The sequence below is a fragment of the Acidipila rosea genome, assembly GCF_004339725.1.
GTDB lineage: Bacteria > Acidobacteriota > Terriglobia > Terriglobales > Acidobacteriaceae > Acidipila > Acidipila rosea.
The window spans coordinates 1-57,671 of the sequence record NZ_SMGK01000006.1 but is presented as its reverse complement, the minus strand read 5'-3'; the positions used below and the strand labels follow the sequence as shown (position 1 = coordinate 57,671).

General features: G+C 55.4%; 48 protein-coding genes, 1 tRNA gene and 1 other RNA gene (1 of these 50 running past the window's edge). 35 read left to right on the top strand and 15 right to left on the bottom strand.

The annotated features are described in order from the left end of the window. Positions 1–1,347: the 3' portion of a glycoside hydrolase family 2 protein gene (locus C7378_RS15385; protein ID WP_131998744.1), read on the top strand. 993 nt of this gene lie to the left of the window's left edge; the window shows 1,347 of its 2,340 coding nt (coding positions 994–2,340); its start codon lies beyond the left edge, outside the window; the stop codon is at positions 1,345–1,347. A 73-nt stretch (positions 1,348–1,420) separates the two neighbouring features. On the opposite strand, the gene aspS is transcribed toward C7378_RS15385, so the two are convergent. From aspS to ssrS, 6 genes are all read right to left on the bottom strand, one after another. After that, positions 1,421–3,292, bottom strand: a complete 1,872-nt coding sequence (gene aspS, locus C7378_RS15380) for an aspartate--tRNA ligase (RefSeq protein WP_131998742.1) — start codon at positions 3,290–3,292, stop codon at positions 1,421–1,423. Positions 3,293–3,302: 10 nt separating this feature from the next. Then, complete coding sequence (gene hisS / locus C7378_RS15375; RefSeq protein WP_131998740.1) at positions 3,303–4,583, bottom strand: histidine--tRNA ligase; 1,281 nt, start codon at positions 4,581–4,583, stop codon at positions 3,303–3,305. A gap of 138 nt (positions 4,584–4,721) precedes the next feature. Next, on the bottom strand, positions 4,722–8,462 hold the full coding sequence (locus C7378_RS15370) for a TonB-dependent receptor (protein WP_131998738.1): 3,741 nt from the start codon (positions 8,460–8,462) through the stop codon (positions 4,722–4,724). A 245-nt stretch (positions 8,463–8,707) separates the two neighbouring features. Next, positions 8,708–9,688: an alpha/beta hydrolase gene (locus C7378_RS15365; protein ID WP_131998736.1), complete on the bottom strand. Its 981-nt coding sequence runs from the start codon at positions 9,686–9,688 to the stop codon at positions 8,708–8,710. A gap of 113 nt (positions 9,689–9,801) precedes the next feature. Beyond that, complete coding sequence (locus tag C7378_RS15360; RefSeq protein WP_131998734.1) at positions 9,802–10,572, bottom strand: prolipoprotein diacylglyceryl transferase; 771 nt, start codon at positions 10,570–10,572, stop codon at positions 9,802–9,804. Between the two features lie 24 nt (positions 10,573–10,596). Next, positions 10,597–10,786: non-coding RNA, 6S RNA (gene ssrS / locus C7378_RS15355), on the bottom strand. Positions 10,787–11,085: 299 nt separating this feature from the next. Between ssrS and C7378_RS15350 the strand changes: the two genes are divergently transcribed. The 3 genes from C7378_RS15350 to C7378_RS15340 all read left to right on the top strand — a co-directional run bounded on the left by C7378_RS15350 (position 11,086) and on the right by C7378_RS15340 (position 15,895). After that, on the top strand, positions 11,086–13,308 hold the full coding sequence (locus tag C7378_RS15350; protein ID WP_131998732.1) for a beta-glucosidase family protein: 2,223 nt from the start codon (positions 11,086–11,088) through the stop codon (positions 13,306–13,308). A gap of 131 nt (positions 13,309–13,439) precedes the next feature. Continuing rightward, complete coding sequence (locus tag C7378_RS15345) at positions 13,440–14,879, top strand: arabinose isomerase (protein WP_131998730.1); 1,440 nt, start codon at positions 13,440–13,442, stop codon at positions 14,877–14,879. 260 nt (positions 14,880–15,139) lie between these two features. Then, positions 15,140–15,895, top strand: coding sequence for a hypothetical protein (locus C7378_RS15340; protein ID WP_131998728.1), 756 nt, complete (start codon positions 15,140–15,142; stop codon positions 15,893–15,895). A 2-nt stretch (positions 15,896–15,897) separates the two neighbouring features. Here the strand turns inward: C7378_RS15340 and C7378_RS15335 are convergent, their stop codons facing one another. Then, entirely contained in the window at positions 15,898–17,700 is a 1,803-nt protein-coding gene (locus C7378_RS15335) for an ABC-F family ATP-binding cassette domain-containing protein (protein ID WP_131998726.1), read from the bottom strand. 176 nt (positions 17,701–17,876) lie between these two features. Here C7378_RS15335 and lipA point away from each other — a divergent pair, with 176 nt between their 5' ends. From lipA to C7378_RS15310, 5 genes are read left to right on the top strand one after another with little or no spacing between them, the layout of a single operon-like run. After that, the gene (gene lipA / locus C7378_RS15330) at positions 17,877–18,794 is read left to right on the top strand and encodes a lipoyl synthase (protein ID WP_131998724.1); all 918 of its coding nucleotides are present in this window, start codon (positions 17,877–17,879) and stop codon (positions 18,792–18,794) included. Beyond that, a complete protein-coding gene (locus tag C7378_RS15325) occupies positions 18,787–19,161 on the top strand; it encodes a c-type cytochrome (protein ID WP_243648293.1) in 375 nt (124 codons plus the stop codon). The genes lipA and C7378_RS15325 overlap by 8 nt, the downstream gene beginning before the upstream one ends. Continuing rightward, positions 19,158–19,511, top strand: coding sequence for a hypothetical protein (locus C7378_RS15320; protein ID WP_131998722.1), 354 nt, complete (start codon positions 19,158–19,160; stop codon positions 19,509–19,511). Before C7378_RS15325 ends, C7378_RS15320 begins: the two co-directional genes overlap by 4 nt. 44 nt (positions 19,512–19,555) lie before the next feature. Continuing rightward, a complete protein-coding gene (locus C7378_RS15315) occupies positions 19,556–20,233 on the top strand; it encodes a response regulator transcription factor (protein ID WP_131998720.1) in 678 nt (225 codons plus the stop codon). Continuing rightward, complete coding sequence (locus C7378_RS15310) at positions 20,230–21,693, top strand: sensor histidine kinase (protein ID WP_131998718.1); 1,464 nt, start codon at positions 20,230–20,232, stop codon at positions 21,691–21,693. Before C7378_RS15315 ends, C7378_RS15310 begins: the two co-directional genes overlap by 4 nt. Here C7378_RS15310 and C7378_RS15305 read toward each other — a convergent pair. Beyond that, positions 21,677–24,862 carry a TonB-dependent receptor gene (locus C7378_RS15305; RefSeq protein WP_165876838.1) on the bottom strand — a complete coding sequence of 1,062 codons (3,186 nt, stop codon included), beginning with the start codon at positions 24,860–24,862 and terminating at the stop codon, positions 21,677–21,679. The genes C7378_RS15310 and C7378_RS15305 overlap by 17 nt on opposite strands. Positions 24,863–25,132: 270 nt before the next feature. Between C7378_RS15305 and obgE the strand changes: the two genes are divergently transcribed. After that, positions 25,133–26,179 carry a GTPase ObgE gene (obgE, locus tag C7378_RS15300; RefSeq protein ID WP_131998714.1) on the top strand — a complete coding sequence of 349 codons (1,047 nt, stop codon included), beginning with the start codon at positions 25,133–25,135 and terminating at the stop codon, positions 26,177–26,179. Between the two features lie 4 nt (positions 26,180–26,183). Beyond that, positions 26,184–27,347, top strand: a complete 1,164-nt coding sequence (locus tag C7378_RS15295) for a lactonase family protein (protein WP_243648292.1) — start codon at positions 26,184–26,186, stop codon at positions 27,345–27,347. A 466-nt stretch (positions 27,348–27,813) separates the two neighbouring features. Here C7378_RS15295 and C7378_RS15290 read toward each other — a convergent pair whose 3' ends face one another. The 3 genes from C7378_RS15290 to C7378_RS15280 all read right to left on the bottom strand — a co-directional run bounded on the left by C7378_RS15290 (position 27,814) and on the right by C7378_RS15280 (position 30,145). Beyond that, positions 27,814–28,497 carry a zf-HC2 domain-containing protein gene (locus C7378_RS15290; protein ID WP_165876837.1) on the bottom strand — a complete coding sequence of 228 codons (684 nt, stop codon included), beginning with the start codon at positions 28,495–28,497 and terminating at the stop codon, positions 27,814–27,816. Next, positions 28,494–29,201, bottom strand: a complete 708-nt coding sequence (locus C7378_RS15285) for an RNA polymerase sigma factor (protein WP_131998710.1) — start codon at positions 29,199–29,201, stop codon at positions 28,494–28,496. Before C7378_RS15285 ends, C7378_RS15290 begins: the two co-directional genes overlap by 4 nt. 107 nt (positions 29,202–29,308) lie before the next feature. Then, positions 29,309–30,145, bottom strand: a complete 837-nt coding sequence (locus C7378_RS15280) for a hypothetical protein (RefSeq protein WP_131998708.1) — start codon at positions 30,143–30,145, stop codon at positions 29,309–29,311. Here C7378_RS15280 and C7378_RS15275 point away from each other — a divergent pair. Next, positions 30,113–30,188, top strand: a tRNA-Ala gene (locus C7378_RS15275). The genes C7378_RS15280 and C7378_RS15275 overlap by 33 nt on opposite strands. A gap of 5 nt (positions 30,189–30,193) precedes the next feature. Here the strand turns inward: C7378_RS15275 and C7378_RS15270 are convergent. Next, on the bottom strand, positions 30,194–31,528 hold the full coding sequence (locus C7378_RS15270) for a site-specific integrase (protein ID WP_131998706.1): 1,335 nt from the start codon (positions 31,526–31,528) through the stop codon (positions 30,194–30,196). A 721-nt stretch (positions 31,529–32,249) separates the two neighbouring features. Here C7378_RS15270 and C7378_RS15260 point away from each other — a divergent pair. The 10 genes from C7378_RS15260 (at position 32,250) to C7378_RS15215 (ending at position 41,523) form a co-directional block, all read left to right on the top strand. After that, positions 32,250–33,203 (top strand): LysR family transcriptional regulator, encoded by a 954-nt coding sequence (locus tag C7378_RS15260; RefSeq protein ID WP_131998704.1) that lies wholly within the window; start codon positions 32,250–32,252, stop codon positions 33,201–33,203. A 252-nt stretch (positions 33,204–33,455) separates the two neighbouring features. Next, positions 33,456–33,785 (top strand): TrbC/VirB2 family protein, encoded by a 330-nt coding sequence (locus C7378_RS15255; protein WP_165876836.1) that lies wholly within the window; start codon positions 33,456–33,458, stop codon positions 33,783–33,785. Between the two features lie 57 nt (positions 33,786–33,842). Beyond that, complete coding sequence (locus tag C7378_RS15250) at positions 33,843–34,145, top strand: VirB3 family type IV secretion system protein (RefSeq protein WP_131998700.1); 303 nt, start codon at positions 33,843–33,845, stop codon at positions 34,143–34,145. Further along, positions 34,145–36,649, top strand: coding sequence for a VirB4 family type IV secretion system protein (locus C7378_RS15245; protein WP_131998698.1), 2,505 nt, complete (start codon positions 34,145–34,147; stop codon positions 36,647–36,649). The genes C7378_RS15250 and C7378_RS15245 overlap by 1 nt, the downstream gene beginning before the upstream one ends. Then, complete coding sequence (locus C7378_RS15240) at positions 36,646–37,410, top strand: TrbG/VirB9 family P-type conjugative transfer protein (RefSeq protein WP_131998696.1); 765 nt, start codon at positions 36,646–36,648, stop codon at positions 37,408–37,410. The genes C7378_RS15245 and C7378_RS15240 overlap by 4 nt, the downstream gene beginning before the upstream one ends. Positions 37,411–37,640: 230 nt before the next feature. Further along, positions 37,641–38,777 (top strand): TraB/TrbI/VirB10 family type IV secretion system protein, encoded by a 1,137-nt coding sequence (locus C7378_RS15235; RefSeq protein ID WP_165876835.1) that lies wholly within the window; start codon positions 37,641–37,643, stop codon positions 38,775–38,777. A 9-nt stretch (positions 38,778–38,786) separates the two neighbouring features. Continuing rightward, positions 38,787–39,113: a hypothetical protein gene (locus C7378_RS15230; RefSeq protein WP_131998692.1), complete on the top strand. Its 327-nt coding sequence runs from the start codon at positions 38,787–38,789 to the stop codon at positions 39,111–39,113. A 31-nt stretch (positions 39,114–39,144) separates the two neighbouring features. After that, positions 39,145–39,942 carry a hypothetical protein gene (locus tag C7378_RS15225; protein WP_131998690.1) on the top strand — a complete coding sequence of 266 codons (798 nt, stop codon included), beginning with the start codon at positions 39,145–39,147 and terminating at the stop codon, positions 39,940–39,942. 22 nt (positions 39,943–39,964) lie between these two features. Beyond that, positions 39,965–40,813, top strand: a complete 849-nt coding sequence (locus tag C7378_RS15220; RefSeq protein ID WP_131998688.1) for a type IV secretion system protein — start codon at positions 39,965–39,967, stop codon at positions 40,811–40,813. 26 nt (positions 40,814–40,839) lie between these two features. Then, positions 40,840–41,523 (top strand): VirB8/TrbF family protein, encoded by a 684-nt coding sequence (locus C7378_RS15215; RefSeq protein WP_131998686.1) that lies wholly within the window; start codon positions 40,840–40,842, stop codon positions 41,521–41,523. A 33-nt stretch (positions 41,524–41,556) separates the two neighbouring features. On the opposite strand, the gene C7378_RS15210 is transcribed toward C7378_RS15215, so the two are convergent. After that, the gene (locus C7378_RS15210) at positions 41,557–41,754 is read right to left on the bottom strand and encodes a hypothetical protein (protein ID WP_131998684.1); all 198 of its coding nucleotides are present in this window, start codon (positions 41,752–41,754) and stop codon (positions 41,557–41,559) included. Positions 41,755–41,985: 231 nt separating this feature from the next. On the opposite strand from C7378_RS15210, the gene C7378_RS15205 reads away from it, so the two are divergent. From C7378_RS15205 to mobF, 6 genes are all read left to right on the top strand, one after another. Next, positions 41,986–42,360, top strand: a complete 375-nt coding sequence (locus tag C7378_RS15205) for a single-stranded DNA-binding protein (RefSeq protein ID WP_131998681.1) — start codon at positions 41,986–41,988, stop codon at positions 42,358–42,360. A gap of 63 nt (positions 42,361–42,423) precedes the next feature. Then, positions 42,424–43,398: a TadA family conjugal transfer-associated ATPase gene (locus C7378_RS15200; protein ID WP_131998679.1), complete on the top strand. Its 975-nt coding sequence runs from the start codon at positions 42,424–42,426 to the stop codon at positions 43,396–43,398. A 32-nt stretch (positions 43,399–43,430) separates the two neighbouring features. Next, entirely contained in the window at positions 43,431–43,748 is a 318-nt protein-coding gene (locus tag C7378_RS15195; RefSeq protein WP_131998677.1) for a hypothetical protein, read from the top strand. Between the two features lie 195 nt (positions 43,749–43,943). After that, entirely contained in the window at positions 43,944–44,330 is a 387-nt protein-coding gene (locus C7378_RS15190) for a hypothetical protein (protein WP_131998675.1), read from the top strand. A 91-nt stretch (positions 44,331–44,421) separates the two neighbouring features. After that, positions 44,422–46,311 carry a type IV secretion system DNA-binding domain-containing protein gene (locus C7378_RS15185; protein ID WP_243648290.1) on the top strand — a complete coding sequence of 630 codons (1,890 nt, stop codon included), beginning with the start codon at positions 44,422–44,424 and terminating at the stop codon, positions 46,309–46,311. A gap of 8 nt (positions 46,312–46,319) precedes the next feature. Then, positions 46,320–49,079, top strand: coding sequence for a MobF family relaxase (gene mobF, locus C7378_RS15180; RefSeq protein ID WP_131998671.1), 2,760 nt, complete (start codon positions 46,320–46,322; stop codon positions 49,077–49,079). Between the two features lie 10 nt (positions 49,080–49,089). On the opposite strand, the gene arsB is transcribed toward mobF, so the two are convergent. Continuing rightward, on the bottom strand, positions 49,090–50,211 hold the full coding sequence (arsB, locus tag C7378_RS15175; RefSeq protein ID WP_131998669.1) for an ACR3 family arsenite efflux transporter: 1,122 nt from the start codon (positions 50,209–50,211) through the stop codon (positions 49,090–49,092). 2 nt (positions 50,212–50,213) lie between these two features. Then, positions 50,214–50,633 carry an ArsR/SmtB family transcription factor gene (locus tag C7378_RS15170; protein WP_131998667.1) on the bottom strand — a complete coding sequence of 140 codons (420 nt, stop codon included), beginning with the start codon at positions 50,631–50,633 and terminating at the stop codon, positions 50,214–50,216. A gap of 77 nt (positions 50,634–50,710) precedes the next feature. Between C7378_RS15170 and arsM the strand changes: the two genes are divergently transcribed. From arsM to C7378_RS15135, 7 genes are all read left to right on the top strand, one after another. Continuing rightward, positions 50,711–51,619 (top strand): arsenite methyltransferase, encoded by a 909-nt coding sequence (gene arsM / locus C7378_RS15165; RefSeq protein ID WP_131998665.1) that lies wholly within the window; start codon positions 50,711–50,713, stop codon positions 51,617–51,619. A gap of 67 nt (positions 51,620–51,686) precedes the next feature. Continuing rightward, the gene (locus C7378_RS15160) at positions 51,687–52,109 is read left to right on the top strand and encodes an arsenate reductase/protein-tyrosine-phosphatase family protein (RefSeq protein WP_131998663.1); all 423 of its coding nucleotides are present in this window, start codon (positions 51,687–51,689) and stop codon (positions 52,107–52,109) included. Between the two features lie 128 nt (positions 52,110–52,237). Further along, positions 52,238–53,869, top strand: coding sequence for a phospholipase C (locus tag C7378_RS15155; RefSeq protein ID WP_131998661.1), 1,632 nt, complete (start codon positions 52,238–52,240; stop codon positions 53,867–53,869). Positions 53,870–53,904: 35 nt separating this feature from the next. Continuing rightward, positions 53,905–55,503: a multicopper oxidase family protein gene (locus tag C7378_RS15150; protein WP_131998659.1), complete on the top strand. Its 1,599-nt coding sequence runs from the start codon at positions 53,905–53,907 to the stop codon at positions 55,501–55,503. A gap of 514 nt (positions 55,504–56,017) precedes the next feature. Beyond that, a complete protein-coding gene (locus tag C7378_RS15145) occupies positions 56,018–56,929 on the top strand; it encodes an ArdC family protein (RefSeq protein WP_131998657.1) in 912 nt (303 codons plus the stop codon). After that, positions 56,929–57,348 carry a DUF6908 domain-containing protein gene (locus C7378_RS15140; RefSeq protein WP_131998655.1) on the top strand — a complete coding sequence of 140 codons (420 nt, stop codon included), beginning with the start codon at positions 56,929–56,931 and terminating at the stop codon, positions 57,346–57,348. Before C7378_RS15145 ends, C7378_RS15140 begins: the two co-directional genes overlap by 1 nt. A gap of 83 nt (positions 57,349–57,431) precedes the next feature. Further along, positions 57,432–57,671: hypothetical protein (locus tag C7378_RS15135; protein ID WP_207901456.1), on the top strand; the 240-nt coding region annotated here is incomplete at its 3' end.

Sequence of the window (57,671 nt, the reverse complement as noted above, 5' to 3'; positions counted from 1 at the left end):
ACCTTTCCCTTTGTGGGGCAGGCAATGCCCGCTCGTGTGCAGCGGCGCGACGCCTACATCCTGCGCAAGGAGCTGCACTGCAACATCGTCCGCACCTCTCACTATCCTCAATCGCGCCACTTCCTGGACGCCTGCGACGAGTATGGCCTGCTAGTTCTGGAGGAGATTCCGGGTTGGCAACATATCGGCGACAAATCCTGGCAGGACGTCTCAGTGGATAACGTACACCGCATGATCACGCGCGACTGGAACCATCCTTCGATCATTCTTTGGGGAGTGCGCATCAACGAGTCTCGCGATGACCACGACTTCTATACGCGCACAAATGCGATGGCTCACTCGCTTGACACCACGCGACAGACGGGCGGCATTCGAAACTTCCAGGAGTCCGAATTCCTCGAAGACGTCTTCACAGTGAACGACTTTGGCTGGCCGTTGAAGGCTCCTAACCACTCCCGCTATCTAAACACGGAATTTGTCGGCCACACTTATCCGGTCAAGCAATTCGACGATGACGAGAGGCATCGCGAGCATACTCTCCGCCACGCGCGGATTCATGACCAGCTCGCCTCTAATCCGCAATACGCGGGTGGCATCGGCTGGTGCGCCTTCGACTACAACACACATGATGACTTCGGCGCGGGCGACCGTATCTGCTATCACGGAGTCGCGGACATTTTCCGCGAGCCAAAGCCTGCAGCCGGCTTCTACAAATCGCAGTGTGACCCTTCAGAAGAGATTGTGCTTGAACCGGCCTTTCACTGGGCCTCGAGCGATGAGGCAGTAGGATTTCACATTGCGATGGTCTGCTCTAACTGCGATCAGTTGAAACTCTATGTAAAGAACGATGGAGTTTGGCAGTACGTAATGGATGCAGAGCCTGACCGTAAGCAGTTTCCACACCTCAAGTACGCACCCTACACCATTGACATCAACACTAATCATCACGAGGCGAAATGGGGGGACTTGCGCATCGACGGATACATTGCCGGCAAGCAGGTGATCTCAAAGAGCTACTCCGGCCGGGGCGTTGACCAGAAGTTTGTGCTGCTCGCGGACGATACCGAACTTAACGCCGATGGCGCGGATACGACGCGCGTAGTCTTTCGCGTTACCGATGAGTACGGCGCGATCCGTCCCTATGCAAATGATCCGATTATTCTTACACTCGATGGGCCAGTCTCCATGATTGGAGATAACCCCTTTGCCCTGGTAGGCGGGCGGGGGGCCGTCTGGATACGAGCGAAGCAGCAGGCAGGCACCGTGACTTTGACAGCGAAGCATCCACGGCTCGGAACTCAAAAGGTAACGATAAAGGTAAACGAAGCACCCAGCGAAACAATTTGACCCCCTGGAAAACAAGGAGGAGACGTTGTAGCGCCTCCTCCCTGTTTTGTATCAACCAAAGCTCTGCGTTCGCTTAACTCTTCAAAGCTGTACGGATGTGCAGTTCGCGAAGTTGCATATCGCTGACTGGGGTAGGTGCATCCACCATCAGGTCAATAGCCTTGGCGGTCTTGGGGAAGGCAATCACCTCACGCAGGCTCGATGCCCCGGCGAGAATCATAACTAGCCTGTCTAGGCCAAGGGCGATTCCTCCATGAGGAGGCGTTCCATACTCCAATGCTTCCAGAAAGAAGCCAAATCGCGACTTTGCCTCTTCGTCAGACATTCCGAGAGCTCGGAAGATCTCCTGCTGCACAGCTTTTTGATGAATACGAATCGAGCCTGAACCTAGTTCCAGGCCGTTCATGGCAAGGTCATAGTAGCGGGCCCGCACACTGGCGGGGTCTGACACCAGACGATCCATATCTTCCTCGTGTGGAGAGGTGAATGGATGATGGGACGGCATCCAGCGGCCTGTCTCCTCGTCAAGTTCAAACATCGGAAAGTCTGTGACCCAGATGGGCCGGAAGGCTGCCGAGCCATCTACCTGCCCTGCGTCGCGTTCCGGTGAACCGACTACTTGCTCCGTCACCGCAAACGCTCCGTGCCGCACTGCATACTTTCTGGCCAGCTCCACGCGGAAGTTGCCAGCGGCAGAATAGACGGCGATCTCCCGTTCAGAGAGTCGCCCGGCGCTTTTCGTATCACTCATGCGCAACTGCGCGGTCGCATCCCCGGCTACCAGCACCACCAGATCATCTGACTGGGCGCCTGTTACCTCCCGGATCTTGTTAACAGCGTCGGGGAAGGACTTTTCAAGGCGCTTGAGGTCATCGATCAGCTTCGCGCCCTTACGAGAGTCGAAGAGCGGCCGATTGTCATCGCGTTCCTTGCGGGAGAGCTCGCCTACCTTCGGAATGCGCACAGCCACGATTGGCAATCCTGGCGAAATCGCCAGTGTTTCAAGGTCATTCGCGGCGAAGGCGAACTTCACGTCAGTCAGACCAGGAAGGCGAAGGTCCGGCTTGTCAATGCCGAACTGGCGCATAGCCTCGTCGTAGGTGATCTGCGGAAACGGCGTCGGCAACTTAATACCAACTGCCGCAAAAGCTGCCGCGAGAAATCCTTCAACCACTCGGAAAACCGTCTGCTGCTGCGGGAAGGTCATCTCCAGATCAATCTGGGTAAATTCAGGCTGACGATCGGCGCGGAGGTCCTCATCGCGGAAGCAGCGCGCGATCTGGAAGTAGCGATCAAAGCCGGAGATCATGAGTATCTGCTTGAAAAGCTGGGGCGACTGCGGTAACGCGTAGAACTCGCCTGCATGCACCCGGCTGGGCACGAGATAATCACGTGCACCCTCGGGCGTAGAGCGCGTCATAAAAGGCGTCTCTATCTCATAAAAGCCCTGGGATGACAGATACTGCCGCACAGCAAGCGCGACCTTGTGGCGGACGGCAAAGTTATGTTGCATCTCCGGACGGCGCAGGTCGAGGTACCGATACTTCAGGCGAACCTCTTCGTTCCCTATCGCATCTTCGGCTGGAGAAAACGGGGGAACCTTCGAGTCATTCAACAGCCGGATTTCACTCGCAACAATCTCGACTTCTCCCGTCGGCATCTTGGGGTTGATGACGTCCTTGCCACGCAGCCTGACCTTGCCAATGGCAGCGATAACATACTCCGGGCGTGCCTGCTCAGCCTTAAGGTGAGCCTCCGCTCCCAAGTCTTTATCGAGTACAACCTGGGCGATCCCCGTGCGATCCCGCAGATCCAGAAAAATGAGATTGCCATGGTCGCGGCGTCGGTTAACCCAGCCCAGCAGCACAACTTCTTTTCCTGCGTCTGCTGCGCGTAATTCGCCGCAGGTATGAGTGCGTTCCAGCGTTCCTAATAAGTCCAGCAATGTTTAATCCTTACTCTTTCGATGGCTTGACCAGCTCAGCGCGTGCGATCTTGGACTGCTCGCCCGAGGCGAAGTCCTTCACCGTCAGAATACCGGACTGCTGCTCGTCCTCGCCGAGAAGAATGATTTTCCGCGCAAGCTTGTTCCCGGTCTCGAACGACTTCTTCAACCGGAAGCTGCCGTCGCCTACTTCGATACGCAACCCGGCCTGGCGCAATGCGCGGGCCAGTTCAAGAGCCGGTGCATTCAGCGATTCGCCCAGAGGAGCAATGAAGTAGTCGGCGAGTTCAGCCTCGCGTGCAGATAGCGCCGCAAGAGTTAAAACCAGCCGGTCTTCTCCCATCGCGAAGCCAATTCCCGGAGCCTTCGGCCCTCCCAGCATCTCAGAGAGTCCGTCGTAACGCCCCCCCCCAAGCAGCGCATTCTGGGCGCCAAGCCCATCATGCGTAAACTCGAAGGTCGTCCGCGTGTAGTAGTCCAGACCTCGAACAAGCCGGGGGTTGATCTCATACTTGACCCCGCAGGCGGCGAGCGCCTCACAGACGGCGGTGAAGTGTGCGCGGGAAGCATCGTCGAGAAAATCGGCAATCTGTGGCAGCGTGTCGATAATCGGCTGGTCCTCGGGCACCTTACAGTCGAGCACGCGCAGAGGGTTCGTCTCCGCACGGCGCTGGCAATCGCCGCACATCTGCGCAACCTTGTCCTTGAGCGCCTCGCGCAGTGCAGCGATGTAACGCGGCCGGTCGCTGGCAGACCCTACGGAGTTGAGAGCGAGCGTCCAGCCGGTGATGCCAAGTTCATCCAGCAGTGTGGCCAACATCTCCAGCACCTCTGCATCCCGCAGCGGCGATTCTGATCCGGCGCTGTGCGGGCCGATCACTTCGGCCCCTATCTGATAGAACTGGCGATAGCGGCCCTTCTGCGGACGCTCGCGTCGGAATTGCGGCCCAATGTAGTAGAGCTTCTGCAGCATTCCCGTCTCACCTAGCTTGTGCTCAATGTAGGCGCGGACAACCCCCGCCGTATTTTCCGGCCGAAGCGTGAGGGATTGTGCTTTTTCAGACTGCGCTCGAGCGCGGTCCTCCCACGTGTACATTTCCTTTGAGACGATGTCGGTTTCCTCCCCGACTCCGCGCGCAAAGAGCTGAGTGTCTTCAAAAATGGGTGTGCGAATCTCTCCGAAGTTATAACGCGCAAAGACGCGGCGCGCTGTAGCTTCGATGTGATTCCAGAGTGCAGTTTCGGGCGGCAGCAGGTCGCGGGTGCCGCGCACCGCTTTCAGAGTGCTCATTGCTTTCAGTTAGCCTTGACTTCCAGAGTAACAAAGCCCGGCGCCAACCGAGCGATCTTGGCACAGTCGACGTAAAAAAGCCCCGTGCGGCGAACTAGCTGCGAACGCCGAACGGGGCCGATTCACTATCCTGCGCGATCAGAAGCTGTATCGCAGTGAAAACTGCATCTTCCTGGGCTGAGATAATGTTGCGCTATAAACGCCCAGCGTGCCACTTCCATACTGAGTATTCAGATAGCTTGGATTGGTATCGAATCGAACAGAGTTGGTCACGTTGAAAACTTCCCAATCGAAGCGGATGCTTTGGCTCTCTTTGATCGGCCAGGTCTTTGCGAGACCTGAATCTATAGAAAAATAGCCGTCGCCACGGAAGGGATTGCGCTGACCTGCTTCACCAGGATACGGCAGGCGCAGATTCAGCTGGCTCACCGATGGATCCTGCTGGAAGACCTGCGGGTTGCCATTCGCATCCCGATGCCGATGCGTCAGGACCGGGCCTGTTTCCACCATCGCACTTTCCTGCTGGTAGTTGGTAGCCCATCCTGGCGCGAAGACACTGAACGGCAGACCGCTTGTCCAGCGGTAAAGACCTGACCATTGCCAATTGCCGAGGATGCCATTTTCCAGCCGATCTAAGCCGCCCCCGTAGCGCATGCCCTTACCTACAGGAAGCAGGTAGACCCAGTTGGCAGTTACATTATTGGCAGTATCAAAGTCAGAAACTCCCTTGTTAAGCTTCGGCTGAAAACTGTTGATAATTTCGCTGAACCCTCCCATGCCGTTACCTGCGATTTCGCTCATACGCTCTGCATCCGACCCCAGATCGAGCGATTTCGAAAACGTGTAACTGAGGTTCAGTTCGAGGCCATGGGTACTCGGGTGATTCAGGATGAACTGTACAGCGTTGTAACTGCTTGTTCCTATGCTTGACCACGCATACAGCGATGAGAACTGCTGCTGGTAGTAGCGGAAGGACTGGGGTCCGCACCCTATGCCACCATTTGCAGGCAGGCAGTTGGGATACACGTCCAGAAGCTGTAGAGCTGTAGTTTCATTGCCGCGGTAATATTGCCAGATATTCGAATAGATATTCTGCGTTGCACTCTGGCCGCCCCCTGCCAGGTACGGGAACAAATGTTCGAAATAAGGAATTGTGGGCACATTTGTCAGACCCTGATCGACATCTTTGGAAAGCTGCGTGGCAGCCCTGAAATAGTCGACACCGCTGCCATCCGTCAGATCAACGGGCTCGGCAAGGTCAAGTTGCTGCAGAAGATGCTTGCCAAAACGACCCACATAAGCGGTCTCGAAAGTGAAACCGCCTCCTACTTCCTTTTGGATCGAGAAGTCGATCGCCTCTGAGTAGGGCGTCTTGATGTGGTCATCTATTCCCCACGTGATCGCAAATGCGGAAGTCGGCGGCATGTAGGGATATGCAATCGACGATGGCTGCGCGAGGCCAGGGGGCAGCGCGGGAATGTTGCTGTATCCGCTGTAGCGTGGCGAGTTGTCAATCGAATAGTAGCTTGCCGGGGTGCTCACGCTGGTCGTCAGACCAAACGATCCATACTGGTCAAATGAATCTACAATCCCCTGTCCGAAGTGGTCGTAGTAGATGCCAAATCCCCCTCGGATCGAAGTGGTCGCATTCGCAGCATAGGCAAATGCAACTCTAGGAGCTACATTGCCCCACTGCATCGGCCAGTAGGGCTTTCCTCCACGGGACTGCCCACCAGGTGCAAATACAAGATTTGGTTCATACGGCACACCGGCAACAGCATTCTCAGCGCGCTGCTTAAACCAGTTATGCACATCGATCGTTGGCGCCACCTGCTGGCCATTGACCTCATAAGGAGTCTGCAAGAAGCTGTGGCGAATGCCATAGGTCAATGTTAGTTTCGGGCTGACACGCCAGGAATCCTGAAGGTAGTACTCCATTTCATTCGCTTTGTAGTCGTGCTTAATAAAAGCGCCATCAGGATAAAGGGTTCCGTTTTGACCCGACCCGCTTACGTTGTAGTTGTACTGACCGTTGGTCTGCGGCACCAGTCCAACCATCATGGCAGCAGCTATGTTGTATGAATTACTGAAACCGCTGTATGGACCGCAACAAACAGCTGGATAGCCGAAGGCTGACGGGTCAAGGCTACCGCCTGTATTGGCAATCGCGCCACCCCCTTGAATCCAGTATTCGTTTGTAGTTGCACCGGAAAAAGAGTTCTGATTTGTATTGCGACTGTTATGAATAATTCGCCAGTTAGCGCCAAAGCCGAACGTATGTTTGTTCTTATTCCAGGAAAGATTGTCTACAAAATTATGAACGGGCACATGAACAATAAGACCGCGATTCTGGGCGACCGGCTGAGAAATAAACCGGAAATATACAACATCAGAGTTGAGCGTTCCGAGGTTGGAGTACCCCTGCCGAATATATCCGTAGCGAACATCGTTGACCATAGTTGGAGTGATAGTCCACGTGTCGCCCGCCGCAATACCCTTAGTGTTATCCACGAGGAAGTAGGATGGTGGCTGCCCAGGAAATTGAAGCGGTCCATCTGTCGTGTCCTTCTGCAGATTGCCGCGCACAAAAAGAAGATGTGCCTGAGTCGGCCGATAATCGAGTCGCACGATAGACGTATTCAAGCTAGCAGGACTTGGCGAGGAAAAGCTGTAGGAGCCGAAATTCAACCCATCGCCGAGTGCGGTGCCATTCGCGGTGGGATAATTTGCGAATTCCGAAAGAATATTAGGATTGTCACCACCGCCCCACGGGCAAGTTCCATTCCCCGCACAATTAGGATCCATAGTTGCAATCTGCGAGGGCGTTAACGTAACGTTGGGTCCTGCATTTACGCCATCAGGGCTCGATTGGTAAATAAGCTCGCCAGCCTTGAACGACGCGGTTGGGACCGTCTGCGTCTGTTGCACATTCTCTGCCGTGCGCTGTCCTTCATAGTTGCCAAAGAAGAAGAGTTTGTCCTTGATGATGTAGCCGCCAACATCCGCTCCAAAGGTGTTACGGATCAGCTTGCCAGGAATATTAGGCTGCCCACTGACGAACTGTGCCTGCTTATTGAACCAGTCATTCGCGACCGTAAAGGTAGGCCGGTGATATTCATAGAGCGTGCCGTGATAATTGTTTGTGCCGCTTTTAGTAACCAGGGTGACCTGCGCACCAGACGAGCGGCCTTCGGTAGCATTCGAGTTGCTCGTTGTTACACGGAATTCCTCGACTGAATCAAGCGTCTCACGAAGTACTCCTGTGAATGCATACCCCTGAGTCTGATCGTTGTCATCTAGACCATCCATGGTCACGTCGCCCTGATCCGAACGTCCTCCATTTACTGAGCCACTGCGACTATCAACGGCCTGATTGTTGTCATGACCTAGATAAACAACGCCGGGCTGGAGCGCGAGCAACTCAGGCACATTGCGACCTTCGCTTGGTAGCGCCTGAATCGTTACGTTATTGAAGGCATTTCCAAGGGTCGCATCAGTCGTATTCAGCGTTTCCGTCTCCGCGCTCACGTTTACCGTTTCCGAACTGGCATTCACCGAGAGCGTAAAGTTTACCGTTGCCGGCTGATTCACCAGCAGCTCAGCAATTTTCGACTGATCCGCAAAGCCGCTCGACGAGACGGTAATCGTAAACCGAGCCGGGTCGAGCTGTAAAAACTGATAGCCACCCTCGCCATCCGAGATAGTACTCTTCGTTAGACCTGTGCGCGCGCTGAGAATCGTCACCTTCGCGCCTGGTACAAGGGCTCCAGTAGAGTCTTTCACTGTACCGCGCAGAGATGTGGTAGCTGTTTGTGCATACAGCAGGCCCGGAACAGCCAGTAAAAACACGAATGCGAGTGCGAGAAACTTCTTCGTCACAATTCCCTCCGAAAAAAGTGCAAACAATGGACGACTGCTCCAGTGCGGTCGACCACTCCATCAATTGCGTTTCGTTTTAGGAGCCTAGTTCAGTGCGGGTGAGTGTTTATTGTGTAGCAGGACGTGAATTGTTACAAGAAGTTTTTGCAGGGGGGCTTGACAAAATGGTAATCGCAGCGGTCTGGCGGCTGCCACTCTACCCGTCGCGATGAGGCGGCCTATGGGCGGACTCAATCGTCCGCACCCTAGTGCGATTCGCCCGGCCCATGTATGCCCGGAGCCCAATCGGTCATGTTGGGCCCGGGAGCTGGCGCCCCGGGAGCATCTACGGGAAGCGCTCTAATATGGATAAGCCAGTTCCGTAACAACGTCGGCCAGGTGGCAAGTTCGGGAATCTCACCGCATAAGCCGCATCCGTGATTGGAGTAGTCAAAAAGGTGTAACTCTGCCGGAACATGTGCCCTCTCGAGGGCGCGGTAAAAGTCCAGGCTGTTTTCCACAGGAACAACAGGATCGTTGGTCGTAGCAAAAATAAATGTCGGCGGTGTCTTGGTATCGACATTCAATTCATTGGAATACTTGGTGACCAACTCCGTGGTCGGGTTTAAACCCAGCAGGTTGTCCCGCGAGCCTTTGTGAGTACCCGGCTCCTTCATCGTGACAACCGGATAAGCCAGCACCATGAAGTCTGGCCGGCAATCGAAATGGTTGATTGCATCGGGGCTCGCCGCATCTCCAGCAGTGCATTGCGTGCCCAGGGTGCTTGCCAGGTGTCCGCCAGCCGACGAACCCCAGACACCCAGCCGATCAGGGTCAATCTTATATTCGCTCGCATGTGCGCGAACATAACGCATGGCCCGCATGCCATCTTCAATCTCAACCGGGTTCTTGTAGGGCGCTACGCGATAGTCGAGCACGAAGGCAGCCATCCCCTGCGCATTCAACCACTGCGCCAACTGAAACCCCTCATGGCCCAGAGCGACATGCTGGTATCCTCCACCAGGAATGACCAGGACAGCGGCATTTGTCGAGCGATTTGCGGGAAGAAACGGGTAAAGCCTGGGGCGATCGGCCTCTGCATGCCCCTTGGCGCCAGGCGCACCGTCTGGCCACAGCATCACAGGCTGCGGGATCTGCGCAACAGGCGCGGCTGAGACGGTCTGAGCACTAACTGGGACGATCATGGCAAGGGCAAGGAGAGCTGTAGCGACGATCACACGCGGCATACACAGCAGTATATCCAGCGGCGACGCCGCTGTAATCTCAAGCCAGGGCTGAGCTACCCATCATGAAAACCTTGGAGGACAACCTCATGCGCTCTACCACTCAATGGATGGGGCTAAACAGAATCAGGGTTTCGTGCGGGATGCAGCCACAGCACTCCACCAGCCAGTACCGCTACCCCGGCGAAAGCCTGCATCATGGCGATCGCCTCTGCGCTCCCGGCGGTGAACATGTTTAGAAGAGCACTGCCCGACCCCACCAGAAACAGAGCAGCGCCTGCTGCTTCTCCCGCACGGAGCCTGCGCAACGGGGCAGACATCAGAAGTGCAAACACTATCAGGTAGAAGAACGAACGATAGAGTTGCACGGGATGCAGCGGAACATCCATGGGCGTTCGATACCACAACCCGGCAAGCCGGTCGCGGTAGACCACAGCCCATGGCTGGCGTGCCATCGTACCGTAATCGCAGCCCGCAATAAAACAGCCAAGAGACTGGATCGCCAACCCCAGCACAACTGCCGGAGCTACGCAGTCAAGCACGCGGCGCAACGGGAGCCGCGATGCCAGCACATAAGCAATAGCAGCACTGATGCCCAGCGCCATCCCTCCGAGCATAAAGCCCTCGCCACGGAGTGAGATCAGCCCGAGCATCCATAGTGGATAGGCCAGAAAATCGCGAAAATGGAAGGCGATGAGCAGCATTCTCGCCCCCACTAGAGACGTAAACACCGCAATCAGCCCGGCGCTCCAAATCCTTTCAGAATCAAGCGCTAGCCGGGGCGCGAGACGGGAGGCCAGCGCCAGCCCTACAACGAGCGCCAGAGCGACCGTCACACCGTAGGTAGGCAGAGCAATCGGTCCGAGCTGGAATAGGCGAGGGTACACGGGTGGCTAAAAAACAGAAAAGAAAACCGACCCACTGGGCCGTGCAGCAATGCGCCGGTGAACCCGTCCTAAGACGGTGGGAACTCTCCGCGGCCCTTTAGGCATTCCGAACTGGCGGACGCTGCACACCGGGCCGATTTATCGAGTCGAGCTCCCTGTTCAATGAATGTAGGTTCAACCAGCGTTAATCACCACACCTGCTTTGCAGGCCGGTCTCTGAATGGATGCTAGCGGGGAGCGGATGGGAATGCAAGCCTGTGGTTGAAGAGGATGATCCGTAATAGCGAATAGCAAGCTCCTCTTGGCGGGTCGGCTGCCTGGTCGATTCCCATTGGCGCCATTATTAAAGCGAATTGCCACGCCCGTTCCTGTCATTTACCGCTGGCGGAAGTCCCCTCAGGTAGCCCCCACCTGGTTCCTGGAAAATTTCATACCCGCCCTACTAAACGGTTTTGGTACTTCCCGTCTATGATGGTGCGTGAAGTTTTCACATGATCGGATGACCGGGACAAAATGAATCTAACTAACCACCCTTGCCGCTCTCTGGCAATCGCAACACTGGTTTTCAGCACACTCCTCCCAGCCTTCGCACAGCCCCGCCCTCACAAGCAGTCTGAGGACCAGACAAAGAACCTGCCGTGGATGAACAAGTCTCTCTCGCCTGACGAGCGAGCAGACATGGTTCTAAAGCAGATGACCCTCAATGAAAAGATCGGCCTTGTACATGGCGAAGGCATGCCCGGATGGGGACCACCGCGCCCTAATGCGTGGATGGGCAATGGTGGCGCCGGCTTCGTGCTCGGCGTACCGCGGCTCGGCATCCCCATTATCCAGATGAGCGACGCTGCTTACGGTGTGCGGGGAAGCGCAGAGAATGGCCGCTACTCCACCGCTCTTCCTGCCAATGTAGCCTCGGCTGCGAGCTGGGACCCGCAGGCCGCCTGCGAATACGGCGCGCTTATCGGGCGCGAGCTGCGTGCACAGGGCTATAACATGACCCTTGGCGGTGGCGTGAACCTGACCCGTGAGCCGCGCAATGGCCGTACCTTTGAATACCTTGGCGAAGATCCAATCCTGGCCGGCACCATGGTGGGCAACCGCATTAAGTGCGAACAGGCGCAGCACGTGATTGGCGACATCAAACATTACGCCATTAACGATCAGGAGAGCGGGCGCAATGAAGTCAACGCCATCATCGGCAAGCGCGCCATGCGCGAGAGCGATCTCTTCGCCTTTCAGATCGGAATAGAGATCGGCAATCCCGGCGCCGTCATGTGCTCCTACAACGCAGTGAATGGGGACTTCGCCTGTGAGAATAAGTATCTACTTACGGAAGTTCTGAAGACCGCCTGGAAATTTCCCGGCTTCGTGCTCTCCGACTGGGGGGGCACACACAGCACGGTTAAGGCATCGGCAGCAGGACTCGATAATGAAGAGCCTCTCGACGAGTTTTATGGTGACAAGTTGAAGCAGGCCGTTCAGGCGGGAACGGTGCCCATGTCCCAACTCGATGACCATGTCCGCCGCATCCTGCGGTCGGAGTTCCTTAGCGGCATTGTCGACTTTCCCACCCAGAAAAGCGTCGTCGATGTTGACGGTGGCTTCGCGATCTCACGCCACATTGCAGAGCAAAGCATAGTGCTTCTGAAGAACCAGGCTAATATTCTTCCGCTTGATCCTGCGAAGGTACACTCCATTGCTATCATCGGGCCGCACGCAGATATGGGAATGATCTCAGGCGGAGGATCGGCACAGGTAGCTCCCGAAGGCGGCGTTTCCCCCAAGTGGCAGGAGCATGTCTGGTTCCCGACATCGCCAATGAAAGCCATCCAGGCACTCGCCCCTGAAGCCACTGTCAAGTTCGACTCCGGCGCCGACCCGGCATCCGCAGCAGCGCTGGCTAAGCAGTCTGACATTGCCATTGTCTTTGCCTCTCAGTGGATGAGCGAAGGCATGGACCTGCCGAACCTCTCCTTGCCGGAGAATCAGGACGCCATGATCGAGCAGGTTTCAGCCGCAAACCCGCATACCATCGTCGTGCTTGAAACCGGCACTGCTGTTCTCATGCCGTGGCTCGATAAGGTCGATGGCGTGGTTGAAGCATGGTTTGCAGGCAGCAAAGGCGCAGATGCCGTCGCAAACATCCTCTTCGGTAAAGTCAACCCAAGCGCCAAGCTTCCGATGACCTTCCCGCTCCACATTGCGGACCTGCCCCATCCTGAACTAATACAGCCGCCTGCGCACTCCACGGGTTCCGCAGCAGTCCAGCATCGGGTTCTCACCCAGCCCACCTTCAACGTCAACTATGACGAGGGGCTGCTGGTCGGCTACAAGTGGTACGACGCCAAACATAAGCCAGTTCTGTTTCCGTTCGGCTATGGCCTCTCCTATACCACGTACAGCTATGCCGACATCAAGGTTGAGCCCGGCTCAGATACAACCACTGTCAGCTTCACCCTTAAGAACACAGGCAGCCGTGATGGCGAAGAGATCGCAGAGGTTTACGCCGCACTCCCCAGCAGCGCAAACGAGCCACCCAAGCGACTGGTAGGCTTCACAAAAGTGGCGCTTAAGGCGGGGGAAAGCAAGGACGTCACTGTAACGGTTCCACGCCAGTACCTGTCTATCTACGACGAGAAGTCTGACCAGTGGAAGCTTGTGCCCGGCAATTACACCTTCATGGCGGGCGGCTCCTCACAGGAGCTTCCGCTTACCTCAAAAGTAACCCTGCAGTAGTCAACCACCCTCGGGCCCGCAGCTCTTTTGCCAGAGTTGCGGGCCCGAATCTATTTCAATACCAGACTTCTTTCGATTTGATATCTTGAGACGGTCGAGTGTTCCCGCCACAAGCGAAGGACGTACTGCTCATGGAAAATTTCGAAGAACTCCGGATCGGCCTCTTCGGTATCGGACTTGAAGCGTACTGGAGTCAATTTCCTGGCCTCGAAGCCCGCCTCCGAGGTTATCTTGGGGTGGTAGCGCGACGACTGGCTGGACACGGCCAACGGCGGCGCGTGATCGATCTCGGGCTCGTAGATTCTCCTGCCAAGGCTCTCGCCACGGCTCATGCTGCGCGCCGCGAAGACCTCGACATCCTGGTCCTCCACGTCACTACCTACGCGCTCTCCTCGACCGTACTGCCTATTGTGCGCCGCGCGGGAATTCCGGTCCTTCTGCTCAATCTGCAGCCGGATTCAGCCCTTGATTACGGCAGCTTCAATGCCCTCAAGGACCGTACGGCCATGACCGGGGAATGGCTGGCCTATTGCTCCGCCTGTCCCGTTCCGGAAATTGCAAATGTCTTCGCCCGCGCCGGAATCCCCTTCCATCAGGTCACCGGCATGCTCGAAGGCGACCGGGAATGCTGGCTCGAAATTGAGGCATGGATTGCAGCCGCGCAGGTTCGCCACACTCTCGAACACTGCCGTCTCGGCCTCATGGGCCACTACTACAGCGGCATGCTCGACATCGCCACAGATCTCACCCGTTTCTGCGCCATCTTCGGCGTCCAGATCGAGATGCTGGAGGTGGATGAACTGAGCGCCATCCGCCTCGCTCTCGACGAGTTTTCCATTGCCCAAAAACGGGATCAGATACTGGCGGCCTTTGACGTGCAGCCGGATTGCACTACGGAAGAATTGTTGCGCGCCGCCAGAACCGCAGCAGCGCTCGACAGGTTTACAGCCATGCATCAACTCGGGGCAATGGCCTATTACTACAAAGGCTCCGGCATCGCTGCAAATGAAGACACCATGAGTTCCATCATCCTCGGAGCCTCCATCCTTACAGACCGCGGCATACCGGTAGCAGGGGAGTATGAGGTCAAGAATGCGCTTGCGATGAAGATAATGGATGCCTTCGGAGCCGGCGGGGCGTTTACCGAGTACTACGCGATCGACTTCACGGACGATGTAATTCTGATGGGCCACGACGGCCCCGGTCACTCCGCCATCGCCGAAGGCCGCACCAAAGTGCGGCCACTCGACGTCTACCATGGCAAGGTTGGCCAAGGTCTCTCTGTCGAAATGACAGTCAAGCATGGCCCGGTAACGCTGCTCTCTGTTGTCGAAGATCAGATCCACGGCTATAAATTTGTCTGCGCCCACGGCGAGAGCGTTCATGGCCCAATCCTCGAAATAGGCAACACCAACAGCCGATATAGCTTTGCGCCCGGGGCTCGCCGCTTCGTTGAAAGCTGGACAAGTCAAGGCCCGGCCCACCATTGTGCAATTGGACTCGGACACATCGGCAGCAAGATCGAGAAGCTGGCAAAACTTCTTGAGATCGGATTCGTACAGATCTGCTGAGCAGCGTTGGACTCTTCCTGCTCACCTGCTACGCGGCCAGCCGTCTGACACTGAGAGAGAATCGGGCGATTTCTGCGTCTAACCTCTGAACCACCCTCACGGCCTTCATATTTCTCCCGAAAGGGTTTTTTATTTTGCCAGTTATCCGTCTCTCTGCTGTGTGCTGCTTCTTCGTGTGCAGCGCTATCCTTCTTCAACCGTCGCGCGCCTTGTGTGCGCAACGGTCTGCCGATGCCGCCCCGCCCGCACCTGACGCCGCCGTGGCCCTTCCCTCCGCGCCCACGCCTTCGTCAGGCGTGCAGCAGCCACAACAGCAGCAGCCCGCGCCCTCCCCGGATGTCCCAGGAGACAAGGGCGACCGAGTACATTACGGAGATCGCCAGCAGCGTGCTGACCAGCCGCCCCCGCCGAGTTATGGTCAGCAGCCCAAACGAATCATGGGTTGGATTCCCAACTATCGCGCAGTAAGTGTCGGCGCTATCCCCCCTCCCCCGACACTTAAAGAAAAGTTCATCGTGGGGACAGAAAACACCTTCGACTACTCGGCCATCATCTTCAACGCGGTGGACGTTGAGATTCCGTACGTCTCGAAGAGCTATCCGGAGTTCGGCAACGGAATGTCGGGCTACTGGCAATACTTCTGGCACGGGTTTGCCGACAAGGGCATCGGCAATTACATGACGGATTTCGTCGTGCCCACGCTTACGCATCAGGACGCCCGCTACTACGCAATGGGTCGCGGTCATTGGTACGTCCGGGCGCTTTACTCCTACACGCGTGTGCTGATTACCCCCAATGACGCTGGGCGTAATACGTTCAACTACTCCGAGATCGTCGGCAAGGGCGCAGCTGCCGGCATCGGCAATCTCTACTACCCCTCTCGCTACACCAGCTGGACAAAAACAGGCCAGCGGTGGCTAGTGCAGGTCGCGATTCGGGATGGAGGTTTCAATGTGTTCCGCGAATTCTGGCCGGATATCGCTACCCATGTCCTGCATCAACATCCACAACAGTAACGCTATTTAAGTTTGGCTTCGAGCTCTGTCCAGCGCAGGTAGAGCGTATCCACCGTTGCCTCAGCCTCAGCGACGGCGGTGATAGCCGCCTGCAGCCGGGCGGAGTCAGTCGCGATCACCGGGTCCTCAAGAGCGTTGCGACGGAGCTGCAACTGCTCCTCTGCCGCCGCAATGTCCTCTTCAATGGTCGCGTATTCGCGGTTCTCAAGATAGGACAGCTTCTTCTTCGGAGCAGCCGGCACGTTTGCCCCGGCTGCAGAGCGCGGAGTAAGCTTTGCCTCCGTCCTGGCGCTTCGCTCGTTCTTCCACTCATTCCACTGGGAGTAGTCCGCGAAGCGCTCCACTCCGCCACGCCCATCGAGCCCCAGCACCAGGGTCGAGACCCGATCGAGCATGAAGCGGTCATGGGTCACAAGCACCAGCGCACCACGGAACTCAAGCAGGCTTTCTTCGAGAATTTCGAGCGTAGCGATATCAAGATCGTTGGTGGGTTCGTCCAGCAAAAGTACATCAGCCGGCTGCAGCATCAGCTTGGCAATCAGCACTCTTGCCCGCTCGCCTCCCGACAGCCGCTCCACTGGCTGGTTCAACTGTTCGCTGGTAAAGAGAAACCTCTCCGCCCACGAAGCGACATGCTGGACACGGTCCTGGTAGACAACCGAATCACTATCCGGAGCTAGAGCACGGCGCAGCGTCAAGTCTTTGTCGAGGGGCCGGTTCTGATCGAAATAAACAATGCGTAGCGCCGGGGCACGCCGAATCTGCCCGGCGTTAGGTTCCAGCTCTCCCCGCAATAACCGCAGCAGCGTCGTCTTGCCGCTGCCATTCGGACCGACCAGTCCCAACCGCATCCCCGCCGTCAGTACGAAGTCGAGCTTGTCCAGCAGCAACCGTCCACCGATCTCGCACGATACCCCTTCGAGTTCGATCAGCCGCTTGGTTTGCCGATCAGTTGCAGAGAAGTCGATAGCCGCAGTCGCCGTGCGTGTGCGCGATTTTACATCGGCAAGTTCCCCGATCATACTGTTCGCGTTGTCTATGCGCGCTTTGGACTTTCGCGTCCGCGCCTTTGCCCCGCGCCGCAGCCACTCGATCTCCGAGCGCACCCGGTTAGCCAGCGCGTCCTGACGCTTGGTTTGCGCCTCGAGATATTCATCCTTCTTTTCGAGAAACGCGCTGTAGTTGCCTTGAACGCGAAGCAGCCCGTCGGCATACATGCGATTCAGTTCGACCATTGTCTGAGCCACATTCTCGAGGAAATAACGGTCATGACTGATTACGACATATGCAAAGGGTGCGGAGGCGAGCAGCCGCTCAAGCCATTCAATCCCCGCCAGATCAAGGTGGTTTGTCGGCTCATCGAGCAGCATCACATCAGGCTGCTGGACAAGCGCCTCGGCAATCGCCAGACGCTTGCGCCATCCCCCGGAAAGGGTAGCCGCCGGCACATCGAAGTCGTCGAAGCCTGTGCGTCCCAGCGTCTCGGCAAGTCGCGCGTCGCGCTGCGCCTCGGGGATCCCAAACCGAACCATGGCGTTCTGGATGACGGACCGCACGGTGTCGTTCGCTCCGAACTCAGAGGTTTGCGCGATGTATCCGACCCTGCTCAGCTTCCGGCGCGAGACTTCACCACCGTCAGGCTCTATCTCTCCCGCGAGAATCCCCAGCAGAGTAGACTTTCCTGAGCCATTCGGCCCAACTACGCCGATTTTGTCTCCTTCAGAGATGGTGAACGAGATGCCGTCAAAGAGCGGTGTAGCTCCGAACTGCTTACGGAGTGATTGTGCATTAAGAATGGGAGGCAAAAGTCGGGTGGGTCCTTAATGGCGTAGATAGTTGGTGTCTTTTAAGAGGATAGCAGCGCGGCCGGACGGTAAAGAGGTAAACGTCGCAGGCTCCACAACTCCTTGCGTGCTTTGCTTCAGTTCCGTCTGGCTCTGAAGCAGGGCCTGGCGGCCCACGCTACAATAGAAGGTTCCCTATGGCCACCGCTGCAGAACTCATCCAGATCGACCTCGCTCCCCGGCAACCCAAGCCGAAGCCGGAATGGCTGAAGGCGCGCGCGCCTGTCGGCGACAACTACCACAACCTCAAGAAGCTGGCCCGAAGCCTCAACCTCCATACCGTCTGCGAATCCGCGCATTGCCCCAACATCGGCGAGTGCTGGAACCACAAGACAGCCACCTTCATGATGCTGGGCAATCTCTGTACCCGACGCTGCGGCTTCTGCGCTGTGCCGAAGGGCCGCCCTGAGTCTATTGACTTTGATGAGCCGCGCCGCGTCGCTGAGGCTGTCGCCCAGCTAGGCCTCAAGTTTGCCGTCATCACCAGCGTCAACCGCGATGATGATATTCAGGGCGGCGCTCGCGCCTTTGCCATGGTGATCGAGGAGATCCGCCGTCAGGCTCCCGGCTGCCAGGTCGAGGTGCTCATACCCGATTTTCAGGGCAACGAGGAGGCCATTCGGACTGTTGTTGATGCGAAGCCGGAGATCCTCAATCACAACACTGAATCTGTCCCTCGCCTCTATCGCGCGGTGCGTTCCGGCGCGCGTTATGAGCGGACCCTCCGGCTCCTTGAATTTTCGAAGCAGGTTAACCCCGCCGTCACCACAAAGACCGGCGTCATGGTCGGCCTGGGCGAGGAGATGCACGAATTGCTCAATGTCTTTCGCGATCTCGCAGCTGTAGGAACCGACGTGCTCACCATCGGCCAATATCTGCGCCCCTCAAAAGATCATCTTCCGATGACACGCTATTACACCCCCGAGGAGTTCGCTTTCATGAAGGAAGAGGCCTTGGCAATGGGCTTCCGGCACGTCGAATCGGGCCCCTTGGTGCGTTCTTCTTACCATGCTCACGAACAAGCCGATGCGGCCAGTGGCGTGCGGCTTGTCTGATTTGAATGTGCGGGGATCCAGTTCGAAAGCTGCCTGGCTGGGCGCCGCGCTTTTGCTCTTTACCGGATGCGGACCTTCGCTTCCTCCATCCAAGCCGCTCAGCCAGCTCACCCCTGCAGAGGCACAGGGACATCAGATTTTTGTCTCGAAGTGCGTTCGCTGCCACTCAGCAACCGGCGTGAATGGACTTCACGGACCTGGCCTCTTTGGTCTCTATCGGCAGAAATATTTGCCCAGCGGCGCACCGGCAAATGATGAGCGCGTCACTGCAACCATCCTGCATGGCCGCACCATGATGCCTGCATTTGGCAACGAACTCGACGAGCAGCAACTCCAGGACCTGCTCGCCTACCTGCACACACTATGAACAGCCAGCCCGCTCCCGCAGAAAACACCTCCGGCCCGCTACCCGGTATGGCGGTCATCGCCATCTGGATGGCCGCGCTCTGCTTTCTTGGACTTTATGGCGTGATTACCCATCACCTGCCAATGATTGCGACTATCGTTTGCGCGCTCTTCGCTGCTGCGGCTCATGGGTTGGTGCGGCAGATGCGCTGGGGATGGGCACTGACCCTTGCAGCCGCCTTTCTCTCCATGACCTATGCCGTCTGGCTCATGGTGCGCTGGCATCAGAGCCCAGCGATTGTGATGGCAGTCGTCAACCTCATCTTCTTTCTTTATCTCGTGCGTCCTGAAGTAATCGAGCGCCTGAAGTAGCTTACTTAAGCCAGGCTTAACTTCAGGGCGGTAGCATATTTCCTATGCGCGTTCTTATTGTCGAGGACGAAACGCGGTTAGCCCAGAATATTGCAGCCGCCATCCGCGAGGCTGCTGGCTATGCGGTTGATCTGGCTGCCGACGGGGAAACCGGGTTGGATCTCGCTTCCAATGGAGTCTACGACCTGATGGTGCTCGACCTGATGCTCCCGCGCATGAATGGCCTCGATGTGCTTCGGCGCCTTCGATCGTCCCGGAACATAACGCCTGTACTGATCCTTACAGCGCAGACCGGCAAAGAATCCGTAGTCGAGTTATTGAACGCAGGAGCGGACGACTATCTGGCCAAGCCATTCGATCTGGGAGAGTTGCTCGCCCGCGTCAAGGCGCTCATCCGTCGCGGTAAAGGCATGGCACACCCCGTCATCCGTTTTCGCGATCTGGAACTCGACACCCTCGCCCAGACTGTCCACCGGGCTGGCCGGGAAATCGAACTCTCGCCCTCGGAATATCGCATCCTCGAATATCTAATCCACCAGACACGCACCATCGTCTCTAAGGAGGCGCTCCTCGAACACCTCTACGACTACAACTGGCAGCGGCATTCAAATGTGATCGAAGCGCACATATCCAACCTCCGCCGCAAACTCGACAGCGGCTTCGATACCCCGATGATTGAGACGCTCCGTGGGCGCGGCTATCGCCTGGTACGCGAGCCATGAAGGTGCACTCCATAACGCGGCGGCTCTCAGCCTTTGTGCTCCTGGCGGAGCTTCTACTGGCTGGCTGCACGACGGGCGCAGACCTTCTCTATCAGCGGCGACAGGCGCTACGCAGCTTCGATGTGATGCTGCATGGACGCGCCGACTCCGTTTTCGGCGCGGTGCAGGACGCAGAGGACAATGCCGACGACATCAAGCTCGACGCCCTCGCTTTACACCTGCCAGCCTCCGACCTTTACGAAGTGCGGGAGGACACCGGCAAGCTGCTCGGTCGGTCGCCCGGCTGGCAAGGAGCTGCCACCTCTGGAATCGGACCCGGCTCCGCGACATGGAGTATCAAGCTTGACCATCATCGCTATCGCGGGATCACCCTCCATGGCATCCGAGGGATCGATCTCGACGAGCCGGGTGGAGGCTCGCACCATGGGGTGCAGGTTTACTACGCAGCTTCGACTCATCCCATCACCCACGCGTTGTGGGAGGCGGCCCGATTTCTGCTTCTGACCAACTCCATCCTCCTCCTGGGCACCGGACTTATTATCGTGCTCGTGCTTCGGCGCGGAATGGCCCCACTCAAGCTTCTGGCTGCTGAGGCGGCCCAGGTCTCAGCCTCATCCTGGGCCTTTCAGGCACCTGTCGACGCTTATGCTGTGGAAGAGCTGGCCCCTCTCGCGTCAGCGCTCGATGCCGCCCTCAAGCGGCTTGAGCTCTCCTTCCGCCAGCAGAAAGACTTCGTCAGCGATGCCGCACACGAGCTCAAGACCGCAGTGACAATTGTCAAATCCTCATTGCAACTTCTCTCCTACCGTCCACGCTCCCCCGAACACTATCAAGCGGGACTGGAGGGCTGCCTCGCCGACTGCGCCCGCATGGAAGAGCTGGTACAAAAGATGCTGGCCCTGGCGCGCGCCGAGCAGATTTCCTCGACGCTCTCGCTCCCAACAGCCAGAACTTCCACCGAGCTCGCCGGCTGCCTTGCAGACGCAGTCGCGCAGATGAATACACTTGCTGCCTTACGCCAGGTCAGGACAGAGCTGCACATCGAAGTGAGTGACGCCTCCCTGCATGTGGCGATGCCATCGGACGATTTAACAACGCTCTCGACAAATCTCGTCCTGAATGCGATCCAACACAGTCATCCAGGCGGACACGTAAAGATCCGAGTCCAGCAGAATGCCGACGGCTCGGCTTCTGTAGAGATCAGGGATCAGGGCGAGGGCATCCCTTCGGATGATCTGCCTTTCGTGTTTGATCGATTCCGGAGAGGTGACCCGTCACGCTCGCGCGAAACCGGCGGTACAGGTCTGGGCCTAGCAATATGCAAAGCTATCGTTGAGGCCTATCGGGGATACATTACGATTGAGAGCACTGTCGGCGCAGGAACAACCGTAATCTTCGGTGTTCCAACTATCCACTCTGCATCCAGCGACAGTCGAAAGATGATCAAAAGCTCAGCTTAAAGGCAATCTGAATCTGACGCTGACTATAAAGCGTGTTGCTGTTTGCATTCGTGATCGTATTGAATTCCGAAGTTCCGTGCGCGCCGCTCTCGTAAGTCATATGCGCGTTCCCGCCGGGAGTTGTGCCTCCATCGATGACATAGCCGATAGTGTCAATATGAGTCACATTGGGATGGTTGAGCACGTTGAAAACCTCCGCCAGCATCTGGAGCGTGACGCGCTCATTCAGCTTCGTATTCTTGGCAAAGCGCGCAGCCACGTTATAAACACGCGGATAGCGGAAGGTATTGCGGCCCACCTCTGCAATGCGATTGTCGCCCCCGGACCCGTTAATGCTCGGACCAAGGCCCTCCAGCTTTTGAATTCTGTTTACCGAGTCGACATATTCGAGAGAGGGAATGGAGCCAAGCGTACGCATGGAGAAAGGCAACCCTGTGCGCAGCTCAACGGTGGAGGAAAGCAGGTATCCATTCAGCGCCGCACCCCACGGCCCGTGCAGGTGCCAGGGGACTCGCGCCACTCCCCCTCCTGAGACTCGATGCCTGATATCAAAGTTCGAATTGCCGTATTCGAGACGAAAATTTGCAGGATCGAGGAGATCGTTGCGATCCGCGAAGGTACTCTCATTCTGGTTATAGTCGAGCGCTCGCGCAAAGGTATACGCGCCCTGTAGATCGAGAAAGCGAGCCATCCGGTGGCTTAGCTTCATTACTCCTGCGTGATAGACCGAATTAGTCTCGCTAAAAATATCCGTGACCTGCTGATAGTTGGGGTTAATGCGCGTCGTGTAGAACCTGGTCGTGTAGCTGTTGTGCAGCGGCCCTTTTCCTGTAGCGTCCGAGATGTTGTAGGTGATGGTGCCTACATTCGTCAGGGAAATATTAGTGTCCACAAAATTAGGCAGCTCATGGCCGAAGCTTCCCATATAGGTAAAGCTGAGTACTGTACCGCGTCCAAGCTCCTGTTCAAAGCTAAGCTCCGTCTGAGTTATTTGGGGGTTCTGAAAGTGGTTATCAAAGTAGACGGCATCCGGCTGAATACTCAACACCGGCGTCCCATTGAAAACGTAAGGAAACGGCGGGGCGCCAAGATCGGTTGGACGGTAAAAAAATAGGCGCTGCGAATTAGGCATTCCCGTCGAAGTAAGGGCAGTGAATGCAGTCGAGTTGACGATGCGTCCGTAATATATGCCTACGCCGGCTCGAAGCACCGACTGACCGCTGCCAAAGATGTCCCACGCGAGCCCGAGGCGTGGGCCGAAGTTATTCTTATCGTGCGGCAACTTAGCCGTCTGTGCGATGTCTGGATTGACAAGGTTCTTATTGGTATTTGGCAGCCGCTCGTACTCATAACGCACCCCATAGGAAAATGTCAGATTGGGGCGCAGCTTCCATTCATCCGCCAGGAAGGCTGCATAATCCGCACTTTGGAATTGAAAGATTGTCGGCCCGATACCCTGTTGAAAATAGGAATAGCAAGGGAGATTCCCTACCCCGCCCGTAGTCCCGTTGCAGTGATTTGGCGAGAGCAGATCCGCTACAAAGTTTTCGATATTGGCATAGTCATACGTTCCATTCTGGTCATAGATCGCATTGCTGTAGTCATTCACGTAGTCATAGTCATATCCGGCTTTGACAGTGTGAGCGCCGTGAATCCAGGTAAGCGTATCGATGAATTGGTTCCGTGTCTCGTTGGGATAGGCGATGCGATCCAGCAGCGCAGGCTTGCCAAAGCGAAATCCATAGCTTGAGGGCACCAGGGAAACCTGTGGCGGCTTACCATAGACATTGTTCGAAAAAGCCTGTTCAAAGGGAGCAGGCGGTCCACTCAATTCCGATTCGTCATCGCGGCCGTATTGATATCGCGCCTCATTGAGCAGGTTTTCTGAGAGGAAGTGCTCCCATCGCACGATCCCCCAATCTTCCTTCACGTAGTCATTGCCAAAGCTGGCTGCGCCATAATTCAGCGAGGTCTCCGTCTGCACTCCGTTCAGGGAGGTCCACCGCATACGGTTGTACTGGAAAGTGAAGTGGTCGCGCTCGCCAGCCTGCCAGTCGACCTTAGGGAAATAAATTGTCTGATCGCCGGTACGCGGCACAATACCCAGCAGGCTGTTCAACCCATGCAGCACCGCGTTGTAGTTGGCAAGCGCAACGGCTGGAGTTGTACTGGTGCGGGCTGCAAGCGTCTGGATCGTCTGCGCACTCGGTGCGCTATAGAGCTTGGCTGGCTGATAAGGCTGGGCAATGCCAGGGAAGTCACGCTTGAACTGATCATAGGTGAAGAACCAGAACAGTTTATCTTTGCGTATTGGACCACCCGCACCCAGGCCCCATTGCTGGCGGATATCTTTCGCCTGGTAGGGATTCGTAATGTAAATTCCCTGCGCATTTCGGGTTGTCAGCGTGGTGTAGGGGTTTGTCGCACCCCAGGCCGCATCGCGGTCGTAAAAAAAGAGCTGTCCATGCAGCTTATTGCCGCCGGATTTAGTCACCGTATTCACGACGCCGCCCGCCGCGCGGCCGTATTCTGACGAATAGTTGGAGGTGTTCACCTGGAATTCCTCAACCGATGCCTGGCTGGTCGAGTAGCCGATTCGCGTCCGCCCACGCTCCTCTGAAAAGAACGCCTGATTGTTGTCAGCGCCATCGATTGTGTTGTTGTTGAGCAACACGCTGATTCCCCTGAAGCTCAACAGGCCAAACCCATTCAAATCAGGAGTTACGCCCGGCGCAAGCAGCGCAAAATTAGACCACCTCCGGCCATTGCTCGGCAGATTCTCGATCGCAGTCTGATCCACGTTATTGGTGACGGCGGCCGTCGTTGTATCCAGATAAGGCGCTTCGCTACGGACGCTGACCGACTGCTGCGCGCTGCCTATAGCAAGCACCGCATTCAGCATCGTCAACCGCCCCACCTCGACCGTCACGCCCTCGGCACGCCACGGCGCGAAGCCTGCTGCGGATGCCTCAATCCAGTACCTGCCAGGAGGAACCTCGGCAAAGCGATAGCTGCCAGCAGCATCAGCGCTCGCCTCCCGTTCGAACGCGGTTGCCAAGCTGTGCAGCACAACGTGGGCGCCTGCAAGCCGCTTTCCCTGCTGATCGGATAGGCTGCCTGCGATTGCGCCAGCTGTGCTCGACTGGGCGTATATCGGGCGTTGCAGCACCAAAAGCCCCAGTAACCCTAAAACCAGACAGAAACTGCGCACGGGCAGAAATTGCGCTCTCAAACGCCAACTCCTCAGCAGAAGGCGACAACGCGCAAGCTACACCGTTCGGCCAAAATAACCGCTGCGGCAGATAGTCATGTCGATCGGGGGCGAAGGGCTATGGGCGTTAGTGCGAGTGCGCTCCATGGGCGCACACGCTTATCTTCGAGTTAGATAAATCCGGAAAGTGCTCAGAGAATAACCGATTCGCTACACTAGTTAAAAGAAATGTTTATTGACGAAGCAAAAATCAAGGTCAAAGCGGGAGACGGTGGTAACGGCTGTATGGCCTTCCGCCGCGAAAAATTCGTCCCCCGTGGCGGCCCTTCAGGCGGAGATGGGGGCCATGGCGGCGACGTCATCATGGAATCCAGCGAGCGGCACAACACCCTCGTCCATTTTCGCTTTAACCCCGAGCATAAATCCGGCCGTGGAGAACACGGCATGGGTTCAAACTGTACTGGTCAGGATGGCGACGATCTCATCCTGAAGGTTCCCGTGGGAACAGCTCTCTACGATCAGGAAACGGGCGAACTCGTCCACGACTTCCAGCATCCTGACGAGCGCATCGTTATCGCCAAAGGCGGGCGCGGCGGACGCGGTAATCAGCACTTTGCCACCTCCACCCACCAGGCTCCCCGGGAACACGAGATGGGCCGTCCCGGCGAAGAGCGGGTTTACCGCCTCGAGTTGAAGCTGCTGGCGGATGTAGGTCTTGTCGGCTATCCCAATGCCGGCAAATCCACCCTGATTTCGCGCATCTCCGCAGCCAAACCCAAGATCGCCGACTATCCGTTCACCACCCTGGAACCCAATCTTGGAGTCGTGACTATTGGCGAGGCACCCCATGAAGAGAGCTTTGTAGTCGCTGATATTCCGGGCCTCATCGAAGGCGCACATCTGGGAGCAGGACTTGGTGTGCAATTCCTGCGGCACATCGAGCGCACTCGAATCCTGGTCCACCTCGTGGATGTCTCGGATGGCAGCGGCAGACCGGACCCGGTTGAGGATTTCAAGGTCATCATGGGCGAACTGAAAAGCTTCGGCCACGGCCTGGCAGAGAAGGAAATGATCGTTGTCGCGTCGAAGTCCGACGTCGCCAATCCGGACAAACTCAAGAAGCTGCAATCCATGGCGAAACGACGCAAGCTGCCTTTCTATACCATCTCCGCGGTTACGGGCCAGGGCGTCGATGCTCTGCGCTACGCCATTGGCGAACGTGTCAGAACCTCGCGGCAGGCAGAGTCTGCTGCTGTAAGTCCTGTGAGACTATAGTCCTGTGAATGTTAAGCTCAACCGCCGCGGCTTCCTGAAGACCGCCGCTCTCGCATCGTTTGCCGCGCGCCCGTTGTGGGCTGACTATGTTGCCTCTGAGACGAGCACCCTGATGTTTGCCGGCACACAGACAGGGCCACAGAGCAAAGGCATCTATGCCTACCACTGGGACGCGGTAGAGGGCGACCTGAAGCTGATGGGTCTGGCCGTCGAGTCGGATAATCCGACGTTTCTGGCTGTAGCTCCGGACGCCAGTCACCTCTACGCGGCAAATGAGATCGAGCACTTCAGTGGCGCCGGCAGCGGTGCGGTCAGCGCATTCAGCATTGATCGCGCAAAGGGACGTCTTACCCTGATCAACGAAGTATCGGCCACGGGCTCCGGGACCTGCAACGTCGCCGTAGACCATACCGGCCATGCAGTGTTCTGTGCGAACTACACAGGCGGTAGCGCCGCTTCGTTTCATGCTGATGCTTCAGGGGCTCTCAGCCAGGCTGTCTCACACTTCCAATATCACGGTCATGGCCCTGACGCCGCCCGGCAGGAGGGTCCACACGCTCATCGCGTAACGGTGTCTCCAGATAATCGCTTTTTACTGGTCAACGACCTGGGGCTGGACTGTATCCACGTCTACCAGCTCAATGCAGCCACCGCCGCGCTGACTCCAAACAATCCCCCGCAGTGGAATGCTACCCCCGGGTCGGGCCCTCGCGCTCTGCGCTTTCACCCTAACGGCAAGTGGGCCTATTGCGTTCATGAGATGGGTTCGGCCGTGGAGGTGCTCCACTGGAACACTGAGAAGGGGGTCTTGACCTCTGTCCAGCGCCTGAGCCTCGTTCCAGTTGACTACACTGGCCAGAAAGCAGCATCTGAGGTTGTCCTTGATCGCAAGGGAACATTCGTCTATGTTGCGAATCGCTTTTACGATGGGATAACCAGCTTTCAGGTCAACCCTGAAGATGGAACGCTAACCAAGATAGCCCGCACAACCTGCGGCGGTAAAGTGCCGCGCCACATAGCTTTAGATCCCACGGAGCGTTGGCTGCTGGTTGCCAACCAGGAGTCTGACAACATTGCGGTCATCCGTCGCGATGTGCGGACAGGCCATCTGGCCGACACAGCCAGATCGTTCGCCCGTATCAAGCCTCAGTGTCTGGTCTTTGTTTAACCCGGCTTCGCCTAAAGATCACCAGGCAGGTTGCCGATAGAGTTCCCAACGGCGTTCCACGGATAACGAAGCGAATGAATGGCTAAATTTAACTTCTCAATCCGCCATTTTCATGCAAAGATGAAGACGTCTTCAGAATTCTTCTGCCTGCGCTAGAACAAAGAAAACCCGCGCGACAGATTTAGGCTCTATACAGAGAGATCGAGTGGCATTTTTATGTGGCTCACAAGGATTCATTCCCTTTTTACCCATCTCTCAAACTGGAGTGATTACGCTCCGGCTCTCATCATCACAGCGGGAATAGCCCTGTTGATCGGGTGCGCTGTTGGCTGCATCTGCTCTCCTTGCGAAGAGAAGGATGACATCTTCCATCGCGAACTACTTTAGGCTCGCTGTGGTTATGGAAAGCTGAGCTCCAGGTCGCGTCATTAATTTGTCACTGCTCCTTACCTTCTAGACCTACTGTTCAACCCTGAACAGCAACTCCCGAAAAGGAAAGAATCGCCTGACCGCGAACCGGCTCGCCAAAAATCCTGGCAGGTTCAAAGACACTGAAAACAAGCATGTTCTCGACCGCCTCCTTCGTCTTGGCATCAGTGGGCCCGGAAACGATACGGTAGTCATATACCTTGCCGTCTCCGTTCACATACGCCTTAACGACCACAGGATTGCTGGCTGCTGAAGAACTAATATCGTCAAAGGTGGAATAGAGAAAACGCGGGCTAGTTGCCATCCCTAAAGGCTCGTCCCGAGCCGAAAGTGGCTCTGGAGCCGCAAAGGTTCCGATCAGCAGCAGTAAGGTTCCAATCAGCAGAACTGTGCTCGCCAGTCCCGCAGAGGCCTGTAACATCAGTGGGCGTACGGTGTTTTCCCATCGAACCTGCCAGCGGGCGGCCCGCTGCCGGAACGTACTCGCCTGCTCCCGGGAGATGGCAATTCTCAGCCGCAGGGAGAGATCTGCCGGCGGCTTTGCCGGTCCCAGCTGACCTACAAAGTGCTGGATGCTCCGCCACCCCTCGAATTCTTCATTGCAGCCGGGGCAGCACGCTAAATGCGCTGCGAGCTCCTGCATGGCCTTTCCAGTCAGATCTCCGTCAAGATAACCGGAAAACTGCGCTCGGGCATGTTCACATTCGCTCCTAGGGTTCACTGTGCCTCCCGAACGCCGGAAGAGCCGATCATGGCCTCCCGCGAGGAACCAACTGGACGCTTCTGGGCAGCTTGCGCAAATGGGGCGAGCAGGGCTTTCAAGTGTGCGCGTCCGCGCATCAGCCGCGACTTCACCGTACCGAGATTTAGGTTGAGGATCTCGGCAATCTCCTCGTAGGCAAATCCTTCAATATCGCGAAGCACTATCACGGCTCGAAAAGGCTCCGGCACAAGCCGTATTGCCGATTCCACCCGCTCACGTACCTCTTGCTGAGCCGCAGCGTCAAAAGGAGACTCGTGAAGATCGACCAATGTGTCTTTCAGACAGGTGGAATATCCATCGATGGCATCCGCAGTCTCAGCCTCGATCGTCACTTCCTGCTTCCGGTGACGGGACCACCAGCGCCTTTGATTCGAGGCCTCGTGCAGGGCAATGCGATAGATCCAGGTTCGCAGGCTGGCATCACCATGGAAGCCGGAAATACCGCGATAGACCTTGACAAAGATTTCCTGGGTTAAGTCAGCAGCATCTGTAGGATTCTGGATGGTGCGTGCAACAAGGCTGTAAATCGGCTGATGATATTGTGCGATAAGCCACGAAAAGGCCTCTTCTGAACCAGCCTTGAGTTGCTCAATGATCGCAGCCTCTTCGGCCCGGATTCCCAGCGCGCTAACCAGATTTCCCAATGCACTTCCCGCTTGCATGTAGATTTTCCCTCCTACACTAACAGGAACACTAGCCTCTTTGCACGCGCGCGGAAAGCCTCACATCCTCTTAGACACCACTCGAACTGGGCTTGTTCCCGTGCAACTTACTGGGGCTGCTGAGGCTGCACAGTCGGGTGGACCACTTTTTTATGCTTTCGTTTTGCTTTCACAGCAGCAGGCGCAGGGCCGTCATTCACAACTGTAGTTACTGGCGGCTTCGCCGGCTGTGCCGCGGCCCTGAGGGCGGCCTGCAGTTTGACTAACTGAGCTTCATGCTCCTGCGAAGCATTCATGATCCCGTCGCCCAGCGTTTTCCGTGCTGCCTCGAGGCGGCTCAGTGCAAAGTCAAGCTCACCTGATTCAGCTCGGGGAGCGCCAACGTGTGCCGTCTCAGTCACCCGCAACAACACGTCGTAGAGGGCATCCACGTTACGATAGACGGCGAACGACCCTGCCACTGAACTAGGGGACGAGTCCGCCTGAGAAATCAGCCCGGGTAGCGTTCCATCAAGATCACGCTGGATCGAAGCCGCGTCCTGCCGGGCCGAGTTCCGCATCGAACCCGAAGTCTTCCACTTCTCAATATTGAGGGTAGAGAGTGCATGGGTCACGGTTGCGAGGGCCGGCCCAAGCAAATCACCTGTCTTGGGCAGTGACGCCTGCTGCCCTGCCGACTCATTTGGTTGTGCCTGCATGGATACTTGCCCATAGGACCTCCCTACTGAGGCAACTAACGGCATGATCAGGAAAAGAATAACCTTCGAGAAGCATTTAAAATCCTTGAAATTCTTCATAAACCTATCTTCCACGATGCTTCCGCGCATCGCCGGGTTGCGTTCAGCGGAGAACTGGTCTGAGTCGGTTTGACGAATCAGCCAGCGTGCACGACAATAAGGATACCCCTGAGTGGGCCTGTGGCGCAGCTGGGAGCGCGCTTCCATGGCATGGAAGAGGTCATCGGTTCGATCCCGATCAGGTCCACCAATAATTCAACAACTTGCAAGCTCCCTCCTTTCCCGCTTGGTGTCATTTGGTGTCAAATTTCCAAACACCTTCACAGACACAGCGCCGTGCTTGAGCACCTTCCCTCCCAAAGTCACCGCATCCGGCAATGGCTTCACCGTCTTTCGGTGATTCTTTTCCGACGATTTCCTCAGCTCCCGGTTAATGGAGTTGACCGTCGCCTGCACGCTCTCGGGAATCTCCTGCATGTAGACATCGGTTGTCGTCGCGGTCCGTGAGTGGCGCATCACGCCCTGCACGTCCTTGACTGTACCCTTCTTCTGAGCCAGAGTTGCAATCGTGCGCCGGATGACCTGAAACGTCAGCTTCGGCAGTCCCAGGTTGCGGGCCAGCTTGTGAAGCACTCGTTTCCGAAAGTTGTCGGTATCGAGGAACCCTCCAACTTCGTTGGCGAAGATGAAGTCGTCCGGCGACAGCTCCGGCGACTTCTTCTTATCTTTCGACGCCGCTTCCCGGGCTCGCTCCTCACACTCCACACGCCATGTCTCCAGATCGTCCGCGAGCTTCTGCGGAATATGGATGACCGTGAGACTCTTTTTTGTCTTTCCCCAGGGACGAATCTTGCCCTTGTAGACGGTCTCTATGATCTTCAACGTGCAGGCATCGTAGTCGAAGCACTTCCACCGGAAAGCCAGCAACTCGCTCGGACGGAGAGCATTCGTCATATCCAACTCAAGCAGGATGCGATCCCGCAGAGTCAGTTCTGCAAGAGCAAGGCCGAGCTGATCCCAGGTAAGCGTTGTTGTGTCAGTCTCACGCAGTTGCGTGGGCACCTTCACTTTGCGCGCAGGGTCTTTGGTAAGGAAGTCCTGATCGACCGCCTCAGCGAAGATGTCTCGAAGGTACGCGCGCATCTGCAACACTGTGTCCTTGGATCGGGTTATAGCCAGCTTGTTCAAATGAAGCTGCAAGCTGAACTTGTCGAAGTTTGCCAGCGGAATCTCCCCGAGCGGATCGACGAGATCAGACTGAATCAGAATCGTTTTTGTTTTAGCCGTCTCTTCTTTCCAGACGGCCTCTTTCAACGGAAGGAAACGATTCTTGACGAACCAGGCAAAGGTGACAGAGCCGTCGTTCATGACTCTGGTAGGGGAACCCGGCTTCCCTATCTGTTTTGTGATTTCGCGTTGCAGTGCTTCGCGGGCCTCGAACTTGGACATCTTTGACTTCAGCCCGAGAATGACCGGAACGCGAACGGTCTTTTGTTCGTCAGTGGTCGGGTCATTCACCACTTTGCGGAAATACCCGTACCACTGCTTACCGCGAAGGGTAACGTACCCCCGTTGGTGCGATGTACCCATTCAATCCCTCAGTTCTGTGGCGGGAACAATTGGGCCTGCCTCCATTTTACCGGCGTTTCCTTCGCAAAATGGAGAGGCGCTCACGTTCGTTGACAAACTCTTCGATCTGGCTTGAGCGGTAGCGAAGTGTCCCATCACCCACGCGAATCACGGGAAGATATGGGGCTTTTCTTGATGAGTGATCCCATACCCAATCTTTGGTTACATTGAGCCGTTCCGCGACATCTTCGACCGTAAGGAGAGGATCGATTTGGGTTACGCGCTGAACTGGAAATGGCCGCTGCAATTCTTCAAATGAGGGCATCTGTTGATGAGACTCGCGAGATGCAATGGACCTGTCCAGTAGCCGAAGGTCTCGAAGCCCGTGTGACTGTGACATTTGTCCTCCTGGTAATCGGGCGCTTTTAGATAATCGATACGTTCCCGTGCTCGGCATTCGCTTGAAAGCAATTTCGGAAGAGTACCCAACCCGTTTGATGTCGGGCATCGCGCGCCTCTGGACCAAGTGTGATGCGACCAACCTGGATCGTCCAATACTTCCTATCTATGGCAACCAAGATTTCATCTATGGCGAAAGTTGTGACAAGAGCGCTCAGGGTACTCAAAAGTACCCGATTGACATTAGCTGTTTTCTCAATCGACTCTTAATTTTGAGATTGATTTTCCACAGAAGCATATAGCGAAGGGCTTCTGCGCACGACCGAAAGAGGGATCACGGGCTATGTCAGTCCTCATAGAGTTCAGGCATCTGAAATACATTCTGGCGGTTGCAGAGACCGGGAACTTCACGCGGGCAGCGGAACGTCTATTCCTGGCCCAACCTTCGCTCAGTGCTCAGATCAAAGACCTTGAGGATACCCTCGGATTCCCAATTTTCCTTCGTGATCGTACGGGCGTGTACTGTACACCCGCAGGAGAGATGATCGTTTCCTATGCTGAGTCGGCATTGGCAGAACAAACGGAGACCGTCAAAGCAGCTCGTGCCATTTATCGAGGAGAAATACCCATTCTGAGGCTCGGCTTCTCCTGCTTCGTCCAGCCAGAACTCCTTCAATCCTTCCGCGATGCCTATGCCCGCTTATTTCCCGACTGCCAAATGCAATTGTCGAGCGGCAATCACTCGCATATTCTTCATCGATTGGAAGAAAAATCATTGGATGGGGCATTGCTTCCTATGCCGATTACCGGTGACGATTGGGTATTTGAACAAATCGCGTGCAGTCCACTCGTTGTCTGTATGCGAACTGACGATCCCCTAGCTGAGGAAATTGAAATCCAGCCAGCAGAGCTCACAGAGAGATTGACAATTTTTCGAGATCCGGAAATGCATCCCGCGGCCCATGCTCGTTTAATGAACATGTTATCTGAAGTCAAAATTCTTCCGAAGGTGTCCTCCCTGGCAGCAACACCAGCCGACATACAATTCATGGTTCAGGCAGGATGCGGTCTAGCTCTGATGGATCAGAGGACCGTGCTTTATCCAGGCCTCACAGGTAGGCCAATTGCGGGGATACGTTGGACAGTCGATACCGCATTCGTACATCACAATAATGCGGAGCACTTAGCGCTTCCAATTTTGGTCCGGTATTTGCGAAAGTTGGGGAACGGCAAGCCTCTAAAGCGGCCTGCACGCCGAAAACATGTGAAGGGACTTCAGCTGGAGTTGCTTGCATAATCGAAAATTGGCAATACAAGCACTCTTCCATTTCAGTGAATGAACTGCCTTGTTATTGTCAACTGATGTGTTTCCGTCTAATGGTCCGTCGCCAAAATCAAAGACTGCATTTTTCGGCTAGTGATAATCGTGGCCCGAGGAATGGCCATAGACGCGACCTATTGCACCATAGATAAGAAGTCTTGGACGAATTGCATTAGCGACGCTACCTTCTGACACATGACGGCAAGAACCTGGCCGTTGGAGGTACTGATGATCGCTCAGTTCAAACTCACTATTCGACGGAGGATTGCCCACCTCCGGATTCTTCCAACCCTCACTCTATTTACTATGCTTGTTGTCTTCCCGGCACTCGCTTTTGCGCAAGTTGGCGGGTCGCCATTCGATACTGGGTTTACCGCACTACAAAACCTCTTTACCGGAACAATTGCCAAGGTCGCCAGCCTGATCGCGATTGTGATGGGGGGCTACAGCTTTGCGCACGGCGAGCCAGGCGCGAAAAAAGCGCTGGCTGGCGTCGCTGCTGGAACTGGTATTGCCGTCCTCGCTGTGAACGTCCTGAGTTGGCTTTGGGGTGTGTAAGCACATCTCACCTATCCACTCTCAACCTTCCATTGCAGCGAGCACAACGAGGGGTTTATGCCAGACGTGAAGCCACAATCCAGACGTACAAATCGGGTCTTCAAAAGCCTGCATAAACCTCTCACTTACCTGGGTGTAGAGCGTACTCTGTTTTACTTTGTCTGCGTCGGTGCAGTCGGCACATTCAATCTCTTTGATTCGATTCTGGCGGGCATCGCTGTTTTCATGGGAGGATTTGTCTTCGGCCATTGGGTGACGAACAGCGATCCAGCTTTTCTCCGTATTCTCGCCAAATCGGAGAGGTACAAACTCCGCTATGACGCCGCCAAGCAGCAGATTCCGCGCGTGGAGGTTCGCTGATGCTGCGACTCGATAAAGCAATCAAGCCGTGGAAGAACTCGGCATCATTGAATGACCATATTAACCTGTATGGCTTCTGGAACGAAACGGCATTCCTCACCAAGAGCGGCGATTTGGGTATGGTGTTGCGCGTCCCCGGCGTTGACTACGAAAGCCTGGATTTTGCGGAGCAGGAGTATGCCGTCAATCGGTTGGAAGCGGCACTGAAGTCCTTCGGGCCAGGCTTCCATATCTATCAATATCTCTTCAAATCCAATCGGCCTGACATTCCTTTTGCCAAGTACGACGACCCCATTGTGGAAGCTGCCATCGAGCAGCGGCGTCAGTTCTTTATGTCGAAGTGCGACCGCCTTTACCAAATTGAAATCTTCTACTGCATTATGCTCGAAGGCGCACGATCAAAAACCGGCCTTGGCACCGCATTCGCTCGTCTCGTGCGTGATCCCGCTGGAGCAATCGGTGAACTTAAGGCGCAATTTATCAGCGGCAGTATGAAAACCTTGCTGCGTTCACAGATTGAACACGATCTGGCAAAACTGGAGCAGCGTGCTCAGGGATTCACACGGCAACTCGCTGACTTTATGCACATTGAGGTGCTAGGACAGCAAGGCCAACTGCGCTTCTTTCGTCGGCTGCTGAACTACGACGATTGGCGCATTGCGGGCAAGCCACATTCTACGCAGTTTCTCGATTACCAAGTTGTCAACTCCGATATCGAAGCGGAACGTGATCATCTGCGCGTGGGAGATCACTTCGTTCGTGTGCTTACGATGAAAGAGGCCATTACCGAAACGCGGCCTCTGGTATTGGACACTCTGCTGAAGATTCCTGCCAACTTCTATGTTGTGACTGAATGGACGGCGCTTTCGGCAGACAAGGCCCGCAAGGAAGTAAACAAACGACGTCGCCACTTCAATATGTCTAAGACTGGCTTCGTCTCACAAATTGGCAACGACGCGACCCAGACAAATCCTCGTGATGTACTGGTGGATGAATCCAAGCAAGCCGACATTGAAAATCTGGGTGACTGCCTTCGCGCTCTGGGCGATGGTCAATCATTAGGCGATTTCTCGCTCACAATTGTTCTCTATAGCCGCGTGAAGTCGGAATTGGAACAACTTGTGGGCGAGTTCACAGGCATCTTTACCAACGCGGATGGCAACCTGTTTGCCGAGACATACAACCAGCTCAATGCGTACTTTGCCACTGTGCCCGGCAATTATGCGCTGAATCTCCGCAGGTTATATCTGCTAAATGCCAATTACGCCGATCTCAGTTTTCTGTTCACGGTATTGCCGGGCGAAAAGACGAACGCATACCTCGGCACGGAGTACCTGGCTGTGCTCGAAACCGACAATAGTACGCCGTACTTCCTGAATCTGCACAACGGCGAGGTGGCCCACACACTCATTCTTGGAATGACGGGGAGTGGAAAGAGCTATCTTTGCAGTTTCCTATTGCAGAATGCGCAAAAGTACGCGCCGCTCACGTTCATCTTCGATATCGGCAGCGGCTTCCAATCGCTTACGGCAATCTTTCGCGGCAGCTACTTGAATGTCGGCCAGGAAATGCGAGATTTCACCATCAATCCCTTTTCGCTAGCGCTCACCAAGGAGAACCTGCAATTTCTTTTCAGCTTCTTCCGTGTGCTCATTGAGGGAAATGACCAACGCTATCGGCTGGATTTCAAGGAAGAGCGCAAGCTGTGGGATGCTATCGAACGAACGTACATGCTGGAGCCGGAGCAGCGCACCTTATCGAGTTTCGCCAACATCATTGGAGAACTGAAAGAACGCCTGCATCGCTGGACCCGCTCTGGTCAGTATGGTTTTGTCTTTGACAACGTCGAGGATACGCTTTCTTTTAGTCGTTTCCAGACTTTCAATTTTCACGGCTGGAACGACACACCGGAGGTTCTCGAACCGTTGCTGTTCTATGTGCTACACCGGGCCAGCAATGAGATAGCCGATCCGCAGAAACTAGCTACCTTTAAGACATTCCTGATGGATGAGGCGTGGCTGTTTATCAAGAATGAGACGATCCGCAACTATGTCGTCCAGGCGCAGAAGACCTGGCGCAAACACAATGCTGCCATGATTTTGGCCACGCAATCGATTAAAGAATTGCAGGAATCTGGCATGTTGCAGATCGTGTCTGAGAGTTGTCCGACGAAAATCTTCCTTGCGAACCCGGAGATGGACCGCGATGTATACCGCGAAGCCTTTCACCTGAACGATATGGAACTCGACCTGATTGCCGGGCTTATTCCACCCGGCCAGATGCTCATTCGCAAGGCTCAGTCTTCCAAGAGAGTCCAGTTAAACGTCGATTCGATTTCGCACTGGATGGCAACCAACAACGCCCGCGACAATCTCAAGAAGCGCGAGTATTTCGAGCGCTTCGGTATTGCCGACGGCTTACGTCGCCTTGCGTATGAGTTTCCTTTCCGGCCCCGGTCCGAGTCCGAAGCCATTCACACTAATCATCAAGGAGCTGCCGTATGAACCGCCCATTCGCCGCCATTGCCGGGGCTACCCTGGCTCTTACCTCCGCTGTGGCCGTTACGCAGGATACTTCGGCCCGCACCGTGCAGTATCACTCACAAGACATCGTGCCGATACACGCGAAGCTGAAGTACACCACCCTGATTGAGGTGCCGCCCACCGAGAAGATAATGGAAGCGGCTACCGGCGATAAGGACTTCTGGGTTGTCGATGTAGTGGGAAACTTCTGCTTCGTGCATCCGGCTAAGGCGGGCATCAGTTCGAACTTAAATCTCATTACTGACAAGGGCAATATCTACAGTTTCACCTTGCAGGATGTGTCTGGAACCTCTTCTATACCGGATCTCAAAGTGCTCGTTGAACCTGCCGACCGTTCCTCTATCGTCGCGTCGTCAGGGCCTCCGCAGTATGTTCCTGCCGCTCAACTGGCGCAGTCGAAGCAGGAACTCGCCGCCGTGCAGTCTCACATTACCCAAGCGGTCGATGAGTATAAGAGCGCTTATCCGTTGCAACTGAAATTCGACTACGACTACAAGGTGAATGAAGCTCCTTTCGATATTCAGTCGATCTACCATGACGGAAAGTTCACGTATATCAAGACCAATGCGCCAGAAAAGTTCAGTGTGTACGAAATGAAGGATGGAAAACCGAATCTTATCAATTACGAACTTCGCGACGGCACCTACATCATCCCGAAAATCATGGATTCAGGTTATGTGGAGTTGGGCAAGAAGCGCATGGAATTTTCTCGCAAAGGCTAAAGCAAATGGATGACCAGAACACAAAATCATCGGCAGCCCCGGATATCTTTGAGCTACCCGAACTGCGTCGCAGCCTCGTGGAACCGAAGGGCGTACTCCGAAAAAACCTGAAGGTGTTCCTTTATCTTGGAGCGGCATTGCTTGTAATTGTTGCCGCAATCTTCAGTTCGGGCGGAAAGAAGCCCTCGGCTCAGCAGGACGCGACGAAGGGACAGCCTCCGCAACCTGCCGTGCAGGACAACACGGATAATAATGTTGCTGACTTAAGGAATCAACTTCAAGCAGAAAAGCTAAAGGAACAAGAACAGGCGGCTGCCGCTACGAATGCGGCTATGATTGCGCGTGCGACGCCCGCCCAGCAATCTGCCGCTGCTGCGTATGACCCTACAGGTCAGGCTCTTCCTTGTGCTCCCGGCCAAACTTGCCCACCAGCTACTTATGGGCAGCAGAATAGTAGTGAACCTCAACTTAGCCCTGAGCAACAGCAGGCCCAGCAACTCGCTGCCAAAGAGCGCGAGCTTGCCTACAATGCACGGTTCGCATCGAACCTCGCCTATTCGCGTGGAGCCGAAGCTCAGCCGCCGCAGCTGACAACCCATAAAGCTGTATCTTCAAACGAATACGTTTCCCAGCAGAATCCTTATACGACTGCAGCGCAGCCGGACAGCAGCTTGACTATGCCGCGAGCGGCCGGAAGCCCTACTCCGGTTCCAGTCGGTCAGTCTTCGATTAAGCATGGCCCCGAAGTCAATATCGACTCGGCTGCGGGACAGCCTTATGTGATTTATGAGGGGCTGACGATGGACACTGTTCTGATGAATCGGTTGGACGGCGATGCTGTCGGCCCGGTCAAGGTACTGGTCTCCAATCCCGTTTACTCTCACGATCACCAGCATGTGCTCATCCCAGATGGGACGATTGTGTTGGGGGAGGCCCGCAAGATCGGTTCCTCTGGATTTGGCCAACAGCGCCGCATGGCCGTTGTCTTCCACCGGATGATTATGCCGGACGGCTACTCCGTTGACCTGAACCAATTTCATGGCCTTGACCAGATTGGCGAAGAGGGCTTGAAAGATAAAGTGAACAATCACTATCTCCAAATATTCGGAACCTCGATTGCATTAGGAATCGTTGCCGGAGCGGGCGAAATTGCTCAGGGTGGCGGCACCTTTGCGGGATCTGGTTCTCAGCAGTTCACAAATGGAGCGTCTGCATCTATCTCCCAGTCCGCAACAACAATACTTGACCGATTTATTCAGATACCGCCAAATATCACTATCCGGGAGGGACATCGTGTGAAGGTCTATTTCACACAGGATATGTTGCTCCCGGCATATGAGAATCACACTATTCCACAGACGTTATAGGAGGCTTGCATGAAAAACACTGCCACATGGGTTTCGATAGGGCTGATCCTCGGAAACCTTGCTTTGACTGGATGCGAAAGCAAGCAGGATAAACTCCAACGCTTACAGGCCGAATATGCCGCAGCTTATAAGCAATATCAACTCGACTGCGTTGATCCAATGACGAGCGGCGCAGCGGATGCCCTTAACTATGTTCCTGGAACTGCGGCTAAAAGTGCTGCTGCGAAGCCGAATGTCGATCCAGCCGAGGAGGCGAAGCGCACGGCAAAGTGCCAGGCCGATGATGCAAAAACCAAACAACTTCAACAGGAAGTTCTCGATGCCACAAGCAAATGAACCTTACTTTGCGATTTAAGGAGAACCGGACATGAAATGTTTTGCCATTACTACTGCAACGTTGCTTCTCAGCGGGGTGGCTGCCCAAGCCCAGTTTGGAGGGGTTGTCTTCGATCCCACGCAATCCGGCCATGCCGTCCAGCAGATCATGCAGGCCAGGCAACTCTATACCACTACTGCTCAAACGACTCAGAACGTTATAGCAGCCTACAATTTTGCTAAACAAATGGCCAGGTCGCCCGCGAACCTCTATCGGCCCTATGTTTCACCATCCACGTATTGGACGGCGCTTAACCGTACCGCGAATACCTACGGCAACTCCCAAGCTGTCATCAATACTGCCAATACCGGAACTAACGCTCAGGCTGCCTATCAATATGCCAGTGTGCCGCGCACAAGAGAACTGTCCGACTATGGTTCCCTCAGCCCCTCTGCGCAGCAGCAAATTGCGGCGGAAGGGGCCACAACAGACCTGAGCGATTCGATTACGGAAAGCAATCTCCAAACCCTTGGCACCATGCGATCGAATGAAATACGGCGCGAACAGGACATTACCGCACTCGAACAGGCGAGCCATTCTATGGACCCAGCTCAACATACCGATATGGCCACGATGCAGCGTATCAATCAAGCAATGGTTCTCCAACTCCGGCAGCAGCAGGAAGGCAATCAGCTTCGGCAAGCAATCGCGCTACAACAGATTGTTACGCAGAAACAGCAACAGGATGCGATGAAGGCTGGGTTTCAGGACGCCGCTGCTTATGAGCGTGATTACAACACTGTTATTGCACCTATGACGAACCATGCAGCCGACGCTCTGAGCTACTAAACAATGTTTCCAGGAGTTTGCTATGGACCTGCTGAGATTAATTACGACGGGCTGCGATTCGCTGACTGCCACGGCAGCGCCATCCGTCACCGCGCTCGGTCTGCATATGTGCGTCGCTCTGGCCACCATCATGCTCGTATGGTTTGGGGTACAGGAAGCATTGGCTTCCGCACAGGGTGGCCCCGGCTTCAACATGGGTAAATTCCTGAGCTTCTTTATGCTCATCACATTTGCATACGTGATGGTGAAGTTCTACGACAATAGCATTCCCGGCATCGGCTACTCCCTTAAGGGCTTCATTAACGGAGGCGCACAGAGCCTTGTTACCGTTATAGGCAAAGACAGTGTAACTACCATCTTCAATACGCTCCATCAAGCCGAAAAGCCGCTCGGAGGGGCCATCCCAAAAGCGTTATTGTCACCTTATTACGCGCTTGTTTACTTCGTGGTGCAGCTCATTATTTCGCTACTGAGTGCTTCCATCGTTGCGATACTCGCCTATGCTGCCATTGGAATGACGGTCATTGGCCTCGTCGGGCCAGTATTTATACCTTTTCTTGTTTTCGACAAGCTCGACTTCCTGTTTTGGGGCTGGCTCAAGGCATTCGTGGGTTTCGCATTTTTCAAAGTCATTGCGGCGGCGACGCTTAGCGTTCTGAGCCATCTTTATACATCTTATTTATCGACATTGTTTTCGCTCGATCCAGTCACGATGGTGACACACCTGCCAGGACTTATCATTCTCGTTCTCGTCAACGTTTACATCTTGTTCAAAATACCCGCCATGACCATGACGTTATTTTCAGGAAGTCACGGAGGACATGATGGAGGCGTGGGCATTGCTACAGTGGCGCTTCTGCGCAGTATATAGAGCGCGTAAATGCTTCGGAGAAACTCATGAACATTACGACGAAAGCATCTCCCGAAATCACCCGTGCTGCGGAACGATATCTGGAGCAGTACGGCGACCCTCTGGTAATAAATACGTATTTGAAAGTGACCATCCTTGCGCTCACGGTAATTTCGCTCATGCTGGCTGCGCTAGTTTTCAAGAGCCAGAAAGCGCTCGCCAATATGCATCCATTGATTGTTCGGATCAATGATGTTGGCCGCGCCGAGGCTATCGATTACCGCAACTTCCAATACCGTCCCCAGGAAGCCGAAAACAAATATTACCTCTCCCGCTGGGCGGAGTTGTATTTCTCGCGCAACCGTTTCACGGTCGAGCGGGACCAAACGAACTCGCTCTATTTCCTCAATAGCGATGTGCAGCGGGCCGTAATCGCGCAGGAACGCCAGAACAATGTCATCCTGACATACCGGAATGACTCCACGCTTCCGTATGTTGACGTGGAGATCAAGAACGTCATTCTTGACGACCTGCGGCAGTCTCCTTATTCGGCGCGAATCGAGTTCGAGAAGGTGTACACAAATCCGGCGGACCATACTGAACTCAAGCGGGAGCGATGGGTCGCCAGCGTCACCTATGTCTTCCGCGAGAACGTCAAGAACAATGAGCTGGCCGTGAACCCTCTGGGATTAATGATCGTGCGTTTCCGAGCCGACCAGGCCTTCAGTTAGAGAACCAGAATCCGAGGTCATTCCGATGTTGAATCATGCTGCCAATCCGGTTGCACAGCCCAACTCGTCTCTGCAAGCGCCCAGCACGGCACCTCTGAGCTGGCGAAAGAGCAACGGGGCGTGCTCGATGCCTTCCTTCTGGGGAGTCTTTGCCGCTCGAAAGAAGGCTACGGTGTGGGCGACCTTACCCACCGAGATAGAGAGGATGACTTCGGTGCATTCGGGGTTCATCCGCCTCGTATCCCGTCCTCTGCTCGGGGTCACGCTTCGGGCCTGTCCGGCGCCCTGCGGCAGGCTTGCTCTTCTGCTTTGGCTGCGCCACCCTGCGGGTTACGGTTTCCGTCTATGACGGACCCTCCGTAAATGCAGAGCTTCGGCCTTGGGAGCCGGGGCCACTCGCTTGGCTTCGCCTGTGTGACCCGAGCAGGATACGGGAAATTCAACGAAACGGAGATCACCACCATGTACCAGAACAAAGTCACCCTCATCGGATTCCTCGGCGCAGATGCAGAGGTTCGCACCAACAACAACCGCGGCCTGACCACTCTCTCGCTGGCAACCAAATCTTCCTACAAGAAGAACGGCAAGTACATCGAGCACACCGAATGGCACCGTTGCATCGCCTTCGGCAAGCTCGGAGAGTTCGCCGCTACGCTGAAAAAGGGCGCTCATGTCCAGGTCGAGGGCGAGCTGCGCAGCCGGAAGTACGACAGCAAGAAGACGAACTCGGAGCAGACCATCTGGGAAATCCGGGTCAGCTCGATTCTGAAGCTGGATCGGGCAGCCAAGGCATCGCCGGAAGACGACGATGTTTCCACAGAGGAAGAGGCCGCATAGGCCCTTTCCTCTTCACCTTCGGAAGCCCGGGTTGCCGGGCTTCCACCGCTGGAGATTGCCGCTATGAGTTTTGAGTTGATCCTCCCGTTCCTTCGCCCGATTGAGCCGCTGTTGCTGGATGACAGCATCAGCGAAATTATGGGCAATCCCGATGCTTCATGGTGGTATGAACGGGAGGGTATTATCAGCCGCGATACGGCTATTTCCTTCGACGCCGGCAAGCTCCGCACCGGCCTCGAAGTGATCGCCAACCAGCTTGGCAAACGGCTCGATGAAGACAATCCGGTTCTGCACGTTCAGCTTCCGGATGGGAGCCGCCTGGCGGCTGTCATCCCGCCCGTTGTGCGTCCGGCTCCGGCCATTACGATTCGCAAGTTCACCAGCCGCCACTATACGGTTAATGACCTCATCGCTCGCGGCACGCTGACGCGGCCGCTTGCGGAGTTCTTATCGCAGCAGATTCGCAGCGGAAAGACGCTGCTTATCAGCGGCGGAACCGGGACGGGAAAAACGACACTTTTACGAATCCTGGCGGATGCCATTCCGGAGCAAGAACGCATCGTTGTTATTGAGGATACATCGGAACTTCACATCCAGAAACCGAATATTCTGGCTGTCGAATGCCAGACAGATACGTTCAAGGCCAATATCTCTTTCGATGATCTTTTGAAGTCCGCTCTCCGCTGGAGACCGGACCGGATCATCCTTGGCGAAGTGCGCGGAATCGAGGCGCGTACGCTACTCGATTCCTTTAATACCGGCCATGCCGGTTCGCTTGCCACGATCCACGCGAACTCGGCAGAAAAGGCCCTGCATCGTTTTGCCAATCTGGTCATGCGAAACCATGCCCAATCGACCTTCACCGACACCGAAGCCGAAATTGCAGAAGCGGTCGATTTCGTTGTCCACATCGAGCGCCAACCAGGCTGTCGCATGGTTCGCGAAGTGATAGCGCTTCGCGGGTACGATCGTGACGCCAAAGCATTCTATATTGACCCGGTCTTCGCCATACAAAACACCTACGGTTCCGGCGCATAAAGCTCATTTGATTTCATCCAAAGGAGATCCAGATGCCACTACTTGAAGTCATCCAAACCCGCCAACTCAGCGCCTCTATCCGGCTCACGGACACGACTGCAACCCTGGTCGATCAGTACGCTTCTTTCATCCATGCGTCGGCTGATGATGTTGTGGAACAGGCGCTTGCTTACGTCTTCAGTAAGGACCGTGACTTTCAGGAATTCCTGAAGACACCACACGCGCAGAAGGTGACGCCCACTCTTCGTATCCGTAGGACCACGACTGCCCCCTATGCGGTTGAGCAGGCCAATAAGAAGCCTGCTGCCGGGGTGGAGTCCAGCGATTCCGTGCAGGTATTGAAGGCATGATTCATACCTAATATCCGTGGTGGAGTATAGACGGTGCTTCGCACCGGGTTATTTCGACACTCCACCCCTTACAGGTTGGCGTTTGCTACCGATTGATAGCGAATGCTACTGCCAATGAAATGAATAGATTGAGAAATACGCGATAACGAACGGTAACGATGGATACCGTTTGTTACCGCAAAGTGGAGGTCAGTTATGACGACAAAAACTCTGACTGTGGAGGTTGCAAGAGATGTGCAACGCCCTGCCACACGCAACCGGCAGATTGGAGTTCGCCTCACCGAATCGGAGTACGTCACCCTTGAAACTGTGGCGTGGAAGGCTGGCCGGACAATTGGCGATTGGGCGCGAGAACAGCTACTCGCATGGATAAACATCGCCTGTGCCGCTGATTCTTCTACTCGGCTATTGACGGAAATTGTTGGCCTTCAGCTCTTCCTTACGAACGTACTTTCTCCCATGGCACAGGGCGAAAAGATCAGCGCCGAACAATACCAGGAGATCATGCGGCAGGTGAAAGCCAACAAGCATAAAGCCGCACAGGAAGTGCTTGCCCAGAGAGCGACAGAGAGGAAGGAGTAACTGTATGGCAGAGACGAAATGGGGCAGAAAAGAGACGATCTTCTGGCCGCCGAAGCAGCCCATCTATACCTACGGGGCGATCTTTCTGGCATTGATCGCAACCGGCTTCTTCGTCTATCTTCGGTTCGCGTACGGAATGACGCCATTGCAGCAGTATTATCTTCCGCTCTACCTGAAGACAGAGATTACCGGTTCTATCCATAAAGCCGGCAAGTATCAATTGCTCTTCGTTTCGGATGGAAAGCGCCGCTCGTTTTTGGTAACGGAGCAGGATGTAGAGGCTGGCAACACACCGCAGAGAGCGGGCAGACCGCTGCCCTTAAAGGTGTCTACCGCCGCCACCAAAGCAGGCTTTGCCTATTTGTATCGCGGTCCGCTGACGGTATATCAAAACAAACCGCTCCACGCCTATCTAAAGCACGCGATCTACGACGATGTGGGACTGTTTACCCGCTTTTCACTGCCGTTGAGCTTTGGGTTGGCCGCACTGGTTCTCCAGCTTCCATTCTCCATTCCCAGGGACATCCGCCGTCGCAAGGAACTCAAATATGGCCGCCGCTTGAAAGGGCCGGTAATGGTCACGCCCAGGGAGTTCAACCGCGCTGTGCATGGCACAGGTATTGGAATCAAGACCGATGATTGCAAGGAGATGTTAAGGATTCCGCAGGCAGCGGAGGACCAGCACATCGAGATCATCGGCGACACCGGCACAGGCAAGACCACGATCATCATGCAACTCCTCCGGCAGATACAAGCGCGGGGACATTCCGCCATCATTTACGATCCGGCCTGCGAGTTTATCCAGCGTTTCTATGATGAAAACCGAGGCGATATTGTTCTTAACCCACTGGACAAACGTTGCCCATATTGGGGACCGTCGGAGGAACTGGTGCGCTGGGCGGAGGCGAAGACCATTGCGGCATCGCTCTTTCAGCCGACGACCGATCGCAAGGGCGAGTTCTTTATTGAAAGCCCGCAAAAGATCTTTGCTCATCTGTTACTGGACCAGCCGTCGCCTCAGGAGCTTGTGGCTTGGATGTCCAAGCCGGATGAGATCGATCACCGGGTCAAAGGAACCGAACTGGCGGCGTTGATCGATCCGCGAGCGCCACAACAACGGTCGGGGGTTCTTGGCTCTCTGGGCTTGGTTGCGGACAGCTTTCGCCTCCTGCCAAAAAAGTCGGAAACTGAGGCCAGGTGGACGGCCCGCGAATGGTCCGAAGAGCGGAAAGGATGGATCTTCATTACCTCCCAGCCAGCGGAACGGGAGGCGCTTCGTCCCTTGCACAGCCTATGGATTGACATGCTTGTGCTCCGACTCTTGACCGCTCCCAAGGAGAACCAGAGGCCGGCATGGTTCGTACTGGATGAATTGGCGTCCTTGCAGAAGCTTCCCCAGCTCCATACAGCTATTACTGAGAACCGTAAATCAAAGAATCCAATTGTGCTGGGGTTCCAGGGCAAGGCCCAGCTTGAGGTGATCTATGGCCATTTGGCCGAGGTCATGCTCTCTCAGCCAGCCACCAAAATCTTTCTGAAGACAACCGAACCAAACGCCGCCGAGTGGGTCAGTAAAGCCATCGGCAAGGTTGAAATCGAACGGATGCGCGAGACCCATTTTGACGGCTCCCGCGATGGCCGCAATTTTTCCATCGATCGGCAGGTCGAGCCGCTGGTTCTCGATTCCGAGATCAGTGGATTGGAGAATTTGCGGGCTTTTCTTAAATATGGAAACCATGTTGCCCGCTTTTCCTTTCCCTATATAGATGTGCCTGCGTCGCAGCCGAAATTTGTAGAGCGCCTGGTCAACGACTATATCCACCGGAAGCCGAAACAGGAGGCTAGTGAGGGCGAAAGGCCACCTGTAATCCAGCCTCCTTTACCTCTGGGTAAAGTTGATGCGCCATTGCCCACAGAGCCAGAAAAAGTGGAGCAGAGCGTAGGCCGCCAAGGCGAACTCTGGCACAGTCCGCAGATTTGAGGTCATGTATGCTGACCATCTCGAAACCGTTGAATGCCGGGCAGGCCCAAACCTACCACGCCAAAGAATTCACCGCCAGAGAACAGAACTACTGGAGCCAAAAAGGCGCTGCGGTTGGCGAATGGCAGGGTAGATTGGCGGACCAGTTTGGCTTGGCCGGAGCGGTGTCCGCGCAGGATTTCGCACGGCTCAGCCAGGGCCAGCATCCCAATACCGAAGAGCAGTTGGTCCGGCACCGCCCAGCGAAGGAATACCACACCGCGGACGGCAAGAGCGTTTCTCCGATGGAGCACCGCGCCGGTTGGGATGCGACTTTCTCCGCGCCCAAATCGGTGTCGCTGACGGCTCTTGTCGGCGGCGATGACCGGGTGCGGGAGGCCCACCGAGAAGCTGTCAATGTCGCGCTTACGGAACTGGAGAAGTACACGCAGGCCCGGATCGGCGGTAACAACCCGGCAGAACCAACAGGAAGATTCGTTGCCGCAAAATTCGAGCACGATACTGCCCGTCCTGTGGACGGTTATGCTGCGCCACAGCTCCATACCCATGCCGTTATCTTTAATATGACAGAGCGGGAGAACGGCCAATATCGCGCCGTGCAACCGCAGAGTCTCTTCCAGTCCCAGCAGTTTGCGACTGCCGTTTATCAATCTGAGCTGATGTACCGGCTATCGCAACTTGGATATGAGATAACACCGGGAAGAAGCGGCGCGCCCGAGATCAAGGGATATACCCAGGAGTATCTCGACGCTTCCAGTCCACGTAGCCAACAGATTCGTGAGCATCTCGAACGCAATGGCTTCGTTGGTCCGGAAGCGGCACAGATCGCCGCTCATGCCACCCGCGATAAGAAAGCAATCGCCTCCGACCGGGATGTACTCATGGCGCACCGTGCTCTCGCCGCGCAGTTCGGCGATCAGGCAGACCGGGTATTCGCAGCCGCGCAGGAACGGGCTCTGCAGCACATCAGATCACAACCCAATCGTGACCGCCGCGCGCAGGAGGCCGTGACCTTCGCCCGCGATAGAAACTTCGAGCGCGAAGCCGTCACCGATGAACGGTTGCTTTACCGTGATGCGCTTCGGCGGGGCATGGGCGAGATCACATATCCCGACGTGCGGAGGAACTTTGAAGCCAGGCATCACGCCGGAGAATTTCAGTTAATGCTGCCAAATCAGCATGACTCCAGCCGCCATTTCACAACGCGGCAGACCATTGCTCAGGAACACCAGATTGTTTGTTTGATGCGGGAGGGGCAAAACCAGCTTGCGCCGATTATGCCCATCGGCGAAGCGATCCATGCCGCAGACGCGAATGCTCACCTTAATAAGGCCCAGCGAACTGTCATGGAGGACGTGCTCATTTCTCCCGATAAGGTTCAGGGGCTGCAGGGACTTGCCGGAACGGGAAAAACGACAGCCCTGTCCGCGATCCGTGAAGCCGCCCAGACAAAGGGATATGAAGTTGCGGGCGTGGCCCCCACTTCACGCGCCGCTCAGCAGCTACACGACACAGGTGTGGCCGCCGGTACATTACAAGGGTTTCTTGCACGCGTTCCACAGCAAGATGCGGGACAAAAGACCTTATATTTCGTCGATGAGTCGAGTCTTGCCAGCACTCGGCAGATGCAGGACTTCCTCGATCGAATGGGACCGCAGGATCGCGTCCTGCTCATTGGCGACACGCGCCAGCATCAGGGCGTGGAGGCAGGACGCCCTTTCGAGCAATTGCAGGAAGCCGGAATGCACACCGCTCGACTCGATCACATCGTCAGACAAAAAGATCCTGAGTTGAAGCAGGTCGTCGAATATTTCGCTCGTGACGAAACCGCCCTTGGAATCGCCATGCTTCAGCAGCAAGGGCGTATTAGCGAAATTGCAAATCCTGTCGAGCGCGTTAATGCAATTGCGAGGGCATATGCGGCAGACCCGGCCAATACCCTTATCGTTTCACCCGACAATGCGTCCCGCAGGGAGTTGAATCAGGCAGTACGGCAGGACCTCAAATCCAAAGGCGTGTTGAATTATGATGACGTAATCATCCGCGTGTTGGTGCCGCGACAGGACATGACCGGGGCGGACCGAAACTGGGCATCCAGGTATGAGGCAGGCGACGTTCTGCGATATTCCGTGGGAAGCAAAGCATTAGGCATTGAGGCTGGCAGCTATGCCCGCGTCATCGCAACCGACCCTACTGAAAACCTTCTAACGGTCGAGAAAAACAGCGGTGAACAGATTATCTACAATCCGCATCGCCTCAAAGGCATCAATGCGTACCGGGAGTTGGAACTTGGATTTGCCCTCGGCGACCGCCTCCAGTTCACCGCGGTGAACCGTGAGCTTGGTGTCGCCAACCGTCATCTCGGTACCGTGGAACAGATTGGAAAAGACGGGTTGATCGCCGTCCGCATGGATAGCGACAAGATTGTTTCCTTCGATGCGAACCGGATGCGCCATTTCGACCACGGCTATGCCGTGACTTCGCACAGTTCACAAGGACTGACTGCCGAGCGGGTGATTGTCAACATCGACACAAACGTCCACCCTGATCTGATAAACAGCCGCTTTGCCTATGTTTCCATATCCCGCGCGTCGCATGACGCGCAGATCTATACCAATGATATGGCGTCGCTTATCCCTGGTCTTAGCCATGACGTGAATAAGACCTCAGCGGTCGAAATCGGAAAGGCACATAATATTCCACTGAGCATCGAACATGGCGTTGGTAAGTCGCAAGCCAACGATATGGCGGTCGGATATTCTCTCTGAAGTTGTCAGGTCAAGGAGCGTCCTCGATTGGATGGACTTCAAAGGCTTTACTGGCAGAGGCAAAGTAACGCTTCTGTATCCAGAAGGCAACGTTGACAAGTCCGATGAGTGCCGGAACTTCTATCAACGGTCCCACCACGCCGACGAACGCCTCACCAGAGTTCAGGCCGAAAACCGCGACCGACACCGCAATCGCTAACTCAAAATTGTTACCCGCCGCAGTGAAGGAGAGCGTTGCCGATTGCGCGTAGTTCGCACCCAGCCGCTTCCCCATCCAGAAGCTCACCAGGAACATGATGAGGAAGTAGACAACCAGCGGGATGGCGATGCGAACGACATCTAAAGGCAATCGAACAATGAGATCACCCTTGAGAGAGAACATCACCAGGATTGTAAACAGCAGCGCAATTAGAGTCAGCGGACTCACACGCGGGATAAAACGTGTCCGATACCATTTCTCTCCCTTCAACCGAATGAGAACGAAGCGCGTGAGGAAGCCAGCAACAAACGGAACCCCGAGATAGAGACCGACGCTCTTCGCAATCTGGCCAATGCCAATCTGGACGACACTCCCCTCAAGGCCAAACCACTTCGGAAGCACCGTCAGGAATGCCCAGGCATAGAGGCTGTAGAAGAGGACTTGAAATACGCTATTGATAGCGACAAGGCCGGCAACATAATCTGTGTCTCCCTCCGCCAGTTCATTCCAGACCAGGACCATCGCGATGCACCGCGCAATGCCAATCAGGATCAGGCCGCGCATGTAGGCGGGCTCGCCGTGAAGAAACACGATAGCGAGCAGGAACATCAGAACTGGCCCGATGATCCAGTTCTGTACCAGTGATAGGCCGAGGACACGCTTGTTGCGGAAGACCTCTCCCAACTTCTCGTAACGGACTTTCGCCAACGGCGGAAACATCATGATGATGAGCCCGATTGCAATGGGGATATTGGTAGTTCCGGTTTGGAAGCGATTAACGAAGCCAGCGGACGCCGGAATGAAGTGGCCGATTCCGACTCCGATTGCCATCGCGAGGAAAATCCATAGAGTAAGAAAGCGATCGAGGAAAGAGAGCTTCTTCCGTGGAAGTGGAGCGCAAATCTGGCCCTGCGTATAAGGTGTAGTGGACATAGCTATTTGGCTTCTGGTGCGATGGGGAGATCGATGGGGACGGGGAGAGGCGCGCCTTGAAGAGCAGCAAACTTTGCAGGACTACAGCAAGCCTTCGAGAGGCGTGCCCGGTCAGCCTGCATCGCACGCTCCTCTTTCATCCATGCAAGCGTTTGCCGGAGAACCTGGGCGGCGCCGATGTTCGGTGGCATGACGATGCGATAGTGCATCCACTTGCCTTCGCGTCGAGCTTCGACGATGCCTGCACGGCGAAGATATGCCAGATGCCGAGATATTTTGGGCTGGAACTGCTCCAGAATCTCTACGAAGTAGCAAACGCAAACTTCCTGGTCACCCATGAGATTGAGCAGACGAAGTCGGGTGCTGTCGCCCAAAGCCTGAAAGAACCGTTCCATATTGAACTGCGGAGATTTCGCTGCCATGAGTTAACTTATACGCATTGACGAATGTGTTGGCAAGGGATATAGTCGTCTTTGCAAATATGTTTGCGGAGGCGAAAATGGCAGAGCAAATACTTGAGTCGGTCCGATCGAAATACGGAGCTGTCGCGGAAAGCACTTTATCGAGCGATCATGCAGGGGTAAAAGCAGTAGCGGAGGCATTCGGCTATACCGCCGAGGAGTTGACCTCCATTCCGGCGGAAGCCAATATGGGTTTGTCCTGCGGCAATCCCACGGCGACAGCTCATATCAAGCGTGGAGAGGTGGTAGTGGACCTGGGCTCGGGCGGTGGACTCGATGTATTTCTTGCATCGAAGATGGTTGGGCTGGAAGGTCGCGCCATCGGCATTGACATGACCCCAGGCATGATCGAAAGGGCACGGGTAAACGCAAAGGCCGGCGGCTATACTAACGTTGAGTTTTACCAATCCACCATCGACCAGATTCCACTTCCCGATGCTTCGGTCGATTGCATCATCTCAAACTGCGTCCTCAACCTTGCTCCTGACAAGCCTGCTGTCTTTCGTGAGATCGCCCGCGTTCTCAAGCCAGGTGGCCGTGTTGCTGTAAGCGATATCGCGCTGAAGTATGAACTTCCGGAAGCTGTCGCTCAAAGTATGGCCGCCTATGTTGGATGTATAGCTGGCGCGATCAAGATTGAGGACTATCGAAACGGTTTGCTTGCGGCTGGCTTTGAGCATGTTCAGATTGTGGATAGTGGCGCTGACCTCAACGCTTACGCCAAGGTAGAGAATCAAACGGGCTGCTGCTCACCCGGCATGGATTCTGCCAATTCGCTGCAAGTCATTGAGGGATCGTGCTGCGCTCCGCTACCGGACGCATCCGTTTCGCTGCACCAGGAACTGAAGACACTCCTTTCAGATTACGACGTCAACGCCGCGGCGGCGAGCGTGAAGGTATATGCCATCAAGCCGGGTGTCGCTGCCTCTCCTGCCTGCTGCTCGTAAAGAGCTCCAGCGCTGTAAATGCCGCTTCAAAGGACGTTCTTACGCCGCACTAGAATTAAGGAGACAAATGTATAAGGTAATTTTTGCCTGTGTTCATAATGCCGGTCGTTCACAGATGGCAGCGGCTTTCTTCAACCACTTTGCCGATCCCGATAAAGCGCAAGCAATTTCCGCAGGAACCGAACCCGGCCTCCGAATACATCCTGAAGTAATGGAGGTCATGCAGGAAATCGACATCGACCTCAGCAACGCCAGACCTCAGAAGCTCACAGAAGAGTTGGCGCGAGAAGCCAAGCTTCTTGTGACGATGGGTTGCGGCGATAAATGCCCCTATGTGCCAGGATTGCGCCGAGATGATTGGCCTCTTGCTGATCCGAAGGGACGACCATTGGATGAGGTCCGAACCATTCGCGATGACATTCGTAGACGTGTTGCTGAGTTGATCCTCGCTGAAGCTGTTGGACGAAGTAACGCGACGATGGTCAACTAATGCACGGAGCAGTTGGGCGAGTGCGATATATCGTATTACAAACTACAATTAGCGATGACGATTCAAATCTAGGTGAGCGCAATGTCGCGCCACCAATCAAATCATAGAAAATGTTAGATGGAGACTATATGAAGTGGATGGAGTGGATGCGCCGCGGAACATGGGTTGGGCTAGTGGGAATACTGACGGCGGCATCTGTCCATGCGTCGGATCTCGACGTTGCTAAAAAACAAATTCGCCATATCGTCGTGATCTATCAAGAGAATGTCTCATTTGACCACTACTTCGGTACCTATCCCCATGCGCTCAACCCGAAGGGCGATCCCAAATTTACGGCACTACCGGGAACACCGAAGATAGATGGGTACACAGAGAAGCTGCTGAAACAGAATCCGAACTTTCTAAATGCCGGGAATGAATTGGGACGCACGAACCCATTTCGTTTGGACCGGAATCAGGCTGGAACTGCGGATCAGAGCCATAACTATGGAGCGGAGCAGCAAGCCTTCAACGGCGGAAAAATGGATCTCTTTCCCAAATCCGTGGGACGCCCCGATGGTCCCCGCATTCCCGGACAGCATGTCGGCATCCTTGCAACAAGCGGCCTTACCATGGGCTACTTCGACGGCAATACGGTTACTGCCTATTGGAATTACGCGCAACACTTCGCAATCAGCGACCGCTTCTTCGGCACGAACTTCGGGCCGTCAACTCCGGGTGCCATCAACTTGGCTTCCGGCCAAACCAACGGTGTAGTCAACGACCAAAATGCCGAAGGCGGTATTGTGGCGGATGGCAATGGTGGATTTACCATGATTGCGGACCCGCAACCTGCCGGGGATCTTTGTACGAGTACCTCAGATGCACTCGTCCATATGACAGGACGAAACATCGGCGACCTGCTCACAGAGGGAGACGTGTCGTGGGGTTTTTTCCAGGGCGGTTTTGATCTCAGTGTTGTGAATCCGAATGGAACAACTGGGTGCCGACGTTCTTCCATGTCGAAGTGGACGGCGGTCAACAAGCGCGACTATATCGCCTTTCATCAGCCATTTCAGTATTACAAGTCAACGGCCAACCTGAAGCATGTTCGTCCTTCATCGCCAAAAGTGGTCGGAATGAACAAGGATGGTGGTGCGAATCATCAGTACGATGCGCACGATTTCTTCGACGCCGTAAAGGCAGGCAATTTCCCGACAGTGAGCTATCTCAAAGCCCCGGGCTTTGAGGATGGGCACTCAGGCTACTCCAGCCCACTCGATGAACAGCGCTGGGTTGTCGGCATCCTCAACTTCGTGCAAAAGCAACCAGAGTGGGAGCACACGGCGGTCATCATTGCCTATGATGATTCGGATGGATGGTATGACCACCGAATGGGGCCACTAGTGAATGGCTCATCGACAACTCAGGATGCGCTTAATGGCGTCGGGAAATGTGGCGATGGAACGAATGCACTCCCCGGCGTGAATCCTGCGACCGAACATGCGCAAGGCCGTTGCGGCTTCGGTCCGCGTCTACCTTTGATTGTCATCTCTCCATGGGCGAAAGCAAATTACGTCGATCACAATGTCACGGATCAGACTTCGATCATCCGCCTAATAGAAGACCTTTATCTCGACGGTAAGCGCATCAGTGGAGGCTCATTCGATGCCCAATCTGGGTCGCTGTTGAGCATGTTTGATTTCAGCAAGGGCAAGCCGCAGAACACCGGAAAGCTCATCCTTGATCCTGATAAAGGAACGGTGGAAGCCGGGAAGTAGAGAGCACATTGAAGCAATGGACACGCAGAAGGCTCATGCAGAAGGGCAGCCTGGCTATGACCGGGCTACTCAGCTTTCCGAGCATCGCCCAAAGTACGCGCAACACTTTGGGACGTGGTATGGAGATGCCTCATCTGGCATCCGGTCGCGCAAAAACACTGGATGCGATGAAGCTGGCCTCATTCGTAGATCCATTGCCGCTGCCGGAATTACAGAAAACAAAAGGGCGGCGTTCTTCAGAATTGCATGGTGCAACGGATGCACCTTATTACTCCATCCGCGTTCATGAAATCTCTTGCAAAATGCACCGCGATTTACCTTCGTCAAGAATGTGGGCATATGGAAGCACGTCAGCACCTGTACTGTTCGACGTGCAGAGCAATGAAGGTGTCCTGATCGATTGGATCAACGATCTGCCCGCAAAGCACATTCTTTCGCTTGATCCTCCGATGCACGGAATGCTGAATGCTCCCGAAACGCGAACTGTCGCGCACATGCACGGCGCGCGCGTTCCTAGCATCAGCGACGGCTATCCAGAGGACTGGTTCGGCACGGGAAAAAGCAAGCTATGCTTCTATCCCAATCGGCAGGATGCAACCGGACTCTGGGTACATGACCACGCGATGGGAGTTAGCCGCTTTAATGTCTTTGCCGGTCTCATGGGCTGGTATCTGATTCGTGATGAAGTTGAGAAGGCATTGAATCTGCCATCTGGAAAGTACGAGTTACCGCTTCTCATCTATGACCGGAGCTTCGATCCCCAAGGCCAGCTTTACTATCCCAATCCGCCAGATGAAGGCGCTTGGGCGCAGGAATTTCTAGGCGATGCCATGGTGGTTAACGGCAAAATTAAGCCATATCACGAGGTTGAAGCCCGGAAATACCGCCTGCGAATTGCAAACACCGCAAACTCGCGCTTCTTCTCCCTTTCGTTATCAAACGGACAGAGCTTTTATGTCATCGGTTCGGACCAAGGACTGCTCTCTGCAGCTGTCGCTATGAAGCGCCTCGTCCTATCTCCCGCCGAGCGGACTGACTGGATTGTCGACTTTAGCAGCGCACGTGGCGAGAACATCGTTCTGGAGAGCGACGGCCTGGAACTCATGCAATTCCGTGTTGGCAAAGATGCGGTAACGGACAACAGTCAATTACCGAAAGTGCTGCATCCGGTCGAACGAATTGACGAGACGCGGGCTGCCTCCACACGTCTTATGACTTTGAATGAATTCGACGGAGATAATGGCGAACCAATGGTGATGCTCCTTAACCGGAAGCATTGGGTAGATCCAGTGACAGAGCGCGTAAAACTGAATTCGGTGGAGATATGGAGCCTCGCAAACCTGACGCAGGATACGCATCCGATCCATCTTCACATGGTCCGCTTCCAAATATTGGATCGAAGGAACTTCTCCGTTGATGACTACCTCGCGAACGAAACTTTGCGCTACACGGATGTTGCGAGACTGCCAGGTGAACATGAAATGGGATGGAAGGACGTCTTACAATGTCCGCCCGAAACGGTTACCCGCATCATTGTTCCATTCCAGGGATATACGGGCCGTTATCTATGGCATTGCCACATTCTTGAACATGAGGCCAATGACATGATGCGCCCCTATGATGTGATCGCGTGAGTACCATTCTGAGATCTTCGCCGCGGAGATTTTTGATTTTCTGGCCGTAGTTTCCGCCCTTTAACTCTCCAAGACTACTGCCGCTTTTCAACTGAGGAATATACCTTCTATTGTATTCCCCCACTACGCGATAATCTTTACTCTGCGCTCAGGGGGAGGAAGTCTCCTCCCTGCTTCAGCCGCATGGCGTCTTGCGCTTCCCACCACAGCGGGCCTGTTCCTGCCCGCAACGCCGACCCTAATTCCCTGAAAAGCAAAAACAACAGCAAAAGCCGCTAAGGGGCTCTGCCCCGATCGCGCGGCGCAAGGGGTATCCCCAGGCTTCCGCGCTTCGCTTGTGCAGCCCTCCGCTGCGCTTCGCCCTTTCCATTCTCGCTTCGCTTCATTGCAAGGGTGGGTGATCCCCCTCCCCATTGCGCCTTGCTACCCCCGCCTTCGCCAGGAGGCGTTCGGCATGTAGGTACATGCCGCGACGGCATGAAAAGCAAAGGCAAATGCCAAGGAGGAAGCACCCATGAACACCACAGCCACTAAGCGCGATCACCAGTCCACTCAAAAACCCAAACAGCCGCAGCAACGGCAGACAGCGAAAGAGATTATTGCCTCCAATGTAAAGAGCCTGATTGAACAGCTTGAGGCGGGACACAGTGATGCATTAACAGCGTACCTCGACGCTATGAGCCGCTTTCACAATTACAGCTTCGGAAACATCCTCGAAATTGCACGTCAAAAGCCGGACGCGACCCGCGTAGCTGGGATGTATGCGTGGAACCAGCTAGGCCGCCGTGTCAAAAAGGGCGAAAAGGGCATCCGCATTCTTGCTCCCATTATTGGCATCAAGCGCAAACCGAAGGAAGAGGCCGAGAAGGACATCACTAAACAGAACCGCGCTGTTTTGGTTGGTTTCCGTGCTGCGTATGTCTTCGATGTCAGCCAGACCGACGGCGCGGAGCTTCCCGCCATGCACGAAGTCAGCGGCGATGTGGGCGAGAACCGCGACCGCTTGCTTCTGTTTATCGAGAAGCAGGGCATCGAGCTTGTCTTTACCGAGAAGATCGCGCCCGCGCTTGGCATGAGCTACGGCGGCAGGATTGCCGTGCTTCCCGGACAGTCAAAGGCCGAGGAGTTTTCCACGCTTGTGCATGAATTGGCGCATGAGATGTTGCACAAGGCCGAGCGGCGCACGACCACCACTAAGGTTGTGCGGGAGACCGAGGCCGAGGCCATCGCGTTTGTTATCGGCAAAGCTGTAGGGCTAGAGGCCGGAACCGCATCCGCTGACTACATCCACCTGTACCACGGCAATGCTTCACTGCTCGCCGAGAGCTTGGAAGTTATCCAGCAAACCTCTGCCGTCATTCTTGCCGCACTGGAGCCGTCCCGCACTGAGACGATGCCCGATGCAGAACTGGCGAAGGTGGCGTGATGCAAACCATCCTTCGCATTCTCGAAAAGGCCGGAGGCTTCCGGCCTAGCCTCTACCTCAAGATTGAGAATCCGCCTTACATGGCACTCGTTATCGAAGCCACACCGGAACCGGGACCGCTGGGACTCCCTGCAATTTCCATCGCGCATTACGGCAAGCAAAACGGCGACCCCATGCGCGACCCGGAGATGTGCTTCGAGTTGTCGAAACCCATTGCAGGCAAGCTCACGCTCGACCCCTATTACTGGCGCAACGATTACGCGGCAGTGGAGCAATTTTCCCGCGCTATCGTGCGCGGCCACTATGTCGCACTTCTCGACCTGCACAGGCAACACGAAGGCTTCGCCGCCGAGTGGAACAAAAACCTCAGCTTGCAAGGCTTCGCCGAAGCCTTCACGGACGCCGCCATTCGTGGCTAGTCCGCTCCCTTGGAGCGGATACAGCCAGTGCGTCTCCGCTCTATTCATTCAACTCTTAACCATGCTCGAAAGGAGCAATCATCATGGAAACCACCATCACCAATGCCACCGAGTACCGCAACCTGCCTCTCGCGCTGCTCACCGAATCCACCACTAACCCCCGCCACATCTTCGAGAACGATGCTTTGAAGGAGCTTGCCGATTATGTGCCCGGGCACATAATCGGCCTTATGTTCCGCTGGTCGTTATGTGGCCGCTGCGGCGGGAAGCCGCATGGCTTAGGGTGGCGCGCGTTCTGGAGGGCACATAACGGTCACAGCGAA

Excerpts from the sequence above, each read along its gene's own strand:
- C7378_RS15270 (WP_131998706.1), bottom strand. The coding sequence starts at position 31,528 with ATGGGTACATCGCACCAACGGGGGTACGTTACCCTTCGCGGTAAGCAG.
- mobF (WP_131998671.1), top strand. The coding sequence starts at position 46,320 with ATGCTGACCATCTCGAAACCGTTGAATGCCGGGCAGGCCCAAACCTAC.
- C7378_RS15365 (WP_131998736.1), bottom strand. The coding sequence starts at position 9,688 with ATGCCGCGTGTGATCGTCGCTACAGCTCTCCTTGCCCTTGCCATGATC.
- lipA (WP_131998724.1), top strand. The coding sequence starts at position 17,877 with ATGGCCACCGCTGCAGAACTCATCCAGATCGACCTCGCTCCCCGGCAA.
- C7378_RS15205 (WP_131998681.1), top strand. The coding sequence starts at position 41,986 with ATGTACCAGAACAAAGTCACCCTCATCGGATTCCTCGGCGCAGATGCA.
- C7378_RS15195 (WP_131998677.1), top strand. The coding sequence starts at position 43,431 with ATGCCACTACTTGAAGTCATCCAAACCCGCCAACTCAGCGCCTCTATC.
- C7378_RS15170 (WP_131998667.1), bottom strand. The coding sequence starts at position 50,633 with ATGGCAGCGAAATCTCCGCAGTTCAATATGGAACGGTTCTTTCAGGCT.
- C7378_RS15230 (WP_131998692.1), top strand. The coding sequence starts at position 38,787 with ATGAAAAACACTGCCACATGGGTTTCGATAGGGCTGATCCTCGGAAAC.
- C7378_RS15260 (WP_131998704.1), top strand. The coding sequence starts at position 32,250 with ATGTCAGTCCTCATAGAGTTCAGGCATCTGAAATACATTCTGGCGGTT.
- C7378_RS15190 (WP_131998675.1), top strand. The coding sequence starts at position 43,944 with ATGACGACAAAAACTCTGACTGTGGAGGTTGCAAGAGATGTGCAACGC.
- obgE (WP_131998714.1), top strand. The coding sequence starts at position 25,133 with ATGTTTATTGACGAAGCAAAAATCAAGGTCAAAGCGGGAGACGGTGGT.
- arsB (WP_131998669.1), bottom strand. The coding sequence starts at position 50,211 with ATGTCCACTACACCTTATACGCAGGGCCAGATTTGCGCTCCACTTCCA.
- C7378_RS15150 (WP_131998659.1), top strand. The coding sequence starts at position 53,905 with ATGCAGAAGGGCAGCCTGGCTATGACCGGGCTACTCAGCTTTCCGAGC.
- C7378_RS15140 (WP_131998655.1), top strand. The coding sequence starts at position 56,929 with ATGCAAACCATCCTTCGCATTCTCGAAAAGGCCGGAGGCTTCCGGCCT.
- C7378_RS15255 (WP_165876836.1), top strand. The coding sequence starts at position 33,456 with ATGATCGCTCAGTTCAAACTCACTATTCGACGGAGGATTGCCCACCTC.
- C7378_RS15145 (WP_131998657.1), top strand. The coding sequence starts at position 56,018 with ATGAACACCACAGCCACTAAGCGCGATCACCAGTCCACTCAAAAACCC.
- C7378_RS15245 (WP_131998698.1), top strand. The coding sequence starts at position 34,145 with ATGCTGCGACTCGATAAAGCAATCAAGCCGTGGAAGAACTCGGCATCA.
- C7378_RS15160 (WP_131998663.1), top strand. The coding sequence starts at position 51,687 with ATGTATAAGGTAATTTTTGCCTGTGTTCATAATGCCGGTCGTTCACAG.
- C7378_RS15310 (WP_131998718.1), top strand. The coding sequence starts at position 20,230 with ATGAAGGTGCACTCCATAACGCGGCGGCTCTCAGCCTTTGTGCTCCTG.
- C7378_RS15250 (WP_131998700.1), top strand. The coding sequence starts at position 33,843 with ATGCCAGACGTGAAGCCACAATCCAGACGTACAAATCGGGTCTTCAAA.
- C7378_RS15240 (WP_131998696.1), top strand. The coding sequence starts at position 36,646 with ATGAACCGCCCATTCGCCGCCATTGCCGGGGCTACCCTGGCTCTTACC.
- C7378_RS15285 (WP_131998710.1), bottom strand. The coding sequence starts at position 29,201 with ATGCAAGCGGGAAGTGCATTGGGAAATCTGGTTAGCGCGCTGGGAATC.
- C7378_RS15280 (WP_131998708.1), bottom strand. The coding sequence starts at position 30,145 with ATGGAAGCGCGCTCCCAGCTGCGCCACAGGCCCACTCAGGGGTATCCT.
- C7378_RS15220 (WP_131998688.1), top strand. The coding sequence starts at position 39,965 with ATGGACCTGCTGAGATTAATTACGACGGGCTGCGATTCGCTGACTGCC.
- C7378_RS15320 (WP_131998722.1), top strand. The coding sequence starts at position 19,158 with ATGAACAGCCAGCCCGCTCCCGCAGAAAACACCTCCGGCCCGCTACCC.
- C7378_RS15155 (WP_131998661.1), top strand. The coding sequence starts at position 52,238 with ATGAAGTGGATGGAGTGGATGCGCCGCGGAACATGGGTTGGGCTAGTG.
- C7378_RS15225 (WP_131998690.1), top strand. The coding sequence starts at position 39,145 with ATGAAATGTTTTGCCATTACTACTGCAACGTTGCTTCTCAGCGGGGTG.
- hisS (WP_131998740.1), bottom strand. The coding sequence starts at position 4,583 with ATGAGCACTCTGAAAGCGGTGCGCGGCACCCGCGACCTGCTGCCGCCC.
- C7378_RS15215 (WP_131998686.1), top strand. The coding sequence starts at position 40,840 with ATGAACATTACGACGAAAGCATCTCCCGAAATCACCCGTGCTGCGGAA.
- C7378_RS15345 (WP_131998730.1), top strand. The coding sequence starts at position 13,440 with ATGGAAAATTTCGAAGAACTCCGGATCGGCCTCTTCGGTATCGGACTT.
- arsM (WP_131998665.1), top strand. The coding sequence starts at position 50,711 with ATGGCAGAGCAAATACTTGAGTCGGTCCGATCGAAATACGGAGCTGTC.
- C7378_RS15315 (WP_131998720.1), top strand. The coding sequence starts at position 19,556 with ATGCGCGTTCTTATTGTCGAGGACGAAACGCGGTTAGCCCAGAATATT.
- C7378_RS15350 (WP_131998732.1), top strand. The coding sequence starts at position 11,086 with ATGAATCTAACTAACCACCCTTGCCGCTCTCTGGCAATCGCAACACTG.
- C7378_RS15210 (WP_131998684.1), bottom strand. The coding sequence starts at position 41,754 with ATGAACCCCGAATGCACCGAAGTCATCCTCTCTATCTCGGTGGGTAAG.
- C7378_RS15200 (WP_131998679.1), top strand. The coding sequence starts at position 42,424 with ATGAGTTTTGAGTTGATCCTCCCGTTCCTTCGCCCGATTGAGCCGCTG.